The organism is Pseudomonas sp. IC_126 (assembly GCF_004331835.1).
GTDB lineage: Bacteria > Pseudomonadota > Gammaproteobacteria > Pseudomonadales > Pseudomonadaceae > Stutzerimonas.
The window spans coordinates 858094-914851 of sequence record NZ_SJSS01000001.1 but is presented as its reverse complement, the minus strand read 5'-3'; the positions used below and the strand labels follow the sequence as shown (position 1 = coordinate 914851).

Annotated in this window: 55 protein-coding genes and 1 pseudogene (2 of these 56 running past the window's edge); 33 read left to right on the top strand and 23 right to left on the bottom strand. The window is 59.2% G+C overall.

What is annotated here, in order from left to right; translation table 11 throughout:
- Positions 1 to 927 carry the 5' portion of a gluconokinase, GntK/IdnK-type gene (locus tag E0D86_RS04210; protein ID WP_131648977.1) on the bottom strand. 162 nt of this gene lie to the left of the window's left edge, so the window shows 927 of its 1089 coding nt (coding positions 1-927); it begins with the start codon at positions 925 to 927; its stop codon lies off the left edge, out of view.
- Between the two features lie 243 nt (positions 928 to 1170).
- On the opposite strand from E0D86_RS04210, the gene E0D86_RS04205 reads away from it, so the two are divergent.
- Positions 1171 to 1449, top strand: a complete 279-nt coding sequence (locus tag E0D86_RS04205) for a peptidylprolyl isomerase (RefSeq protein ID WP_014852742.1) — start codon at positions 1171 to 1173, stop codon at positions 1447 to 1449.
- Positions 1450 to 1455: 6 nt separating this feature from the next.
- Here E0D86_RS04205 and zapE read toward each other — a convergent pair whose 3' ends face one another.
- Both zapE and E0D86_RS04195 read right to left on the bottom strand, forming a co-directional pair.
- On the bottom strand, positions 1456 to 2583 hold the full coding sequence (zapE, locus tag E0D86_RS04200) for a cell division protein ZapE (RefSeq protein WP_131648694.1): 1128 nt from the start codon (positions 2581 to 2583) through the stop codon (positions 1456 to 1458).
- Between the two features lie 74 nt (positions 2584 to 2657).
- A complete protein-coding gene (locus E0D86_RS04195) occupies positions 2658 to 3569 on the bottom strand; it encodes a LysR family transcriptional regulator (protein WP_131648693.1) in 912 nt (303 codons plus the stop codon).
- A gap of 123 nt (positions 3570 to 3692) precedes the next feature.
- On the opposite strand from E0D86_RS04195, the gene E0D86_RS04190 reads away from it, so the two are divergent.
- The 4 genes from E0D86_RS04190 to E0D86_RS04175 all read left to right on the top strand — a co-directional run bounded on the left by E0D86_RS04190 (position 3693) and on the right by E0D86_RS04175 (position 8339).
- Positions 3693 to 4937 carry a D-amino acid dehydrogenase gene (locus tag E0D86_RS04190; RefSeq protein WP_131648692.1) on the top strand — a complete coding sequence of 415 codons (1245 nt, stop codon included), beginning with the start codon at positions 3693 to 3695 and terminating at the stop codon, positions 4935 to 4937.
- Positions 4938 to 4962: 25 nt separating this feature from the next.
- The gene (locus tag E0D86_RS04185; protein ID WP_131648691.1) at positions 4963 to 5316 is read left to right on the top strand and encodes a RidA family protein; all 354 of its coding nucleotides are present in this window, start codon (positions 4963 to 4965) and stop codon (positions 5314 to 5316) included.
- A gap of 69 nt (positions 5317 to 5385) precedes the next feature.
- Positions 5386 to 6357 (top strand): TAXI family TRAP transporter solute-binding subunit, encoded by a 972-nt coding sequence (locus E0D86_RS04180; RefSeq protein ID WP_131648690.1) that lies wholly within the window; start codon positions 5386 to 5388, stop codon positions 6355 to 6357.
- A 395-nt stretch (positions 6358 to 6752) separates the two neighbouring features.
- Positions 6753 to 8339 (top strand): ABC-F family ATPase, encoded by a 1587-nt coding sequence (locus E0D86_RS04175; RefSeq protein ID WP_131648689.1) that lies wholly within the window; start codon positions 6753 to 6755, stop codon positions 8337 to 8339.
- Positions 8340 to 8434: 95 nt separating this feature from the next.
- On the opposite strand, the gene E0D86_RS04170 is transcribed toward E0D86_RS04175, so the two are convergent.
- From E0D86_RS04170 to E0D86_RS04160, 3 genes are all read right to left on the bottom strand, one after another.
- Complete coding sequence (locus E0D86_RS04170) at positions 8435 to 9115, bottom strand: cold shock and DUF1294 domain-containing protein (RefSeq protein ID WP_131648688.1); 681 nt, start codon at positions 9113 to 9115, stop codon at positions 8435 to 8437.
- 72 nt (positions 9116 to 9187) lie between these two features.
- Positions 9188 to 10162, bottom strand: coding sequence for an alpha/beta fold hydrolase (locus E0D86_RS04165; RefSeq protein ID WP_131648687.1), 975 nt, complete (start codon positions 10160 to 10162; stop codon positions 9188 to 9190).
- A gap of 32 nt (positions 10163 to 10194) precedes the next feature.
- Positions 10195 to 11025 carry an undecaprenyl-diphosphate phosphatase gene (locus E0D86_RS04160; protein WP_131648686.1) on the bottom strand — a complete coding sequence of 277 codons (831 nt, stop codon included), beginning with the start codon at positions 11023 to 11025 and terminating at the stop codon, positions 10195 to 10197.
- A gap of 282 nt (positions 11026 to 11307) precedes the next feature.
- On the opposite strand from E0D86_RS04160, the pseudogene E0D86_RS21835 reads away from it, so the two are divergent.
- From E0D86_RS21835 to E0D86_RS04130, 8 genes and pseudogenes are all read left to right on the top strand, one after another.
- Positions 11308 to 12084: pseudogene (locus E0D86_RS21835) on the top strand (cache domain-containing protein); the annotation flags it as partial.
- A 123-nt stretch (positions 12085 to 12207) separates the two neighbouring features.
- Positions 12208 to 12942 (top strand): methyl-accepting chemotaxis protein, encoded by a 735-nt coding sequence (locus E0D86_RS21830; protein ID WP_371924043.1) that lies wholly within the window; start codon positions 12208 to 12210, stop codon positions 12940 to 12942.
- A 364-nt stretch (positions 12943 to 13306) separates the two neighbouring features.
- On the top strand, positions 13307 to 13576 hold the full coding sequence (locus tag E0D86_RS04150; protein ID WP_131648684.1) for a hypothetical protein: 270 nt from the start codon (positions 13307 to 13309) through the stop codon (positions 13574 to 13576).
- 154 nt (positions 13577 to 13730) lie between these two features.
- Positions 13731 to 14012 (top strand): hypothetical protein, encoded by a 282-nt coding sequence (locus tag E0D86_RS04145; RefSeq protein ID WP_131648683.1) that lies wholly within the window; start codon positions 13731 to 13733, stop codon positions 14010 to 14012.
- 25 nt (positions 14013 to 14037) lie between these two features.
- The gene (locus E0D86_RS04140; protein WP_131648682.1) at positions 14038 to 14325 is read left to right on the top strand and encodes a hypothetical protein; all 288 of its coding nucleotides are present in this window, start codon (positions 14038 to 14040) and stop codon (positions 14323 to 14325) included.
- 25 nt (positions 14326 to 14350) lie between these two features.
- On the top strand, positions 14351 to 15043 hold the full coding sequence (locus E0D86_RS04135; RefSeq protein WP_131648681.1) for a DUF421 domain-containing protein: 693 nt from the start codon (positions 14351 to 14353) through the stop codon (positions 15041 to 15043).
- Positions 15044 to 15150: 107 nt separating this feature from the next.
- Positions 15151 to 15315, top strand: coding sequence for a hypothetical protein (locus tag E0D86_RS21340; protein ID WP_165914197.1), 165 nt, complete (start codon positions 15151 to 15153; stop codon positions 15313 to 15315).
- Positions 15316 to 15416: 101 nt separating this feature from the next.
- A complete protein-coding gene (locus E0D86_RS04130) occupies positions 15417 to 16520 on the top strand; it encodes a DNA topoisomerase IB (protein ID WP_131648680.1) in 1104 nt (367 codons plus the stop codon).
- A 5-nt stretch (positions 16521 to 16525) separates the two neighbouring features.
- Here E0D86_RS04130 and E0D86_RS04125 read toward each other — a convergent pair whose 3' ends face one another.
- From E0D86_RS04125 to nfuA, 3 genes are all read right to left on the bottom strand, one after another.
- On the bottom strand, positions 16526 to 17479 hold the full coding sequence (locus E0D86_RS04125) for a GGDEF domain-containing protein (RefSeq protein ID WP_131648679.1): 954 nt from the start codon (positions 17477 to 17479) through the stop codon (positions 16526 to 16528).
- A gap of 2 nt (positions 17480 to 17481) precedes the next feature.
- A complete protein-coding gene (locus E0D86_RS04120) occupies positions 17482 to 18465 on the bottom strand; it encodes a response regulator (protein ID WP_131648678.1) in 984 nt (327 codons plus the stop codon).
- A 139-nt stretch (positions 18466 to 18604) separates the two neighbouring features.
- Positions 18605 to 19189 (bottom strand): Fe-S biogenesis protein NfuA, encoded by a 585-nt coding sequence (gene nfuA, locus E0D86_RS04115; protein WP_131648677.1) that lies wholly within the window; start codon positions 19187 to 19189, stop codon positions 18605 to 18607.
- Positions 19190 to 19394: 205 nt separating this feature from the next.
- On the opposite strand from nfuA, the gene metH reads away from it, so the two are divergent.
- The 4 genes from metH to E0D86_RS04095 all read left to right on the top strand — a co-directional run bounded on the left by metH (position 19395) and on the right by E0D86_RS04095 (position 25163).
- Positions 19395 to 23087: a methionine synthase gene (metH, locus tag E0D86_RS04110; RefSeq protein ID WP_131648676.1), complete on the top strand. Its 3693-nt coding sequence runs from the start codon at positions 19395 to 19397 to the stop codon at positions 23085 to 23087.
- Positions 23088 to 23219: 132 nt separating this feature from the next.
- Positions 23220 to 23552: a DUF5629 family protein gene (locus E0D86_RS04105; RefSeq protein WP_131648675.1), complete on the top strand. Its 333-nt coding sequence runs from the start codon at positions 23220 to 23222 to the stop codon at positions 23550 to 23552.
- A 249-nt stretch (positions 23553 to 23801) separates the two neighbouring features.
- Positions 23802 to 24632, top strand: a complete 831-nt coding sequence (gene bla / locus E0D86_RS04100; protein ID WP_131648674.1) for a class A beta-lactamase — start codon at positions 23802 to 23804, stop codon at positions 24630 to 24632.
- A gap of 72 nt (positions 24633 to 24704) precedes the next feature.
- On the top strand, positions 24705 to 25163 hold the full coding sequence (locus tag E0D86_RS04095; RefSeq protein ID WP_131648673.1) for an N-acetyltransferase: 459 nt from the start codon (positions 24705 to 24707) through the stop codon (positions 25161 to 25163).
- A gap of 7 nt (positions 25164 to 25170) precedes the next feature.
- Here the strand turns inward: E0D86_RS04095 and E0D86_RS04090 are convergent, their stop codons facing one another.
- From E0D86_RS04090 to E0D86_RS04080, 3 genes are all read right to left on the bottom strand, one after another.
- On the bottom strand, positions 25171 to 26082 hold the full coding sequence (locus E0D86_RS04090) for a DMT family transporter (RefSeq protein WP_256681121.1): 912 nt from the start codon (positions 26080 to 26082) through the stop codon (positions 25171 to 25173).
- Entirely contained in the window at positions 26075 to 26590 is a 516-nt protein-coding gene (locus E0D86_RS04085; protein ID WP_131648672.1) for a MarR family winged helix-turn-helix transcriptional regulator, read from the bottom strand. Before E0D86_RS04085 ends, E0D86_RS04090 begins: the two co-directional genes overlap by 8 nt.
- Before the next feature lie 149 nt (positions 26591 to 26739).
- The gene (locus E0D86_RS04080) at positions 26740 to 27042 is read right to left on the bottom strand and encodes a DUF1883 domain-containing protein (protein WP_131648671.1); all 303 of its coding nucleotides are present in this window, start codon (positions 27040 to 27042) and stop codon (positions 26740 to 26742) included.
- A gap of 193 nt (positions 27043 to 27235) precedes the next feature.
- On the opposite strand from E0D86_RS04080, the gene E0D86_RS04075 reads away from it, so the two are divergent.
- From E0D86_RS04075 to E0D86_RS04045, 7 genes are all read left to right on the top strand, one after another.
- Positions 27236 to 28384, top strand: a complete 1149-nt coding sequence (locus tag E0D86_RS04075) for an MFS transporter (RefSeq protein ID WP_131648670.1) — start codon at positions 27236 to 27238, stop codon at positions 28382 to 28384.
- A gap of 69 nt (positions 28385 to 28453) precedes the next feature.
- Positions 28454 to 29506: an RNA methyltransferase gene (locus E0D86_RS04070; RefSeq protein ID WP_131648669.1), complete on the top strand. Its 1053-nt coding sequence runs from the start codon at positions 28454 to 28456 to the stop codon at positions 29504 to 29506.
- 103 nt (positions 29507 to 29609) lie between these two features.
- On the top strand, positions 29610 to 30953 hold the full coding sequence (locus E0D86_RS04065) for a leucine-rich repeat-containing protein kinase family protein (protein ID WP_131648668.1): 1344 nt from the start codon (positions 29610 to 29612) through the stop codon (positions 30951 to 30953).
- A gap of 47 nt (positions 30954 to 31000) precedes the next feature.
- Positions 31001 to 31450: a 3-phosphoshikimate 1-carboxyvinyltransferase gene (locus tag E0D86_RS04060; RefSeq protein ID WP_131648667.1), complete on the top strand. Its 450-nt coding sequence runs from the start codon at positions 31001 to 31003 to the stop codon at positions 31448 to 31450.
- Between the two features lie 89 nt (positions 31451 to 31539).
- Entirely contained in the window at positions 31540 to 31758 is a 219-nt protein-coding gene (locus E0D86_RS04055) for a DUF2970 domain-containing protein (protein ID WP_131648666.1), read from the top strand.
- Between the two features lie 353 nt (positions 31759 to 32111).
- Complete coding sequence (locus E0D86_RS04050; RefSeq protein WP_131648665.1) at positions 32112 to 33770, top strand: nitrite/sulfite reductase; 1659 nt, start codon at positions 32112 to 32114, stop codon at positions 33768 to 33770.
- Complete coding sequence (locus E0D86_RS04045) at positions 33754 to 34254, top strand: DUF934 domain-containing protein (RefSeq protein WP_131648664.1); 501 nt, start codon at positions 33754 to 33756, stop codon at positions 34252 to 34254. Before E0D86_RS04050 ends, E0D86_RS04045 begins: the two co-directional genes overlap by 17 nt.
- A 228-nt stretch (positions 34255 to 34482) precedes the next feature.
- Here the strand turns inward: E0D86_RS04045 and E0D86_RS04040 are convergent, their stop codons facing one another.
- Both E0D86_RS04040 and sohB read right to left on the bottom strand, forming a co-directional pair.
- The gene (locus tag E0D86_RS04040; protein WP_131648663.1) at positions 34483 to 35475 is read right to left on the bottom strand and encodes a YhdH/YhfP family quinone oxidoreductase; all 993 of its coding nucleotides are present in this window, start codon (positions 35473 to 35475) and stop codon (positions 34483 to 34485) included.
- Positions 35476 to 35485: 10 nt separating this feature from the next.
- On the bottom strand, positions 35486 to 36511 hold the full coding sequence (sohB, locus tag E0D86_RS04035) for a protease SohB (protein WP_131648662.1): 1026 nt from the start codon (positions 36509 to 36511) through the stop codon (positions 35486 to 35488).
- A gap of 180 nt (positions 36512 to 36691) precedes the next feature.
- On the opposite strand from sohB, the gene E0D86_RS04030 reads away from it, so the two are divergent.
- The 4 genes from E0D86_RS04030 to E0D86_RS04015 all read left to right on the top strand — a co-directional run bounded on the left by E0D86_RS04030 (position 36692) and on the right by E0D86_RS04015 (position 39881).
- On the top strand, positions 36692 to 37405 hold the full coding sequence (locus E0D86_RS04030; protein WP_131648661.1) for a histidine phosphatase family protein: 714 nt from the start codon (positions 36692 to 36694) through the stop codon (positions 37403 to 37405).
- A gap of 62 nt (positions 37406 to 37467) precedes the next feature.
- Positions 37468 to 37782, top strand: a complete 315-nt coding sequence (locus E0D86_RS04025) for an SCP2 sterol-binding domain-containing protein (RefSeq protein ID WP_045427587.1) — start codon at positions 37468 to 37470, stop codon at positions 37780 to 37782.
- A 237-nt stretch (positions 37783 to 38019) separates the two neighbouring features.
- Positions 38020 to 39087 (top strand): phosphotransferase family protein, encoded by a 1068-nt coding sequence (locus tag E0D86_RS04020; RefSeq protein WP_131648660.1) that lies wholly within the window; start codon positions 38020 to 38022, stop codon positions 39085 to 39087.
- 26 nt (positions 39088 to 39113) lie between these two features.
- A complete protein-coding gene (locus E0D86_RS04015) occupies positions 39114 to 39881 on the top strand; it encodes an SDR family oxidoreductase (RefSeq protein WP_131648659.1) in 768 nt (255 codons plus the stop codon).
- 58 nt (positions 39882 to 39939) lie between these two features.
- On the opposite strand, the gene E0D86_RS04010 is transcribed toward E0D86_RS04015, so the two are convergent.
- Positions 39940 to 40587, bottom strand: a complete 648-nt coding sequence (locus tag E0D86_RS04010) for a hypothetical protein (RefSeq protein ID WP_131648658.1) — start codon at positions 40585 to 40587, stop codon at positions 39940 to 39942.
- Positions 40588 to 40806: 219 nt separating this feature from the next.
- Between E0D86_RS04010 and E0D86_RS04005 the strand changes: the two genes are divergently transcribed.
- The gene (locus tag E0D86_RS04005) at positions 40807 to 41583 is read left to right on the top strand and encodes a TSUP family transporter (protein ID WP_131648657.1); all 777 of its coding nucleotides are present in this window, start codon (positions 40807 to 40809) and stop codon (positions 41581 to 41583) included.
- On the opposite strand, the gene nudC is transcribed toward E0D86_RS04005, so the two are convergent.
- From nudC to E0D86_RS03970, 7 genes are all read right to left on the bottom strand, one after another.
- Positions 41551 to 42384, bottom strand: coding sequence for an NAD(+) diphosphatase (nudC, locus tag E0D86_RS04000; RefSeq protein WP_131648656.1), 834 nt, complete (start codon positions 42382 to 42384; stop codon positions 41551 to 41553). The genes E0D86_RS04005 and nudC overlap by 33 nt on opposite strands.
- The gene (locus E0D86_RS03995; protein ID WP_131648655.1) at positions 42384 to 44066 is read right to left on the bottom strand and encodes a ferrous iron transporter B; all 1683 of its coding nucleotides are present in this window, start codon (positions 44064 to 44066) and stop codon (positions 42384 to 42386) included. Before E0D86_RS03995 ends, nudC begins: the two co-directional genes overlap by 1 nt.
- 37 nt (positions 44067 to 44103) lie before the next feature.
- Positions 44104 to 44916, bottom strand: coding sequence for a crotonase/enoyl-CoA hydratase family protein (locus E0D86_RS03990; RefSeq protein ID WP_131648654.1), 813 nt, complete (start codon positions 44914 to 44916; stop codon positions 44104 to 44106).
- A gap of 187 nt (positions 44917 to 45103) precedes the next feature.
- Positions 45104 to 47356 carry an Orn/Lys/Arg decarboxylase N-terminal domain-containing protein gene (locus tag E0D86_RS03985; protein WP_131648653.1) on the bottom strand — a complete coding sequence of 751 codons (2253 nt, stop codon included), beginning with the start codon at positions 47354 to 47356 and terminating at the stop codon, positions 45104 to 45106.
- A gap of 114 nt (positions 47357 to 47470) precedes the next feature.
- Positions 47471 to 48232, bottom strand: a complete 762-nt coding sequence (gene dnaQ, locus E0D86_RS03980; protein WP_131648652.1) for a DNA polymerase III subunit epsilon — start codon at positions 48230 to 48232, stop codon at positions 47471 to 47473.
- An 11-nt stretch (positions 48233 to 48243) separates the two neighbouring features.
- Positions 48244 to 48696 carry a ribonuclease HI gene (rnhA, locus tag E0D86_RS03975; protein WP_131648651.1) on the bottom strand — a complete coding sequence of 151 codons (453 nt, stop codon included), beginning with the start codon at positions 48694 to 48696 and terminating at the stop codon, positions 48244 to 48246.
- 15 nt (positions 48697 to 48711) lie between these two features.
- Positions 48712 to 49467: a class I SAM-dependent methyltransferase gene (locus E0D86_RS03970; protein WP_131648650.1), complete on the bottom strand. Its 756-nt coding sequence runs from the start codon at positions 49465 to 49467 to the stop codon at positions 48712 to 48714.
- 111 nt (positions 49468 to 49578) lie between these two features.
- Between E0D86_RS03970 and gloB the strand changes: the two genes are divergently transcribed.
- Complete coding sequence (gloB, locus tag E0D86_RS03965) at positions 49579 to 50358, top strand: hydroxyacylglutathione hydrolase (RefSeq protein WP_131648649.1); 780 nt, start codon at positions 49579 to 49581, stop codon at positions 50356 to 50358.
- Positions 50359 to 50457: 99 nt separating this feature from the next.
- A complete protein-coding gene (locus E0D86_RS03960) occupies positions 50458 to 52005 on the top strand; it encodes a LysM peptidoglycan-binding domain-containing protein (protein ID WP_177493024.1) in 1548 nt (515 codons plus the stop codon).
- Between the two features lie 20 nt (positions 52006 to 52025).
- On the opposite strand, the gene E0D86_RS03955 is transcribed toward E0D86_RS03960, so the two are convergent.
- Positions 52026 to 53471: an HDOD domain-containing protein gene (locus tag E0D86_RS03955; protein ID WP_371924029.1), complete on the bottom strand. Its 1446-nt coding sequence runs from the start codon at positions 53469 to 53471 to the stop codon at positions 52026 to 52028.
- 406 nt (positions 53472 to 53877) lie between these two features.
- On the opposite strand from E0D86_RS03955, the gene E0D86_RS03945 reads away from it, so the two are divergent.
- Positions 53878 to 55707 carry an extracellular solute-binding protein gene (locus tag E0D86_RS03945; protein ID WP_131648648.1) on the top strand — a complete coding sequence of 610 codons (1830 nt, stop codon included), beginning with the start codon at positions 53878 to 53880 and terminating at the stop codon, positions 55705 to 55707.
- On the top strand, positions 55704 to 56758 hold the 5' portion of the coding sequence (locus E0D86_RS03940) for an extracellular solute-binding protein (RefSeq protein ID WP_131648647.1). The gene runs 814 nt beyond the window's last position; the window shows 1055 of its 1869 coding nt (coding positions 1-1055); it begins with the start codon at positions 55704 to 55706; its stop codon lies off the right edge, out of view. The genes E0D86_RS03945 and E0D86_RS03940 overlap by 4 nt, the downstream gene beginning before the upstream one ends.

Genomic DNA, 56758 nt, shown 5'->3' with positions numbered 1-56758 from the left:
CCAGCCGAACTGCATCTGGTTCCATCCGCCCATAGCAGCCATGCCGCTGGCAATGGCCACCATCAGCCAGCTGACCGAATCGACCAGGCGGCGAAACAACTTTGGAAAACGATCACGGATCATGCTGAAAGCCATCAGTTCTCCGCGGCGCATGCTCGACGCGACGCCAACGAAGACCAGCCAGACGAAGGCCAATCGCGAAAGCTCCTCGGCGCCAGTCCAACCGGTACCGAAGGCGTAACGCAGCACCACGCTGCTGAACACAACGATCACCATAAATGCGAGCAAGCCTGCCATCAGCCAATCGGTGATCCGATCAAAGCTCTGCGCTATTTTTCCGCTGTAAATGGGTGCGGTGGTCAACTCAGCGCCGCGCTCCAGCTCTGTGTTAGCGCTATCAAGCGGGCGTGCGGAAAGATCCTCGCGATCGGCGATTTCAAGTCCAGATTCATGCTGCATCCAGCTGACGATTTTTTCGAGAACCTGCTCGCGCGACTGGCTGGCATCGACTACCAGCACACCAGGTTCGCCTTCCGGCGATTCGAGTGTGGCGAACTGGCTGTCCACCAGGGAAATCGGCATGAAATGCCCAGCACGGCCACCGACGCGCTGAATCGCAGTGTCGTAATCGATGGACAGATGCGCGAAACGCAAGGCCGGCACTGCGTCGCGTAATAGATCACGATAGCGGCGCTTGAGTGCAGAACAGGCCAGCACGAAGCCGACATCGTCTTCGATTGCCTTATGCATCTCGACGATGAGTTTCTGCAGCCACTCCACGCGATCGGCGTCGGAAAGCGGCGTGCCGGCACGCATGCGTGCGACGTTTTCTTCGGGATGGAAGTTGTCGGCTTCGATATGGCGAAAACCCAGTGCATCGGCAACGGCATGGCTGGTGTCGGTCTTACCCGAACCGCTGACACCCATGACCACCAGCGTGCGGCTGGCGGCGCGAATGTCGCTATTGGAGTGGAAATCCACTATCGGCTCTCCAGCAGCATCAATGTGCCGCGTTATGATTGTTGAGCCAGATGGTAGCGCTAACATATTTTAACGATAACTACCGTTCGTCGCTTTTCGACTCTGCCAAATGGTCGTCTTGTTGGCGTCGGTGCTTCGGTTTTCTTCGCGTGCTGACTACAATCGCCGCCGCATCCGAGGAGACCTGTAATGCCCAAAGCCATGGCACGCCACATCTTGGTAAAGACCGAAGCCGAGGCCGCACAGCTGAAAAAGCGTATCGCCAATGGCGAAGCCTTCGACGTGCTGGCGAAGAAGTACTCGACCTGCCCCTCGGGCAAGAAAGGTGGCGACCTGGGCGAGGTACGCCCCGGCCAGATGGTGCGCAGCATCGATCAGGTGATTTTCAAGAAGCCGTTGCGTGAAGTGCATGGGCCAGTGAAGAGTCAGTTCGGCTATCACTTGGTGCAGGTCTTCTATCGCGACTGAGGCCCGTCAGCTCACAGTACCGAAGCGCTGCAACTGCATCTCCCGCAGCCGGCTCAGCGTGCGGCGAAAGGCGAACGAGAGATAGCCCTGGGTATAGAGCTCGTTCATCGGCACCTGCGCCTGCAGATACAGCGGTACCTGACGGTCATAGCATTCATCCACCAGCGCAATGAAACGTCTGACCGCATCGTCGCGTGCGGCCAGCTTGGGCAGTTCACGGTCCCCCGCTTCCACCCGAGCCGCCGCGTCTTCGGTGCCACGAGCGATGCGCCCTTCCCTCTGCTTGCTGCCTAGCCGTGGCACTTCGCTGATCAGGATTGAGGAGAAACGGTCGCACAGCTCGATGAAATCCAGTGCTGAAAACGGCTGCTCGAATAGATCGTCGAAACGACACCAAATTGCCGACTGGCTGCGATGCACCACCTGCAACGATCGCCGGCCAATGACCACAGGATCATTGCTGACGGTGCCTTCAGCCAGCTCAGCGAACACCTGCTGCAATTCACCGCTGCTTTCATCATCGCTGACCCAGTAACGCTGCAGCGCAGCACCGGGTCGCAGGCGATGGTCAGCGCCGCCATCCACACTCACCACCTGCATATGGTGCTCGATGGCGGTGATGGCAGGCAGAAAGCGCTCGCGATTGAAGCCATCGGCATACAACTGATCGGGCGGCTGATTGGATGTGGCGACGATGACCACGCCTTGCTCGAACATCACCTCGAACAGGCGGCCCAGGATGATCGCATCGCCGATATCGGCCACGAACAGCTCGTCGAAACACAGCACACGGACCTCTTCGGCCAGCTCACTTGCTAGCGCCCGCAGCGGATCGGCGGTGCCATTGAGCGCGAACAGCCGCATATGCACCCAGCGCATGAAGTGGTGAAAATGCTGCCGCCGCGACGGGACCTGCAAGCTGCGATGGAAGATATCCATCAGCCAGGTCTTGCCACGCCCCACCGGCCCCCACAGGTAGATACCACGAGGCGGACCCTCGATAGCGCCAGGCTGATGCAACGCCTGATAGCAGGTTTGCAGCAGCTCGACAGCACGCAGCTGCGCGGCATCGCTGACGAACCCGTCGCGGGCCATGGCCTGCTGATACAGGGCAAGCGGAGAGACGTTATCCATGAAATAAGCCGATATCGATGATGGCCGCGATGGTAGCCCAGCAACGCTTGAAGCACAGCTCTGGCGCTGGACGATCAGAACCGCCGCGACGCAGCCATCAGCCCATCGGCCTGTTGGCGAATCTGCGCCAGTAGTTCCAACTGCGCGGCGGACGACACTTCCTGCGCACGCACCAGTGCATGCAGCGGCACCGGAATCGCCGGCTCCAGCGGGCGTGCCTGCACGGCATGATCGCCGCCGGCCAGCGCGGTAAGCGGATCGACCAGGGCCAAGCCCTGCCCCGCCGCCACCAGCGAACGCGCCAGCTGGTAAGTCTGCACCCAGGTATTGATACGCGGCGGCGGCTCGAGCTCTTCGAGGTGGCCACGCAGCAGGCCGCCCAGCGCATCGCGGGTGTCCAGGCCGATCAGCGGCACATCGGCCAGTTCCTCCAACCGCACGGGGTTTGCCAGTTCGGCGTCGGCCCACCAGCTGGCTGGTGCGATCACCATCATCTGTCCCTGCGCGAGCACCTCGCTGCTCAAGCCGGGATGCTCCACCGTTTGCAGCGTCAGCCCAAGATCGGCTTCGCGCAACAACAAGGCCTCGACGATTTCCGCCGTGTGCTGGGTGGCGAGCTGGCACGGCGTACTGGCGAAACGGCTGCGCCAGCAGCGCAACGCTTCGGGCAGCAGCACCTGGGCCAGCGCAGGTGTGCAGATTAGCCGCAACGCCCGTTCCTCGCCGCGGCCGAGATTACCGGCCAGACGCCGAAGGCTCTGCAAGTCCGCAGCCAGACGTTCGGTTTCCTGTTGCAGGATGCGCGCTTCGGCAGTCGGCTGCAGCTTGCCGCGCACCCGATTGAATAGCGCGAAGCCGAGCTGCTGCTCGGCATGCTTGAGAATCTTGCTCGCCGCTGGCTGGGAGATATGCAACAGCTGCGCAGCGGCGGTCAGGCTGCCGGTCCGCAGGATGGCCTGAAAGAGTTCGATGTGGCGAAGGCGCATATGCAGGGTCCCCAGTGGTTGGGACGAAGCATAACCCTGGGTTATGTGTTGCCTCCAACCTTTCATTGGCCGCTTCGCTGGTGCGGACTTAGGCTTCTGTCATCCATCTCACGGAGCGGCACGATGCGAATTGCTGTAATCGGCGGCGGCGTCATCGGGCTGACCACGGCCTATGCACTGGTGCGCCAGGGCCATCAGGTCGAGCTGATCGAGAAGCGCGACCAAGTGGCGCTGGAGACCAGTTTCGCCAATGGTGGCCAACTGAGTTATCGCTACGTATCACCGCTGGCCGATGCCGGCGTGCCCTTGCAAGCGCTCGGCTGGATGTTCCGCGGCAACGATGCCCCACTGCGTTTCCGACCCAAGATGAGCATGCAGCAGTGGCGCTGGTGCGCGCGTTTTCTGCTCGCCTGCCGCCGCTCGACCAATCGGCGCAACGCCGCGCATTTGCTGCGCCTGGCCCTTCATAGCCAGCAGGTGCTGCGCAACTGGCGCGAACAGGACGGACTGGACGATTTCGCCTGGCGCGCCAACGGCAAGCTGGTGATCTACCGCGACCGCGCCAGCCTGGACAAAGCCGCAGCGGGTTTGAATGGCGACGGCAATCAACAGCTGTTCGATGCCGATCAATGCGCAGCTATTGAGCCCGCATTGCAGCCTTTGGCTGACGCGCTGCAAGGCGGCATCTACTCGCCCGGCGACGAGGTCGCGGATTGCCATCTGTTCTGCCGACGATTGCTGGAACGGCTTGGCCGATCGCCGAACTTTCAACTGCACGGCGGCCAGACCGTCACCGCATTGCGCAGCGAGCAGGGCCGGGTATGCGCGGTGCGGCTCGGCCCTGAAGAACTGGCCGTGGATCATCTGGTGGTTGCCGCCGGGGCTGCCAGCGTGGCGCTGCTGCGGCCGCTTGGCATCGAACTGCCGATCTATCCGCTCAAGGGTTACAGCCTGACGTTGCCCTTGCGCAACCATGCCGGTATCCCCGACACCAACGTGACCGACTACGACAACAAGGTGGTCTACGCGCGCCTCGGCGATAACCTGCGGGTGGCGGCGATGGTCGATATCGGCGGCTGGGATGCGAGCCTGGACCAGGGACGAATCGCCATGTTGCAGCGCCTCGCCAGCGAGGCCTTCCCCGCCGCCGGGGACTATCGCAGCGCTACCCAGTGGGCCGGTCTGCGCCCCGCTACCCCTGAGGGGACGCCGCTGCTCGGCGCGACTGAGCTCGACAATCTCTGGCTCAACGTCGGACATGGCAGCCTCGGTTTCACCCTGGCCTGCGGTAGCGCCGACCTTCTTTGTGGTCTGATTGGCGACCAGCGCCCTGCCGTTGCGCTGGATGGCCTGACCCTTACATCCTGACTGCATCACCTGAAGAGGATTCCGCATGACCCTGCAACGTATCGAGACCAACGAGCGCATGTCCGCAGCCGTGACCTTCGCCAATCTGGTATTTCTGGCCGGACAGGTGCCGGATGATCGTAGCGAGGATGTCGCCGGACAGACCCGCCAGGTGCTGGCGAAGATCGACAGGCTGCTGGCCGCGGCCGGGTCCGATCACTCGCGTATGCTGAGCGCACAGATCTGGCTGAAGGATATCGAAGCCGACTTCGCGGCCATGAACGCCGTCTGGAGCGAATGGCTCCCGGCTGGTTGCGCACCGGCGCGGGCCACCGTCGAAGCACGTCTCGCCTCGGCGGACGTGCTGGTTGAGATCATGGTGATTGCTGCCGCTGCCTGATTCTTCGTAGCTAGCTGGCTGCCGAGCCGCCCCTTGTTTCACCCAATAACAACACGAGAGGGAATGACGATGAGTCAGAAAATCCGTATTGGCTTGCTGGGCTGTGCCCTGGCGGGCTCACTGGCTGCAACCACAACCGTGGCGCAGGAACGTTTCGTCACCATCGGCACCGGCGGCCAGACCGGCGTCTATTACACCGCCGGCCAATCGGTGTGCCGTCTGCTCAACCGCGCCGAGGTGCAGCCTGCGATCAAGTGCAACGCGCCCTCCACCGCCGGCAGCGTGACCAATATCGTCTCGTTACGTAACGGCGAATACGAGTTCGGCTTCATCCAGTCGGACCATCAGCACAAAGCGCTGCAGGGGCTCGCACCGTTCGACAAAGATGGTCCGATCGATGAGCTTCGGGCGGTGTTTTCCTTGCAGACCGAAATCCTCACCGTGGTGGCCCGGGCCGACAGTGGCATCAAGGCATTCGACGATCTCAAAGGAAAGCGAGTGAACATCGGCGTGCCCGGCTCCGGTAGCCGCGACACCTTCGACGACGTCATGAAGGCCAAGGGCTGGACCAACGCCGACTTTGCCCTGGCCGGCGAACTCAAGCCCGCGGAAATGGCTTCGGCGCTCGGCGACAACAACCTCGACGCCATCACCTATGTGGTCGGCCATCCCAGCGGCGCGATCCAGGAGGCGCTGAACAATGTCGAGGCCGAGCTGATCCCAGTCAGCGGTGAGGAAATCGAGAAGTTTCTCCAAGGTGCCGATTACTACACCGCCGCCGAAATTCCAGCCGGGCTCTACCCAGGCGTGGATGCGGCGGTGCCTTCGATTGGCGGCAAGGCCGTGCTGGCGACCACCGCTAAGGCCGACCCGGAAGTGGTGTATCAGCTGGTCAAATCCGTGTTCGACAACCTCGAACGATTCAAGCGCCTGCATCCTGCCTTCGCCAATCTGGAAGCCAAGGACATGATCCGCGTCGGCCTCACCGCCCCGCTCCACGAGGGCGCCGAGCGGTTCTATAAGGAAAAAGGCTGGTTGTGACCGAATGGCGCCGCTTTGACAGAGCGGCGCTTGCCTGGTGGAGCCTACTGACAAACGTCAGCGAAATGCACGCGCACGCGTGGGCGTGCATTTCGCTGTCGACCGTGACCGCCGCCGCGATCCCGTTCAGCGCGTGGTTGCGTACGGTACCCGCGCTTTTCCCTGTTGATCGGTATGACCATCGCGTTTACCCGCCTCGCTATATTTCTCTCGCCCCACAACCTTTAGCTGATGACGCAGGCGACCAAACGGACACGCGAAGCCCTGTCGAATCGCGGCCATCCGCACTACAATGCACGCCCTTTACGCAACTCGCCTCTCGCGCCGGTCGAATCGACCGGGCTTGGTCGCGCCTGTGCCGCACCCCGGCCTCTCTGAAACCCCAGGACACCGCTTTGATCTCCACCGCTAACATCACCATGCAATTCGGCGCTAAACCTCTGTTCGAGAATGTTTCCGTCAAGTTCGGTAACGGCAATCGCTACGGCCTGATCGGCGCCAACGGCTGCGGCAAGTCGACGTTCATGAAAATCCTCGGGGGCGATCTGGAGCCTTCCGGTGGCCAGGTGATGCTCGAACCCAACGTGCGCCTGGGCAAGCTGCGCCAGGATCAGTTCGCCTATGAAGACTTCAATGTCATCGACACGGTGATCATGGGTCACGAGGAGCTGTGGAAGGTCAAGGCCGAGCGCGAGCGCATCTATTCGCTGCCGGAGATGAGCGAAGAAGACGGCATGGCCGTGGCCGAGCTGGAAACTGAGTTCGCCGAGCTGGACGGCTACACCGCCGAATCCCGCGCGGGTGAATTGCTGCTGGGCCTGGGCATACCTCTGGAACAGCACTTCGGCCCGATGAGCGAAGTAGCACCCGGCTGGAAGCTGCGCGTGCTCCTGGCGCAGGCGCTGTTCTCCGACCCGGAAGTACTGTTGCTCGACGAGCCGACCAACCACCTGGATATCAACACCATCCGCTGGCTGGAAGACATTCTCAAAGTCCGCAACAGCACCATGATCATCATTTCCCACGACCGGCACTTCCTCAACAGCGTGTGCACACACATGGCCGACCTGGACTACGGTGAGCTGCGTCTGTTCCCCGGCAACTACGACGAGTACATGACCGCCGCTACCCAAAGCCGCGAGCGCTTACTGTCGGACAACGCCAAGAAGAAAGCTCAGATCGCCGAGCTGCAGACCTTCGTCAGCCGTTTCTCGGCCAACGCCTCGAAAGCCAAGCAGGCCACCTCGCGCGCCAAGCTGATCGACAAAATCCAGCTCGACGAAGTCAAGCCGTCCAGCCGCGTCAGCCCCTTCATTCGCTTCGAGCAGACCAAGAAACTGCACCGTCAGGCCGTGACGGTAGAAAGCCTGGCCAAGGGCTTCGACGGCAAGCCACTATTCAAGAACTTCAGCTTCACCGTCGAGGCTGGCGAACGCGTCGCCATCATCGGCCCCAACGGCATCGGCAAGACCACCCTGTTGCGCACTCTGGTCGGCGATCTGCAGCCGGATGCCGGCTCGGTGAAGTGGACCGAAAGCGCTGACGTCGGCTATTACGCGCAAGATCATGCCGAAGATTTCGAAGATGACGCGACCCTGTTCGACTGGATGGGCCAGTGGACCCAGGGCGGCGAGCAGCTGGTGCGCGGCACTCTCGGCCGCATGCTGTTCTCCAACGATGAAATCCTGAAATCGGTGCGGGTAATTTCCGGTGGCGAGCAGGGCCGCATGCTGTTCGGCAAGTTGATCCTGCAAAAGCCCAACGTGCTGGTGATGGACGAACCGACTAACCACCTGGACATGGAATCCATCGAGGCGCTGAACCTGGCGCTAGAGAACTATCCGGGCACGCTGATTTTCGTCAGCCATGACCGCGAATTCGTCGGCTCGCTGGCCACCCGCATCATCGAGCTGTCCGACTCGGGCGTGACCGACTTCAGCGGCACCTATGACGATTACCTGCGCAGCCTCGGCGTGATCTAAGGGATCGCAGCGATAGAAGACGCCCCGCTAGTACGGGGCGTTTTTGCACCTGTACCCAGCTGACGCATCCAACTTCGCCCGAGCTTGGATCAGATCTACGGCAACAGTCGATAGAGGCGCTGGAGATACAGATAGTCGAACCACGCAACCTGATGCGCGATGACGATCAGCCAGAACGCCAGCTGGAACGACAGCTTGCGGGTTTTGTGTCGCAACCATTGCTGGGCGATCAATGCGCCCGGCCAGCCACCGAGCAACTCGACCAGATGCAGCCGCGCCTCGGGTGTGCGCCAACCACTGCGCAACGCACTGCGTTTGTCACGCAGATACAGCCCAAAGGCCAGCAAACTAGCCAGTACGTATGCGAACAGCGGCCAGTTGCTGCCGTGCTCCGCCAATCGAAGGCTACCGAGCGCAGGCAGCAGACAGAGCAGGAAGAACCCCAGCGCTTTCAACAGCGGTTGCTGCAACGGACCGTTACGGCGTGCGCGCGGCGCGGGCTTCACAGACTGCGCGGGGCGGGATTTCATGGACGGCTTGCGGCGAATGGCTGGCTCGTCGAGGGACAGCGGCGCATCAAGCCGGATATGCGTGGCACGCAGGCGCCCGGCCTTGTCGGGTTCGCTCAGATACAGCACCCGGTCGCCTTGCACGGGGCGACGCGCGCCACGCATGGCCGAGATATGTGCGAAAACATCACCACTACCCAGCTCCGGCCGGATGAAGCCAAATCCCTTCTGGTCGTCCCAGCTTTTAAGCTGACCGCGTAATTCCATGACGGGTGATCCGGTTGGCAGGGACCGGGATTCTAATGCGTCGTTCGGTGCATGACGAGCCGCCCCAACCGCTTATCGGGGTGATGCGTAGCGGCGCTCGAGGAAATCCAGCAACAGTCGGTTGACCTGTTCGGGCTGCTCACTCTGTACCCAGTGGCCACAGTCGCTGAGCAGGTGCTGCTCAAGGTCAGGGACCCAGGAGAGCATCTTCTGCAACGTATGCGCTTCTAGCGTGCCTACCGGGTCCTTGTCCCCCAGCAGGAAAAGTGCCGGCAGCTCGACCTTGCGCTCGGCCAGCGGCGCGGTTCGCTCCCAGTTACGTTCGAAATTCCGATACCAGTTCAGCGCACCGCGAAAACCGCGCCCCTCGAAGGTCCGTACGTAGATGGCAAAGGCTTCCGGATCACACCAGGCCGGCGGCGAGCCGGGATCCTGCATGCCGAGATAGAGCGTGCTGCCGGCAGGCTTGTCTTGCAGGAAAAAGTTCTTCGGGACGGCCGCCGAGGTGTTATGCATCATCATCCGCAAGGTGCGCGGAATGTCTGGATCCAGCTCGGCCTCGGCAACGCCCGGCTGCTGAAAATAAAGAATGTAGTGGAAGCGATCTGAGAACTGGCTGCGGATGATGTCGATGGCAGGCTTTTTCGGGCGGCCGCCATAAGGTACGGCCATGGCAGCCACGGCGCGGGCCCGCTCCGGCTCGAGGAGTGCCAGGTGCCATGCAACCGGTGCGCCCCAGTCATGCCCTATCACGGCCACCGAGCAGTGCCCGAGCTGGTCCATCGCAGCCTGGATGTCGCCACATACGGTGATCAGGTCGTAACTCGCGACATCATCCGGTGCGCTGCTTTGGCCGTAGCCGCGCATCTCCGGAACCACCACCCGGTAGCCTGCATCGGCCAATGCCTGCATCTGATGTCGCCACGAGTACCAGCTTTCAGGAAAGCCGTGCAGCAACCAGACCACAGGGCCCTCTGCCGGCCCGGCGCTATAGACGCTAAGCGTAATGCCATTGACCGACAGCAGTTGGTGTTCGTATTCGTGCACGGGGCGCTCCTTCAGCAATGGCCTCAAGGCGCTCAACCCGCCGCGGTGCTCCAGTCGATCAGGCTGAACTGCCAAGTCGCCAGGATGATGATGCCGAAGACGATTCGGTACCAGGCAAATGCCGCATAGCTATGGTTGCCTATGAATTTCAGCAATGCCCGTACCGCCAGCATCGCGAAGATGAACGATGTGACGAAGCCTATCGCGAACACCGGGAAGTCGCCCGGCTGGAACAGGTCGCGGTACTTGTAGCCCGAGTACACCGCGGCGCCAACCATGGTCGGCATCGCCAGAAAGAAGGAGAACTCGGTAGCTGCCTTGCGCGACAGTCCGAATAGCAGACCACCGATGATGGTGGCGCCAGAGCGCGAGGTACCCGGAACTAGGGCGAGGCATTGAGCGAAACCGACCTTCAACGCGTGGGTCCAGCGCATGTCGTCGACGGTTTCGGCCTGCACTTCATGCTGGCGCTTTTCCGCCCAGAGCATCACCACGCCACCGATGACCAGCGCGGTTGCCACGGTGATCGGGTTGAACAGGTATTCGTGAATCAGGTCAGCGAAGGCGACGCCCAGTACCACAGCCGGCATGAATGCCACCAGCAGATTGGCGGTGAACTTCTGCGCTTGCCGCTCTTTAGGCAAGCCGACCACGACGTCGATGATCTTGCGGCGGTACTCCCAAACCACAGCCAGAATCGCGCCCAGCTGAATGATGATGTTGAAAGCAAGCGCCCGTTCGCCACCGAACCCGATCAGGTCGGCAACGATGATCTGGTGTCCGGTGCTGGAGACCGGCAGGAACTCCGTGATGCCCTCAACCACCCCTAGAAGCAACGCCTGAAAGGCAACCCAAAGATCCATCTACTCCCCAATAGCGGTGCAGACCACCGCGCTTGAATATGCAACGAAGGTATATGTCAGATAGCCACACAGGGCGCTGTTCTGACTCGTTAGTGCCAAGTAAATTCAATGCATCGACATACGGCGCTCATCTTTTTTTTTGAGCGGCCGAAAAGCTATTCGATGGCCCAGCAATAGACGCTGGGGTCTTGCGACTCATCAGGCAGGCACGGCGCCAAGCTCCCTGCGAAGCAATACACGAATAATAATTAAGAGAAGCGTTCAACAGGAGCGTACAAACCCATGAATCTGCTAAGAAATTTTCCGATCAGCAATCGCCTTTGGCTGATCCCGGCGTTAGCAATCGCCATGCTTTTCATCCTCGGCCTGTTGATGATTCAGCAAGTGCGGACCGACCTGTACAAAGGCAAGCAGGTCATGACGCAAAACATCGTCGAGACCGCCAACGGCATTCTCAGCCATTACCAGCAACTCGAAGCGAACGGCTCGCTGAGTACTGCCGAGGCGCAAAAGGCGGCGATGGACCAGATTCGCCTGCTCCGCTATGGGCAGGACGATTACTTCTGGATCAACGACATGAAGCCGACAATGCTCATGCATCCGATGAAGCCGGAGCTCGATGGCCAGGACCTGTCCAAGACCAAGGATCCGAACGGCAAGGAGCTGTTCAATGAAATGGTTCGGGTTGCACAGCGTCAGGGCGCGGGTCTGGTGGACTATCAATGGGCGAAGCCGGGAGAGGTAGATCCCGTACCGAAGATTTCCTATGTCGAATTGTTCAAGCCTTGGGGTTGGATCATCGGCACGGGCATCTATGTCGACGATGTCGAAGCAGAGTTCCAGCGGTATGTGGTTCGCTTTTCGATCATTGGCCTGGTGATCGCCTCGCTGATGGCCGTACTGGTCGCCATTCTGATTCGCAGCATTACCAAACCGCTGCGCGACTCCATGCAGGCCATGGCCAACATAGCCAGCGGCGAAGCCGACCTCACGCGTAGCCTCGACGTCTCGGGCAATGACGAGTTGACGACTTTAAGTCGTGACTTCAACACCTTCACTCACAAGCTCCGTACGGTCATCACCCAACTGTTCGAAACGTCAGGCTCGCTAGACCAGTCATCCAGCGCCCTCGGTGGGCTGGCCGGCCAGGCCCACAAACAAAGCCAGCAGCAATCCCAGCAGATGGAGCTGGTCGCCACGGCTATCAACGAAGTGACTTACGCTGTACAGGAAGTGGCAAAGAATGCCGAGCATGCGTCGAACGAGGTGAACGACGCGGAGAAGCAGGCTGACCTGGGGCAGCGCAATATCGATGCCAGCCTGCAACAAATCGATCAACTGTCGACGACGATCAACGAGGCGGTCGGGGTGATTCAATCGCTGGCCGAAGAAACCACCCAGATCGGCTCGGTCCTCGAAGTCATCGGGTCGATTGCCGAACAGACCAATCTCCTCGCGCTGAACGCCGCAATCGAGGCGGCACGTGCCGGCGAACAGGGACGCGGTTTTGCCGTTGTGGCTGACGAGGTCCGCCTGTTGGCGCAGCGCACCCAGACCTCGACGGCGGAAATTCACACGATGATCGAACGCCTGCAGAAGAACTCGGGAGCTGCGGTCACCGTCATCATGAATAGCAGCCGCGCGTCACAGGCTACAGTTGAACAGGCCAGTCAGGCCGGTGAGAGCCTTGGCCAGATCGCTCAGGCGCTACGCAATCTGTCAGGCCTGAATGCTTCGATTGCCAGTGCGACGTTACAGCAGAGCCACGTCGTCGAGGACATCAATCAGAACGTCACTCAGGCAGCTGGTCTGGCGCAAGAAAGCACCCTGGCTGCCGAACAATCGAGCGCGGCAGGCAAACAACTTGGTGATTTGGCAGAACAGTTGAATCGATTACTCAAACAATTCAAAGTCTGACCGTAGACTTACCGCTGGTAGTTCATATGGCCAGTTCCCGCAGGAACTGGCCTTTTTATTTCGACCATCCACTGCGACTTTTCGCCACGCTCCAAGTACTCAAAACGGAACGCCAAGCGTAAAGATGACTGCCCTTGAACTGCTGCAGGCCAGTCAGCATCAGGCTTTCAGAACCCGATTAATCCAAATCTCGCGCTCGCAACTAATCCTATACCTTCGGCTAATTGCAAAAATCCCCAGCAATTACGAACTGTCTGTGTGACTTATCAGTCCTCTGTGTACATCAATGGATATGTAAGCCAATGCCGGCAGCCTGGCGGCAGGCTCAATCCGAATTTTGGTATCACTAGAGAGACATGCCCCCATGAACAGCCCCCTTCGTTTCAACGACGCCCTTCTTATTACTGACCGAGCCTTCAAGCCGTTCCAGTGCGTCGCCTGGACGCTGCTCGAAGGCAACGGCGACCTCAGCATCACCGTGGTGGATGGCAGCGAGTCTCGCGCTGTCGGCCATTGCAAACTGTCCAGCAATGTCTATTCCGATCCGGTCAAGCTTGGCAAATCCTTAGAGCAGGCACGGGCCGATCTGAGCCGTCAGGGCGTTCACTTCGCCCCCTGGCACATGCCCGAATAAGCTTCGGCTTCGAAAGCAAAAGGCCCGGTTGCGCAAGCACCGGGCCTTTTGCGTTGCGTTCGTGGTACCACCACGCATCGCCGCCCCGCTTGTTCGACTGATCCATTCGCCTGTTTCACGGTCCCAGCAATAAGTGAATCAAAAGGAGCGAGCCATGAAAGGTGCAGAAGCCTACGTCAATGATCAGTGGCATAGCAGCGGGCTGGCAAATCTGCCAGAAGGGCCCGAGGCGCACTGCATTACTTTGAAGTTCATCATTCCCCGCGATGCTCAATTCACCGGACTGATCAATCATGTGTGCGAAGTCGCGCAACGGCGGCTGAGCGAGTTCTATGAAGGCCGCAAGGTAACGCACAAACCAGTGGTGGGTTCGGTCGTCGGGGACGGTAGCGGCGATGGCGTAGACCTCGTTTTCGATGTCGCCCCCGCAAACTGAGCAGCTATCACGAGGGAGCGGAACCATGACCAGTCAACAGCTCACACTCGACGAAGCCATGCGTATCAGCGAGATGGCTTTTCTACCCTGCCACGTCACCACCGTGGCGGATCATGAGGACGCCAGCTTTTCGCTGCGAGTAACCAACGCAGCGGGCGATGAAGCTCTTTCCATTGCTCATATTGCACGCTCCCAATACGCGACGCCGCTGCACCTTGCCGGGATGCTGGAACATGCGCGTCTGCAGCTCAGCAAAGACGGGATATCGCTGAGCCCGTGGTCCATGCCTGAGCAACCGGGTATCACCGGATGACCACCCTCACCTGCCGAGACTCTGAATGACTCCTTTCGATTGGCAGCGCATGCTGCTGGATAGCTTCCCTCCGATGTTCATCGCTGAGGTGGCGCTACGGGCGTTCTTTGCCTTCTGTGCGGTTTTTCTGTTTTTGAAGATCAGCGGGCGTCGCGGTATCAGGCAGCTGTCGCTGTTCGAACTGGTAGTGATCCTGACCCTCGGTTCCGCCGCCGGCGACGTGTCGTTTTATGAGGATGTACCGCTACTGCCCGTTGCCGCGGTGTTCGTTACTTTACTTGGGCTTTACCGGCTCACGGTATGGGCGTCGGGCCACAGCGAGCGATTCTCAAACTGGATGGAAGGCAAGCCGGTAACGATCATCAAGGACGGGCTGTATGAGCTGAACAGCCTGGAAGGATTGAACATTTCGTCCGATGAATTCTTCATGGAGTTGCGCCAGCAAGGCGTCGAGCACCTGGGGCAGGTTCGCCTGGGCATTCTTGAAACCGACGGCGACGTGAGCCTTTTTTTCAACGACGACGACTCGATACGTCCCGGGTTACCGGTTCTACCCACAGAGTACCGGCCTGCATATCAGCAGGCGCCCTCCAGCGGTCTATATGCCTGCACGCGCTGCGGATACCCGCAAGTGATCGGCGAACAGCAGCAGGCGACCTGTCCTCGTTGCCAGAACCAGCACTGGTGCATTGCGCTTAGCAATCCGCGCTTGCGCTGACATGCGGCGCGAACCCACTCCGCCGACATCGGTCACTTATAAAGACGGTCCGCGCGAAGAGTCCTCAGCGCGGTTGCGCTTTTCATCCGCGATTCAGGAGCATTCCTATGCTAGGCGACTATTCCTCAATAAATGAACATCTCGAAACCGCACGAAAGCACGCTGACCATGCTGAGACAAGCGCGGATCCGGCAATTTATCGCGAAGCGATCGACGAGTTGGTAGCCGCGATACGGCTGTTGATGCGTAACAGCCAGGAAAAGGAAAGCTGATCGCACTAGGCGCCGGCTCTCGCCGGGTATGTTGCGGTCCCTGATCAGGCTTGCCGGCCACGCCGTCCAGGGCCGAATGATGTTTGAAAGAGGAGTTTCGAATGCTGGTCGATCAGAGCAGTGAGACTCCTCTAGGCTCGGCGGAAGGCGTGCGCCCGGTGCCAGCGGACGAGCAACACGATACGGGCACTCCCCTGTGCCCCCCGCTTCCTACCGATCTTCATTACGTCGACGACCGCAGTCCCGGCATCAGTCGCCGCGTGTTGAGAGGAAAATTTGCGTACTTTTTGCCAAGCGGCGAGCGCATTCGTGATGCGGCAGAGATTTCGCGGATCAACAAGCTGGCTATTCCTCCGGCCTATACCGACGTCTGGATATGTCCAGATCCGCAAGGCCATATGCAGGCCACCGGGCGCGACGCACGCGGTCGCAAACAATATCGCTATCACGTTCGCTGGCGGGAAATTCGCGACAGCAACAAGTACGAACGCATCTTGGCGTTCGGCGCGGCCCTGCCCAGGCTGCGTGCTCGCCTGGAGCAGCAACTGTCCTTGCGCGGCATGCCGCGGGAAAAGGTCATGGCGCTTGTCGTGCAACTGCTCGAATCGACATTGATCCGTGTCGGCAACTCACGATACGCGCGGGACAACCGCTCCTACGGTCTGACGACGTTACGCACGCGCCATGTGGATGTACGGGGCGCGGCGATTCGCTTTCAATTTCGCGGCAAGAGCGGCGTAGAGCATCAGGTCACGCTGAAGAATCAGAGACTGGCGCGCATCATGCGCCGCTGCATGGAGCTGTCCGGCCAACATCTCTTCCAGTATCTGGACGAGGACGGTCAGCGCCATCCGGTCAATTCAAGCGACGTGAATCAATTCCTGCAGGATATGACCGGTGGCGATTTCACGGCCAAGGACTATCGCACCTGGGCAGGCAGCGCGCTGGCCCTTGAGTATCTGCGCAAATGTGACTGGCAACCGGAAGCGGTTGCGCGCCGCAATCTGGTCGAAACGGTCAAGGATGTCTCCCGACAGCTGGGTAACACACCAGCGGTGTGTCGCCAGTGCTACATACACCCCGACGTGCTCGATGCTTTTGTTGCAGGTGAACTTGCGCGGCTGCCCAAGGCGCGAAAACGTAAATGGTTGAGCAGCGCGGAGGTCACGCTTCTGAATTTCCTTACTGACCGCAATCCGGTGTGACGCACTTACTGGTAAAGCGTTACCCGGTTGCGCCCCGCCGATTTGGAGATATACAGCGCACTGTCGGCCCGCTCGATCAATTGCGCATAGCCAGTTGTGGGCTGGCTGAGATCGGCGACGCCAAGGCTGACGGTAAAGCGAATGCTATGACCTTCGTAGACAACTTCATGCGCCTCGATGGATTGGCGCAGCCTTTCGGCGACTGATACTGCGCCCTCACTATCGGTATCAGGCAGCAACACCACGAACTCCTCACCGCCGTAGCGCCCTGCGATATCAGCGTCCCGCATGCTGTTACGAATGACGTCAGCCGTCTGCTGAATGACGGCATCGCCAGTCTGGTGACCATAGGTGTCGTTGATTTTCTTGAAATGATCGATGTCGAACATCACCAGCGCCGCGTTGCGGTCGTAGCGGCGATGCCGTGCATATTCCTGACGCAGCATCTCTTCCCAATGCCCTCGGTTGAACAGACCTGTCAGGCGGTCGGTGCTCGATAGCCGTTGCAGCTCCCGGTTCGCCGCTTGCAGCTGGCGGCGGTTGGTTGCGACATCGGTCACGTCATAGATGATCAGGCAAATCTGCTCGATGCCCCCACCGAGCCCCTTCAAAGGCAGCAGTGTGGTGTTCTGGTACATGAAATCTTCCAGTCCGGTGATCGGCTGGTAATTCTTGAATCGCAACAGATAGGGGCGCTGTTCCCAGACAGTGAACGAAGGCGTGCCGAGCGTTGCGACGTTCTCTACCTTACGCCGGAACCACTGCTCGTCGACTTCCGGAAACAGCTCGAAGAATGATTTCTTTCGCGCTTCTTCAGGTAACCGCCCGGATCGGTTCTCCATGAACGTATTCCACACATCGATGCGGTATTGGCGATCCATCACCACAACACCAACGTCAATGCTCTGAACGATTGCCAGCAGCCCGTGAAGTTCGCTCAGATTGTTCGAGTCGGACATGCTTAGTCCATCAGGTACGCGAGTTTACGGGACAGCAGCTCAACCGAATCTTCGGTGAACAGCAACAACAGGTCGAAATGTACATCGTGAGCTTCAATGCTGTAGCTGATTTCCACCGCAAGGGTATTTTTCCAGCGTTGGCGGTTCACGCGGATGAGCTCATCGATCGATGCGTGCTGGCCCAGCACTTGCGGATGCCCCTGGGAAAACACGACATCGATCTGATCGGCGATACCGCTCAGGCACGCGCTGATCAACAGACTCGACAGATCGAGCAGCATCTCAAGTTCGCGGTAATCCTCCGCGCCCATCAAGACCGCCATGTCGGCCATTTCCGAATCATGAAAGATCAGCAACGCCTCGCCGGCAATACCGCCGCCAATATATCCTTGGCAGACGGCCGTGAGCTTGTCCCCTTGAGCCGCGTCGGCAAGCGCCATATGCAGTTCGCCGACTTCGAAAATGTTCACATTGGGAATAGGCAACTGAACGAAAACGCCGAGAACTCGCGCCAGGAGCGCTGCTGCACGTCCCATCGCGACGTTCACCACTTCGCGAAACGCGTCGCGAAACGGGATCTGTCCGGTATTCCTTTGGCCAAGCGAAGGCATTTCATCGCCTAACAACACCAAGCTTGCCAGCGTCTGTTGCAGATGTACCGGATCGGCGGGTTTGCGGATGAATGCAAGCGCGCCCAACTCCAGCACGCGTCGCACGGCCTCGTCCTGAACGTCCGCCGAGATGACGATGACTTTGCATTCGAGGCATTCGTGGCGAAGCGCGCCAAGCACCTGATAGCCGTCCATGTCCGGCATCGTCAGATCGAGCAGTAGCGCATCGATGCCGCCTTCACGAATACGTTCGAGCGCCTCGCGGCCACTCGACGCCTGGTGAATATCCAGTGGCCAGGCAGCCGGAAGCGCTCGCAGCAGCTGCTTGCGCGCCAGGCTCGAATCATCGCAAATCAATAGGGAAACGGCAGACATGCAGCGCTCGCTCACGTGGTCAGCCTCCAGAACCTGAACAGCTTATCCCAGCAAACGAGCGCCGTGGCGGCGACATACAACGATAATGGCATTTAGCCACATGACTGGCGGAAACACCCATCGTTTAGGCGGTTAAGCCTTAATAGTAGGCGTTATCACGATTGGTATGGTCAGTTACGTCGCGCACGCCTTTGAGCTCGGGAATCCGCTCCAGCAGCGTTTTTTCGATACCTTCCTTGAGCGTAACGTCAGCCTGTCCACATCCTTGGCAGCCGCCACCGAACTGCAGCACGGCCACTCCTTCGTCGACCACGTCGATCAAGGTGACCTGACCACCGTGGCTGGCAAGCCCCGGGTTGATTTCGGTTTGCAGGTAGTAGTTGATGCGCTCGTTCAACGGGCTGTCTTCGTTGACCATGGGGACTTTGGCGTTGGGGGCCTTGATGGTCAGCTGGCCGCCCATGCGATCGGTGGCGTAATCCACCAAAGCGTCTTCCAGAAAGGGCTCGCTGACACCATCGATCCACGCCGTGAAACGCTTTAGCGCAATCGCAACGTCATCCGGCTTTTCTTCCCCAGGCTTGCAATAGGCGATGCAGGTTTCGGCGTATGGCGTACCGGGCTGAGTGATGAAGACCCGGATGCCAATTCCGGTGGTGTTCTGCTTTTCGAGCAGCTCGGCCAGGTAATCGTGTGCAGCTTCGGTAATGGTAATGGCGCTCATGGGAACTCCTCTCATACATGCCCGGCAGTGTACGCCAACCGATGCGCAGGATAAAGTCCTAGTGTTTTAGTAGGAAATAGCACGGATTCATCCCTTACGCTCCGCAGTTCAACATGAGCAAAACTCATTCAAATCCGCGGGCGATCAAATAGCGTGCAGCTTTGTTATCATTCCCGGTCCCGTAATCAGCTCCCAGGTAGTTCCCATGTTTGACCGCAACGCCCGTCTCCAGGCACTCCAGCAGGCGCTCAAGGAGCGCATCCTGATTCTCGACGGCGGCATGGGCACCATGATCCAGAGCTACAAACTGGAGGAGTCCGATTACCGCGGTGAGCGTTTCGCCGATTGGCCGCAGGATCTCAAAGGCAATAACGACCTGTTGATCCTCACTCGCCCGGACGCCATTAGCGCGATCGAGAAGGCGTACTTCGACGCCGGCGCGGATATCGTCGAAACCAATACCTTCAACGCCACCCGCGTGTCCCAAGCTGATTACGGCATGGAAGAGCTGGTTTACGAGTTGAACGTCGAAGGCGCCCGCCTCGCCCGCCAGGCGGCCGATGCGAAGACGGCGGAAACACCAGACAAACCCCGTTTTGTCGCCGGCGTGCTCGGTCCAACCAGCCGCACTTGCTCGCTCTCACCGGACGTGAACAATCCCGGCTACCGCAACGTCACCTTCGATGAGCTGGTGGAGAATTACACCGAAGCCACCCGCGGTCTGATCGAGGGCGGTTCGGATCTAATCCTGATCGAAACCATCTTCGACACGCTCAACGCGAAAGCCGCGATCTTCGCCGTACAAGGCGTGTTCGAAGAGCTCGGCTTCGAGTTGCCGATCATGATTTCCGGCACCATTACCGACGCCTCGGGCCGCACGCTGTCCGGGCAAACCACCGAGGCCTTCTGGAACTCCGTACGGCACGCAAAACCGATCTCCGTCGGGCTGAACTGCGCGCTGGGCGCCAAGGAGCTGCGACCGTATCTGGAAGAGCTGTCGAACAAGGCCGAGACCCATGTTTCGGCGCACCCCAACGCCGGTTTGCCGAACGCCTTCGGTGAATACGATGAAAGCCCCGAGGAAATGGCCCGGGTTGTCGAGGAGTTTGCCGCCAGCGGCTTCCTCAATATCGTTGGCGGTTGCTGCGGCACTACCCCCGCGCACATCGAAGCGATCGCCAAGGCCGTCGCTCAATATGCGCCGCGAGCCCTCCCGGACATCCCTAAAGCCTGCCGCCTCTCCGGTCTCGAGCCCTTCACCATCGATCGCAGCTCGCTGTTCGTCAACGTCGGCGAGCGGACCAACATCACCGGTTCGGCGAAATTTGCCCGTCTGATTCGCGAGGAAAACTACACCGAAGCCTTGGAAGTCGCCCTGCAACAGGTAGAAGCCGGCGCCCAGGTGATCGACATCAACATGGACGAGGGCATGCTGGATTCGAAGAAGGCCATGGTGACCTTCCTCAATCTGATCGCCGGCGAACCGGACATCTCCCGCGTACCGATCATGATCGACTCCTCCAAATGGGAGGTAATCGAGGCGGGCCTGAAATGCATCCAGGGCAAAGGGATCGTCAACTCGATTTCCATGAAGGAAGGTGTCGACGCCTTCAAGCATCACGCCCGTCTGTGCAAGCGCTACGGCGCCGCCGTGGTGGTAATGGCCTTCGATGAAGCTGGCCAGGCCGACACCGCCGCACGCAAGCGCGATATCTGCCAGCGCAGCTACGACATTCTGGTCAACGAGGTGGGCTTCCCGCCGGAAGACATCATTTTCGACCCGAACATCTTCGCCATCGCCACCGGCATCGAGGAACACAACAACTACGCCGTGGACTTCATCGAAGCCTGCGCCTACATCCGCGACAACCTTCCCTACGCATTGACTTCCGGCGGCGTGTCGAACGTGTCGTTCTCGTTCCGCGGCAACAACCCGGTGCGCGAGGCGATCCACTCGGTCTTCCTCTATTACGCCATCCAGAACGGCCTGACGATGGGCATCGTCAACGCCGGACAGCTGGAGATCTATGACGAAATTCCGAAGGTGCTTCGTGATGCCGTCGAGGATGTGGTGCTCAATCGCACGCCCAATGGCACCGAGGCGCTACTGGCCATTGCCGATGAGTTCAAGGGCGATGGCAGCGTCAAGGAAGCGGAAACCGAGGAGTGGCGTAGCTATACCGTCGAGAAGCGACTGGAACATGCCTTGGTCAAGGGCATCACCACGCACATCGTCCAGGATACCGAAGAGTGCCGCCAGCAGTGCGCACGCCCGATCGAAGTTATCGAAGGCCCGTTGATGAGTGGCATGAACGTGGTCGGCGACCTGTTCGGCTCGGGCAAGATGTTTTTGCCGCAGGTGGTCAAATCGGCCCGCGTGATGAAGCAGGCGGTCGCGCACCTGATCCCATTCATCGAAGCTGAAAAAGGCGACAAGCCAGAGGCCAAGGGCAAGATCCTCATGGCCACGGTCAAGGGCGACGTACATGACATTGGCAAGAACATCGTCGGCGTGGTGCTCGGTTGCAACGGCTACGACGTGGTGGACATGGGTGTGATGGTCCCGGCGGAGAAAATTCTGCAGACCGCCATCGCCGAGAAGTGCGACATCATCGGCCTGTCCGGTCTGATCACCCCGTCGCTGGATGAGATGGTGCATGTGGCCAGGGAAATGCAGCGCCAAAACTTCAGCCTGCCCCTGATGATTGGCGGTGCTACGACGTCCAAGGCCCACACCGCTGTAAAGATCGATCCACACTACAAGAACGATGCCGTGGTCTACGTCACCGACGCCTCGCGCGCGGTGGGTGTCGCCACGACGCTGTTGTCGAAGGAATTGAAGCCGGCCTTCGCCACGAAAACTCGCGAAGAATACGCGGTGATCCGCGAGCGCACCGCCAACCGCAGCGCCCGCACCGAACGCCTCACCTACGCCAAAGCCATCGCCGCCAAACCCGAGTTCGACTGGAGCGATTATTCGCCGGTCAAACCGACCTTCACGGGTAGGAAGGTGCTTGAGGATATCGATCTGCGCACCCTGGTCGATTACATCGACTGGACGCCGTTCTTCATTGCCTGGGATCTGGCCGGCAAATATCCACGCATTCTCGAGGACGAAGTCGTCGGTGAAGCCGCAACCGCTTTGTTTGGCGATGCTCAGGCGATCCTCAACAAGCTGATCGACGAAAAGCTGATCAAGGCCCGTGCCGTGTTCGGGTTCTGGCCCGCCAATCAGGTCGACGAAGACGACATTGAAGTCTTCGATGACAGCGGAGAAACCTTGGCAACCCTGCACCATCTGCGCCAGCAGACGGTGAAGACCGACGGCAAGCCGAACTTCTCCCTGGCCGATTTCGTGGCGCCGAAGGGCAGTGGCGTGACCGACTACATTGGCGGCTTCATTACCACTGCCGGTATCGGGGCCGAAGAGGTCGCCAAGGCCTATCAGGAAGCCGGCGATGACTACAACTCAATCATGGTGAAAGCGCTCGCCGATCGCCTGGCTGAAGCCTGCGCCGAATGGCTGCATGAGCAGGTGCGCAAGTCCTGGTGGGGCTATGCGCCGGAAGAGCAGCTGAGCAATGAAGAGCTGATCAAGGAACAGTACAAAGGCATCCGCCCTGCCCCCGGCTACCCCGCTTGCCCCGACCATACCGAAAAGAGCGCCCTGTTCCAGTTGCTCGATGCTGATGGCATCAGCCAGGTCACGCTGACCGAACATTTCGCGATGTTCCCAACGGCGGCCGTCAGCGGCTGGTACTTCGCACATCCGCAGGCGCAATACTTCGCGGTTGGCAAAATCGACAAGGATCAGACCGAAAGCTACAGCAAACGCAAAGGTCAGGAGCTGGCCGTGACCGAGCGCTGGTTGATGCCTAACCTGGGATACGACGACTAACGAAGCAATGTCGGCCTGTATGAGCGGGAGTAACGCGTGGCTCTCGCTCGTTAAGGCACATATTGACTTCCTGCTGTGCAGTTAGCGAGCCGCTCCTACCTATTCATTCTGCCGATTACGTGGACACCACCCATGCCCGCCTCGCCCCTCTATCTCCTTGACCAGCTCGAAACTGCCGACATGCTCGAAATCGACGGGCTGCACGCATTCGAATTCAGTCTCAACGACGAACTGCTGGATCGCGCCGAAGCAGCAGCAAGCGCCGACGAGTCTTTCTCCAGCGAAGAAATAGTGCTGCGGATCGAGTCACTGGACGGGCGTGAACGGCGCCGGTGGTCGTTCAGCTACAACGCCGTGATGGAAGCGCAACACGATGTCGAAGACGACAGCTGGGTGCTCGGCGAACCGCCTCAACATCGCCTCAAATGCCTGGGCGCGATCAGCGCGTGCAGCGAAGACGAATGACACCGGAACAGATGGTTCATGCGCGTCGGGAAATCCTGCCTAAAGCAAACGTGCGCACCCGGTCGATTACCAAGGTCCCTACAAGCCGGCCTGCGGGCTCTATGCAACTTCGCTTGCTCAGGTACTTGGAGCGCAACTGTCTACCATCTTTTCGCGACCTGACTTCCAAGTGATTCTTCATTGAGCCTAACGAGACGCCGTCTTATCTCAGCTGCAGCCAGCCTCGCCGCCGGTAGCGTTTGCGCGTCCATGCTTTCGAATGGCGGCACGAACGATGCCTCGGAAAACGTCTTCATCCGTAAGGTAATGGAGCTGGAAACCAGACTCGGTGCACGCATCGGCGCGGTAGTAAGAAGCTCGCATGCTGATATGCACTGGGCGTACCGGGCAGATGAGCGCTTCCCCATGTGCAGTACCTTCAAGCTGCTCGCCTCAGGTAGCCTGCTGGCTCAAGTGGATGCAGGTCGAGAGCAGCTCGATCGGATCGTCCGTTTCGAGATTGCCGATGTCGTCGACTACTCGCCGATTACGGAAAGCCAGGCCGGTGGTGATGGTATGACTCTCGCTCAGCTTTGCGAGGCTGCGCTGACGCACAGCGACAACACGGCGGGCAACCTCATCCTCGAGCAAATCGGCGGGCCAGGCGGGGTCACCGAGTTTGCCTGGTCGCTCGGCGACACGGTGACCCGGCTCGATCGCTGGGAAACCGAGCTCAACGAAGCGACACCCGGCGATCCGAGAGATACCACGACGCCAGCCGCTATGGCGCAATGCGTCGATGTCATGTTGTTCGGCGATGCTCTCTCCGCTTCATCACAACAGCAGCTGAGTGATTGGCTGGTAGCCAACAAGACTGGCGATGCCAAGTTGCGGGCCGGCATGCCAGCCAGTTGGAGGATCGGCGACAAGACCGGTGGAGGCGATCACGGCACCATGAACGACGTGGCCGTCATCTGGCCGCCGCAACAGCACCCCTTGATCGTCAGCATTTATATGACCGAGACGGTCGCCTCGTTCGACGACCGAAACGCGGCGTTCGCCGAGCTGGGTAGGACGCTTTACGAACTGTTCGCGGTGTGAGCCGGCACAAGGCTGGCGTTGCGATCCGTCTCAGCTAACGTTGCGTATTCCATCATAGAGCGAAGGCAAACCATGCAACCTGAGATCCAGCGAGCTGAACATGCCGATGTAGGGGGCGTTGCCCGGCTATTCGATGCCTATCGGATGTTCTACGGCCAACCCTCCAATCTCGAGTTGGCCCGCAACTTTATCGCCGAACGCATCCGTAATGACGAGTCAGTGATCTTCTATGCGAGGGACACAGCAGAAAGCTATATAGGCTTCACTCAGCTTTACCCCGTCTTCTCGTCCATTTCCGCGCACCGCTCGTGGATATTGAATGATCTCTACGTGGCCGAAAGCGCCCGAGACCGCGGCGTCGGGCGGATGCTAATGAACCGCGCCCGCGAGCATGCAATAGCAACTGGCGCGACAGGCGTATCGCTTGAAACAGCCAAGACCAATGCCGGCGCCCAGCGTCTCTACGAGTCGTTGGGATATGCCAGGGATGACGAGTTCTACAGCTACTTTCTCGATCTGAGCGAGGGTTGATGCAAGGTTATTCATGGCTTTCGCCACGCCGCAGCAATAGCGCGATAGCCAGGACCACCATCAGGCTACCCGGTAGCCAATGCCAGCCGATTCGTTGTGGTTGGGCGACAAACAGCAGCACCATCGACACGAACGGGACCAGATAGCTATAAGCAGTGACCGCGCCTGGTGTCAGCACCGCCGTGGCCCGCTGCTGCAGAAAGAAGGTCATGCCGCTCGAGAACACGCCTAGATAGATGACCAGCGCCGTGTCCCTCAGGTCCATCCGCATCAACGCGACCGGTTGCTCCCAGATCAGCCCCAGCATGCCGATCAGAATCGCGCCCATGAACAGACTCCAGAAAGTCCGTAATCCTGCCTGCCGGGCCAGTACGCCACGATGTAAACCCCACTTGCTCAACACCGGATACAACGCCGAGGCGATGCAGCCGAAAAAGAATGCCAGTTCGCCAAAGCCGAATTTTAGCTCGGAGAGATCCCCGTTATTTTCAGCGATGGCTAGCCCTAGTGCGCCGAACGCACCCAATGCAAGAATCGCCAGCAACCGCCCCGCTGCTTGCTCGACACCCAAACCACGACCAATGCAGTAGGCCAACAGCGGCACACTGACGAACAGCGTGGCCATCGACAACGCGCTGACACGGTGCGCTGCCCAGAACATCGTGCCGAAGAAGCCAGCCAGACTCAGGCCCATCAACGCATACAGCAGCAGCCCAGGAATACTCGGCCAGCGCTCGTCCTGTCGCCATAACAACGGGAGCAGTGCCAACGCAGCAATGCTGAAGCGGATGGCGGTCAATAGCAGCGGCGGTAGCCCTTCGCTCATCAGCCCCACCGCAGGAAAGGACAGGCCAACGAACAATGCCCAGAGCACCATGCCCAGATGCGCGCGGGTAACGCCACGGGTTGTTTTAGTCATCGCCCTGCTCCTCCAGCGTCAGTAGAAGCGCGCGCAGTCCATTCGCCAGGGCCCGCTTCTGTTCCTCATCGAGTGGCGCCTGCATGCGATGCAGCGTAGCCAGGTATTCATCGAGACAACCGAGCAGCACGGCCTGCCCTTCGTCGCTGAGGCGTATCAACAGGCTGCGACGGTCTGCCGGATTGGCGACACGCTGAATCAGCCCAGCGGCTTCAAGTCGATCGAGCCTATTGGTCATCGCACCAGAGCTGAGCACTGCCGCGTGGCGAAGCGCGTTTGGCGTCAGCCCCTGTGGCTGACCGGCACGGTACAGCGTCGCGAGCAAATCGAACTCGCCGTCATGCAGGCCGTGAGTACGGAACACGGCGGCAATGCTGCGGTTGAGGTACTTGGAAAGCCGAAATACGCGCGTGAATATCGCCATCGGCGATGCGTCGCTTTCAGGGCGCACGTTGTGCCATTGGGCCAATACGCCGTCGACGTGGTCGCCAGCCTCGGACTTGCGCATAAATAACTCCAGGAAAAGAATCTTTACATAAAGCTAAATAGGCGAAGCACGGAAGGCAAGCGATAACACCGCGTGCGCGAGCGCGGCGACGAGTGGCACTCGGCTGACTGAAAACCGAGCGCGTAGCCAAGTGCACGCATCAGGAATGGTTATTTCAGCTGCGAGGGTGAATTGCGGACGATTTTGATCGAATGTGTGAGTGCTGGTTTGCGGGTAACGCTAATGGCTCTACGCGTTACCGTGTCGATGGTGATATTCCAGAATCCCGTGTTGGGTACCTTGATCCTCGCCGGAAACTTGTCGAAGGCACCACCGTGATAGGTATGCCGACCACCATTTCTGAAACTGCGGAAGTTCTTGTCGTTCATCAAGCGGATATTGCAGGGCTGCGAACATTCAATGATTACAAAGTCGTCTTCGTTGAGGTGTTCGCGCTGGTGAATGAACTTCATGTACCGCTCCGGACCGTGTTGCTGGCAAAGGCGCAGATTACCACGGCCGCTTTCACGACTGGGTGAGCCCAGTGCGGCCCGCTTAGACCTCTGCGACGGCATTTCCCTGTTCTTTGACACAACGGCGCCGGCACAATCGGCTCTGGTGCCCAGCGCCTATCATTCATTTCCTGCTGATCAAGGATAACCGCGCATGTCTGCGGCAAGCTTCTCCGTCGATGCCACATCGCCCACTGCTCGTCGCGCCACACGCGTCGGCTTTTTCATGGCGGGGTTCGGCCTGTCCATCTGGGCGCCGCTGGTACCTTATGTACGTGAGCGCATCGAAATGAGCGATGCGCTGTTCGGCACGCTACTGCTGTGCATCGGTATCGGCTCGCTGACCTGGATGCCGCTGTCCGGGTTGCTGGTGACCCGATACGGGATTCGCCCGGTCGTGCTGTCCAGCGTGGCGTTATTGCTCGTCGCGCTGGGCGGCATGGCCATGACCGAATCGATCTGGTTGCTGGCACTCTCGCTGTTCTTTTTCGGCGGCAGTCTCGGCGTCATCGATGTGGTGCTGAACATCCAAGGCGTGATGATCGAGCGCGACACCGGTAAGCGACATATGTCGAACTTTCACGGCATGTTCAGTCTGGGATCGATCTGCGGTGCGCTGGCCCTCACCGTCGCGCTGACGCTGGGTCTCGCACCGCTAACCGGCACTCTGCTGATGATTGCGGTCATCGCAGTGGCGAACCTTGTCGTGACACCCGGATATCTACGGGACAAAGCGCCGGCCGGCGGAGTCGCCTTCATTCGCCCCACCGGCATGGTGCTGCTGGTGGGCGCCCTGTGCTTCGTCGTCTACTTGGCCGAGGGCGCGATATTGGACTGGAGCGCCCTCTACCTCACCGAACAAAAGGCACTGGAAACGGCCAGGGGCGGTCTGGGCTACGCGAGCTTCGCATTGATGGTCACGATCGGCCGTTTCGCCGGTGGGCCTATCGTGAACGCGCTGGGGACAGCGCGCGTGATTGGTTTCGGGGGGCTGTTGGCAGCGATCGGCGTCGGCCTAAGCCTCGTGACCGAGCACTGGGCGCTCGCACTCATCGGTTATGGCCTTTGTGGGCTGGGCTGCGCCAATGTCTCGCCAGTACTGATTTCCTCTCTGAGCCGACAGCGCAGCATGCCGGTGCACCAGGCCATCACTGCCGCGACCACTATCGGCTTCGCCGGGGTGCTTGCCGGTCCGGCCTTGATTGGGGTCATCGCACACTTTGGTTCACTGACCCTCGCCTTTGGCCTTCTTGCTGTGCTGCTGGCCAGCCTTGCATTGGGTGGTCGTCGCTTCAACGAATGATCATCGAGACGCGGAGCTGCTTAGCCCACTACAGACCCGCTCGCGCCCTTTGGCTAGAATGCGCGCCCTATGCGCATCCACGATATTCATCAACAGCTCGCCGAAATTGGTGCCAAGCCCGTCCACATCGGTCGGGTCACGCGTGCCTGGCTCAAAGGCCAGGCGCTGGACATCGGTACCCGGCATCAGAAAACCGAAGACTTTCTGCCGCTATCGGTACGCAACGGCCTCCCCGCCGTCAGCGAAACCATTGAACGCCTGGCCCGGCTGCGCTCCGAGCATCCAGGTAATGACGGTTCCGCGCGTTTGCTGGTGGAATTGGCTGACGGTCAAATGGTGGAAAGCGTCCTCCTGCCTCGCGATGGTCTATGCGTCTCCAGCCAGGTCGGTTGTGCGGTCGGCTGCGTGTTCTGTATGACGGGCAAAAGCGGCCTGCTGCGCCAGCTAGGCAGTGCCGAGATCGTCGCCCAGGTTGCCCTTGCGCGGCGCTTCCGCCCGGTAAAGAAAGTCGTGTTCATGGGCATGGGCGAGCCGGCCCATAACCTCGATAACGTGCTCGAGGCCATCGATCTGCTGGGCACCGACGGCGGCATCGGGCACAAGAATCTGGTGTTTTCCACCGTAGGTGATCCACGTGTATTCGAGCGTTTGCCCCAGCAGGAGATACGTCCTGCGTTGGCGCTATCGCTGCACAGTACCGATGCGGCGCTGCGCCGCGAGTTGCTGCCCCGAGCACCGGTGTTCGACCCTGCCGAGCTCGTCGAACTGGGTGAGGCCTATGCGCGCCTGGTCGACTATCCGATTCAGTACCAGTGGACGTTGCTCAAGGGCATCAATGACAGCCAGGAGGAAATGGACGGCATCATCCGGCTGCTCAAGGGGAAGTTCGCGATCATGAATGTGATTCCCTATAACAGCCTCGACGACGATGAATTCCAACGCCCCACCGCTGATCGCATCCATCAGATCATGCGTTACCTGCACCAGAACGGCGTTTTGACCAAGGTACGTAACTCTGCCGGCCAGGACATCGATGGCGGCTGCGGGCAACTGCGCGCCCGCGCTGAGCGAGTCATCCGTAAGCGGCAAGAATCAACGGAAAAGCCTGCATCAAAAGGCTGACGGAACGCCGGGCATTCTTCACGGTCGTAGCGCACTGACCCGCTGGCCGCCTTGGCAGCAACACCTCCCTTTCGCCGCGACAGTCAGCTCGCACGGAAACCGCATGCACACACTGGCACAACTGAAAAGCGGCGAGCTGAAGGGCGCCACGCGATTGAATCTGTCGGAACAGCTTGAAATCTTTCCCAGCGAGATTCTCGACCTGGCCGATAGCCTGGAAGTACTCAACCTTTCGGGCAACCGACTCAGCAGCCTACCGCCTGATCTATGGCGGCTACACAAGCTGCGCATTCTGTTTTGCTCGGACAATGCATTCACGGAGGTTCCGGCGACGCTCGGCAAGTGCCTGAATCTGGAGATGGTCGGTTTCAAGGCCAACCATATCCGGCGTCTGCCCGCCGAGGCGCTGCCACCCAAGCTCCGCTGGCTGATTCTCACCGACAATCAGCTCGAATCCCTGCCCGATGAGATAGGTCGCTGCACGCGGCTGCAAAAGCTGATGCTCGCCGGCAATCGACTGCAAACACTGCCCGAAGGTCTTTCCCGCTGTATCAATCTAGAACTGCTGCGCATTGCCGCGAACCGCCTGCCTGCACTGCCCGACTGGCTGCTGAGCATGCCTCGGCTGACCTGGCTTGCTTTTGCCGGCAATCCATTCAGCGACGCGATCGAAGCAGAGACGTTGGCGCGGCACCCGCTGCCGCCGGTCGGTCGTGACGAAATCACTCTGGGTAGCGTGCTCGGTCAGGGCGCTTCCGGCGTCATTCATCAAGCCCATTGGCAGTACGGCAACCAGGCACCGCGGCCAATGGCGGTCAAGTTATTCAAAGGCAGTGTGACCAGCGATGGGCTGCCGCACAGCGAGATGGCCGCGTGCATCGCTGCCGGCGAGCATCCCGGTCTGATCGGTATCGCCGGGCCGCTGGCCGAAAGTGCCGATACGCTGTCGGGTTTGCTGATGGAGCTCATCGCATCGTCCTACCAGCCACTGGCCGGGCCGCCATCATTCGCTAGCTGCACGCGCGACTGCTACGAAGCGGAGCGACGTTTTTCAGTCGGCCAGGTGTTACGCATCGCCACTAGCGTGATCTCGGTGGTCGGCCATCTTCATCAGCGTGGCATTCTTCACGGTGATCTCTACGGCCATAATCTGTTAGTCGACCCAAGCGGGGAGACCTTGCTAAGCGACTTCGGCGCGGCCTCCTTCTATGCACCGCAAAGCGCTCAGGGTCAGTCTCTCGAACGACTCGAAGTGCGAGCATTCGGCTGCTTGCTCGAAGAGTTGCTGGAACGCTGTGGCGTTGCTGATGACCATTTCCAAGTTCAACGACTTCACACGCTGCAGCGCCAATGCCGGCTCGACAACCCAACGGATAGGCCTTGTTTCAGCGAGCTGCAGCGCGAACTGGAAAAAATTGACCAAATTAGCCTAATTCCGGCCGATTAGTTGCATGAGGTTGCGCCTAATCCCTGTACTGACGGCAACCTGACGCTATGCTTCCTTCCGACTCTGACAACGACAGCTCCGCCCTATACCCAGCCACTGAAAACGCTGCTGCGCTCAAGCATGACCCGTTCATCATTGGCCTAAAGCAGCGCCTACCCGAAGCGCTTCGCGAGAGCTTCACCGAACAGCAACTGTTAGGACTTCGTAGTGCCTTCGCCACACGCTCATGGGCACGTCACAAAATCGATCTACGCGGCACCTTCCGTATTTGGAACAACCAGTATTATTTCGTCCTGGTCGGAGGGCATAACAAGCGCGGGCTGACGCGGGGACAGCGCAACCTGTCGTTGGTGACCAAAGCCATCGCGATCACCTTGTTCCTGTTCTTTTCCGTACTGGTGGGACTGGTCGTGCTGTACTTGCTCAAGTCGGCACTCGGCATCAACCTGCTGCCGAATCATTCCCTTGGCCTTTGGGACTGGTTCAAAGGCCACTGAACCCAGGCCCGAACCATGGGATTGCCTGTGCCGTCCCGCATCGCTGAATACTGACTAGACTTCTGACAGGCGATAGCTTCGAGGTGTCTATGAGCGACGAACAAGAGCGCAAATCTCTAACCCTGCGGCAAATGCTGCAAAGCATTCTGGCCGGCGCACTGGGGGTGCAAAGCGGCAAGAATCGCGCTCGCGACTTCAGTCACGGCAAGCCCAGTCACTTCATCCTGTTGGGCCTGGGCTTTACCGTGGTGTTCGTCTTGGTGATTCTCGGCGTAGTCAAGCTAGTGCTCTATCTCGTAGGGCTGTAAATCGGCGCACTGCCGTTTACTGATGGCTGACCCAGAAAATCGCCGTCGCTACCGCCAGAAGAATCAGAACGAAAATGGCGGCAGCGTCTGCTCTACTGTCATTGCCACGCTGATTGGAAGGCTCCGACATAGCTGTTTCCCCCTGTTGTTGAGAGCTCGTCTGCTTGCAGTTAAGACCACGCAAGCGAGGCGCTCAAGGCAAGCGGTTTAAATGCTCAAAAAGCAGCGTTTCGTTCTAAACATATTCCCAAACATCACTTTTGCGTATAAACGCTAGCTGGTATCTTGCTGCCTCCCTGATGGGTGCGCGGCCGTGCGCGCGACAAGCTGTAGACAGCCTGAACAGGACTCTTATGTACGTTTACGACCAATACGATCAGCAGATCGTAAAAGAACGCGTCAACCAGTTCCGCGAACAGACCCGCCGTTACCTCGCCGGTGAACTGACCGACCCTGAATTCCTGCCGCTGCGCCTGCAGAATGGCCTGTATATCCAGCGCTACGCACCGATGCTCCGCATTGCCGTGCCCTATGGCCTGCTCTCCTCGACGCAGATTCGCAAACTGGCCGAAATCACGCGCAAGTACGACAAGGGTTATGCCCACATCAGTACCCGTACCAATGTGCAATTGAACTGGCCAGATCTCGAGGATGTTCCGGAAATTCTCGCCGAACTCTCGACGGTGCAGATGCACGCAATCCAGACCAGCGGCAACTGCATCCGCAACACCACCACCGACCAGTTCGCCGGCGTCGCCAAAGATGAGCTGATCGACCCGCGTCCGTGGTGCGAAATTATCCGCCAATGGTCGACCTTCCACCCAGAGTTCGTTCGCCTGCCTCGTAAGTTCAAGATCGCGATCAACGGTGCGGTAAGCGATCGCGCGGCGATCGGCGTGCACGATATCGGACTTGAAGCGGTGAAGAACGCCGAAGGCGAACTGGGCTTCCGCGTCGCTGTTGGTGGTGGATTGGGGCGTACCCCCATCATTGGCAGCTTCATCAATGAATTCCTGCCCTGGAAGCACCTGCTGACCTATCTCGAAGCCATCCTGCGTGTGTACAACCGCTATGGCCGTCGTGACAACAAGTTCAAGGCTCGCATCAAGATCCTGGTCAAGGCTCTGACGCCGGCGGTCTTCGCTGAACGTGTCGATGCTGAGTGGGAACATCTCAAGGACGGCCCCAGCACCTTGAACGATGACGAGGTCCATCGGGTCAGCCAGTATTTCGTCGATCCTCCATACAAGACCCTGGATGATCAGGACGATGCCCTCCGCCAGCTAGACGCCGAGCACACCGGCTTTGCCCGCTGGCGCGAGCGCAACGTGGTGGCGCATAAGAAACCCGGTTACGCGGCGGTCACGCTGTCGCTGAAGAGCACCGGCGTTGCGCCCGGCGACGTCACTGACAAGCAGCTGGACATGATCGCCGATCTCGCCGACCGCTACAGCTTCGGCGAAGTACGCAACTCGCACGAACAGAACATGATCCTCGCCGACGTCGAACAATCGCGTCTGTTCGAACTGTGGCACGAGCTGCGTGAATTGGGCGTCGCCACGCCGAACATCGGCTTGCTCACCGACATCATTTGCTGCCCAGGCGGTGACTTCTGTTCGCTGGCCAATGCCAAGTCGCTCCCGATTGCCGACGCCATCCAGCGTCGCTTCGATGACCTTGACTATCTGTTTGACATTGGCGATCTGGACCTGAACATATCCGGCTGCATGAACGCCTGCGGCCACCATCATGTCGGTCACATCGGCATCCTTGGCGTCGACAAGAAGGGTGCCGAGTTCTACCAGGTTTCGGTTGGCGGCAGCTCGGGTCGCGATACCACCCTTGGCCAGATCCTCGGCCCGTCCTTCGCCCAAGACGCGATGCCCGACGTCATCGAAAAAATCATTGCCGTCTACGTGGAGCAACGTAACGAAGATGAACAGTTTCTCGACACCTTCCGCCGCATCGGCATCGATCCTTTCAAGGAGCGCGTCTATGCAGCGAATCATTAAACACGATCAGGTCGTCGACGAGACCTGGCACCTGCTGCCCAGTGACGTCGCCCTGACGGACGTGCCGAACAGCGACGATGTAATAGTGCCGATGCGGCTCTGGACCGATCACGCCCATGCCCTCAAGGTGCGTGATGGCGGCTTGGGCATCTGGCTGGAGGCCGACGAAGCCATCGAGGACATCGTCGACGATCTCGAACACTTCCAGGTCGTGGCGCTGAATTTCCCAGTGTTTACTGACGGTCGTCATTTCTCCAGTGCGCGCCTGTTACGTGAACGCTACGGCTACAAACGGGAAATTCGTGCCATTGGCGACGTGCTGCGCGATCAGCTGTTTCTCATGCGCCGCTGTGGTTTCGACGCCTATGCCGTACGCGCCGATCGCGACCCCTACGATGCACTAGAAGGTCTGAAGGATTTCTCGGTGACGTACCAGTCCGCCGTGGATGAGCCGCTGCCACTGTTCCGTCGCCGACAGGGCTGATTCAGCTGTACAAAAAACCCGCCGTTCGGCGGGTTTTTTTTATTGATACATCCAGAAGTTGGGATGCTCGATTTGGGCGATTTTGGCTGGCTGCTTCCTGCCGAACGTTTCCATGATTTTTTCTGCCAATGCTTTCATGACCAATTCCCGTTGCGTTGAAGTGACGCTAGCTTCTCGCAAACGACTGCCGCAACGAAATCGGTTCTGGCTATACAGCCAATAGCGTGTTCAGTCGAGCCGCACCAGCATTCGTCCTGTTTGTTGGCCCGCCAGCATTCGCTCGATCGCCTGTGGCAGTTCTTCCAGGGACATTTCCTGCACCAGTTCATTCAGGTTCGGTAGCTTCCATTGGGTCGACAACTTGTCCCACATCGAAGCCTTCGTGCTTCTTGGAATCTCGACCGAGTCGACGCCAAGCAGATTCACGCCGCGAAGGATGAACGGCAGTACATTGGCCTGGAAATTAGTCCCAGCGGTCAGGCCGCAGCAAGCGACACTGGCACCGCGCTGCAGGGACTTGATGACGTTGAACAGAATGTCGCCACCCACGGTATCGACAGCGCCCGCCCACTGCTCCTTGAGCATCGGTTTTTCCGTGCCGGATTGCAGCGCGCTACGCTCGATCACCTGAGTGGCGCCAAGGCTGGTCAGAAACTGCGCCTGTTCGACTTTGCCCGTCACGGCGGCCACGTTGTAGCCGAGCCGGGACAGCAATGCGACCGCGATACTGCCAACGCCGCCGGTCGCTCCAGTCACCAGAACTGGCGCGTCGCCCGGCATGAGGCCCGCCCGCTCAAGCTTGTCCACGCAAAGCGCAGCGGTCAGGCCTGCGGTTCCGAGGGCCATCGCTTCACGCATGGAGAGTCCCGATGGACGCTTGATCACCCACGTCGCCGGCACCCGAATGAACTGGCCGAAGCCGCCTGCTGTGTTCATTCCCAGGTCATAACCGGTAACGATCACCTCGTCGCCTTCGGAGTAGCCCGAGGCACTCGACTCGACGACTATGCCTGCTGCGTCGATGCCTGGCGTATGCGGGTAATTACGGGTAACGCCGCGATTGCCGCTGGCGGACAGGGCATCTTTGTAGTTCAGCGATGAGTAGCTGACGCGAATCAGCACCTCGCCAGCGGGCAGTTCGCTAACCTCCCGCTCGATGATGCGCGTTTCGAAACGACCATCTGCGCTTTCGCTGGTTTGCAGTGCCTTGAAGCTACTCATCAGTTACTCCTCATTGCCAGAATCGTTGTTCATTGAGTTGTGTCCAGCCCTTTAGCAGGCCGTGCTCAAGGGTAGCGCTGGCGGCCATGCCGAATCGCTCGGGAAGGCTCTTCTTCTCCGCGTAATGCAGTTGGAACAAGTCCGCTTCGCGAGCCCGGGCAGCCAGGTATTCATCGCTGGTCTTCAACTCGTCAACCAACCGCTTGCCGAGGGCCGCGATACCGAGCCAGACCTCGCCGGTGGCGACATCATCGATCGATACTTGCTGGCGATATCGCGCGACAAAATTTTTGAACAGTTCGTGTGTCGTTTCCAAATCGTCCTGAAACTTCTCCCGCCCTTTCTCGGTGTTTTCGCCAAAAATCGTCAGAGTCCGCTTGTATTCGCCGGCGGTCAGCACCTCGACATCGACATCGTGCTTCTTCAGTAGCCGATGCACGTTGGGCAACTGTGCGACAACACCGATGGAGCCAAGGATTGCAAAAGGTGCGCTGAGAATTTTCTGGCCGATGCACGCCATCATGTATCCGCCGCTTGCAGCGACCTTGTCGACGCACACCGTCAGCGGAACGCCCGCATCACGGATGCGAACCAGCTGCGAGGCAGCGAGCCCATAACCGTGAACCATGCCGCCGCCGCTTTCCAGACGTAGAACGACCTCATCCTGTGGCGTAGCGAGGGTCAGCAGTGCGGTAATTTCATGACGAAGGTTGTCGACCGCCGACGCCTTGATATCTCCATCGAAATCGAGCACGAACACCCGCGGACGGCTCTCCGGGTTTTTCTTTGCCAGCTTGGCGGCTTTGGCCTCACGCTTGCGCTGCAGCTTGAGCTGATCCTTGTCGACCAACGATTGCTCAAGGCGCTCACGCATCGATTTATAAAAGTCATTCAATTTGTGGACTTCGAGGTGGCCGCCCGAATGCCGGGACCGCCCACGCCGCAACGAGGCAAGCGCGATAAGCACCACCAGCACAGCGACCACCAAGGTTACGGTCTTCGCCAGAAAGCTTGCATAGTCAGCAAGAAAGTCCACAGATCCTCCTAGGATTTAACGGTCGCCAGCAGAGACGCAGCGTGGCACAAACCGGCCAAGCATACCGAGTACTCGTGTATCTGAGCCAGCAGAGCTCAATTCAAACAAACGTATGATTTATCGTTGACACTCCAGAACGATCCCCCTACCCTCGCGAAAACAGGGGATCTGGAGCGGAGCATGGGTAGTATCTACCTGATCAGGCATGGTCAGGCGTCGTTTGGCGCGGACAACTACGATGTGCTCTCCCCGCTCGGCTTTCAGCAATCAGCTGCGTTGGGCAATTATTTCAACCAACTGGATATTCGCTTCGACCGCTGCTTGAGCGGAGAGTTGGAGCGCCAGCAGGACACGGCGAAGGCGACGCTTCAGCGCTTGAGTTCTTGCCAAGATAGGCCGTTGCCGCTGCTGGAAATAGATTCGGCCTTCAACGAATTTCATGCCGACGAAGTGATTCGTGCCCATATGGCCGATCTGCTGGCCTTCGAACCCAACGCTATGCAAATCCTTACCAACGCAGCCGATCACCGGACCGAATTTCAACGCCTGTTTCAGTACGTCATTCAGCGCTGGGTGTCTGGCGAACATGAAAAGGACGACTTGGAGAGCTGGCAGTGTTTCATCGACCGCGTTCAGGACGGCCTGAACCGCCTACTCGACCAGGCAGACAAAAAAGACCATATCGCCGTCTTCACATCTGGCGGCACCATTACGGCACTGCTTCAATTGGTCATCGGTGTGCCGCCTATCAAGGCGTTCGAATTGAACTGGCAGATCGTCAACACCTCGCTCAGTCGACTCAGATTTCGTGATCGTGATGTCGCGCTGGCGACGTTCAATAGTCATGTACATCTGGATCTGATGAAAAATCCGGAGCTCGTCACCTACCGATAAGCTCCAGCCGCCTGCAGCCCGAGGCTGCATGTTTACTCCACGACAACAAAGGGACATATCCGATGAGCAACGTCGACGAAACCATTCAGGGCATGAAGGCCAAGTTCAACCCCAGCGCTGCGGCCGGCCTGGATCTGGTTTTCCAGTTCAATATCACCGATGCAGAGAACTACTACCTCGTCGTCAAAGACGGCACTTGCGACTTCCACAAAGGTGAGTCTGCCGACGCCAACGTTACGCTAATCATGGATAGCGAAACCATGCAGGGCGTCATCAGCGGCGAAACCGACGGCATGCAGGCATTCATGGCCGGCAAGCTGCGCGCCGAGGGCGACATGATGCTTGCTCTGAAGCTGAGCGAACTGTTCCCGGCCTGATCAGCCGTTGCGTAAAAAAGCCGAAGTCGTATGACTTCGGCTTTTTTATGCGCTTTTTACTGACGTTCATGCATTAGGCAGTTTGATTACGCGGCAACACCCCGGCCAATAACGACGCACTTTGCTTGGTGATGCCTGTACCGCACATTAGATTACGAACGCCGGATGGTCAGAGGGTATCGAATGCGCGCCTGCCAATGACCTGCTCATCGGCATCGATTATAAAAAGGGACAAGCATGGCATTAACAGATCAGACCAGCCGCATACGAGACGGTGAAGAGCTGCCTACCGAAGTCATCGACCAATACCTGAAAGGTCAGATTTCTGGTCTGGAAGGCACGCCGAATATCACGCAGTTTCCAGGGGGCGCGTCCAACCTGACTTATCTGCTGGAATATCCGAGGCAGGAGTTCGTGCTACGTCGCCCTCCGTTTGGTCACAAGGCCAAGTCAGCGCACGACATGGGCCGTGAATACCGAATTCTCAACCAACTGAACGCTGGTTTTCCCTACTGCCCCAAAGCCTATGCGTACTGTACTGACGAGACGCTTATAGGTGCCGAGTTCTATGTCATGGAGCGCGTCAAGGGCATCATCTTGCGAGAGGATATTCCCGCCGAGCTGGGCTTCACCCCAGACCAAACAACCGCGCTGTGTAAAAGCTTCGTCGACAAGTTCGTCGAGCTCCACAACGTCGATTACAACACCTGCGGCCTGGGCGACCTGGGCAAACCCGAAGGTTACGTGCAACGTCAGATCAACGGCTGGATTGATCGCTACGAGCGGGCGATAACGCCTGACGCACCCGCCTGGGAGCCGGTAAAGGCCTGGCTGCGTGACAAGATGCCTGCGGATCACCACAAGCCGGCAATCGTTCACAACGACTACCGATTCGATAATGTGATTCTCAGCCCAGATAACCCAATGGAGATCATCGGCGTCTTGGACTGGGAAATGACGACCCTTGGTGATCCACTGATGGATCTGGGTAACACGCTCGCTTATTGGATCGAAGCGACGGACCCACCTCCCATGCAGCTGATCCGTAAGCAACCCAGCAACGCGCCGGGCATGCTGACGCGCCAGCAATTCGTCGATTACTACGCCGAGCGTGCTGGCATTCGCATCGACAACTTCGACTACTACTACACCTACGGCCTGTTCCGCCTCGCCGCTATCGTGCAACAGATCTACTACCGCTATTTCCACGGCCAGACGCAAGACAAGCGGTTCTCGAGGTTCGTTCAGATGAACGCCCTGCTCGAGCATGTGAGCCTGCAGGTCATTAACAAATCGAAGCTGTAGCACAGCTCACCATGAGGAATGTTTCCATGAGCAAAACAACTCTGTTCGATCTGGACGGCAAGATCGCGTTCGTCTCGGGTGCCAGCCGAGGTATTGGCGAGGCGATTGCCAAGCTCCTGGCTCAGCAAGGTGCCCACGTCATTGTTTCCAGCCGCAAGATCGAAGGTTGTCAGGCTGTCGCGGATGCAATCGTTGCCGCGGGTGGCAAGGCGACGCCGGTGGCCTGCCACATTGGTGAGCTGGAGCAGATCCAGGCCGTCTTCGCTCAGATTCGGGAACAATTCGGCCGACTGGACATTCTGGTCAACAACGCAGCGACCAATCCTCAGTTCTGCCACATTCTCGACACTGACGTCTCGGCATTCCAGAAGACCGTTGACGTGAACATTCGTGGTTACTTCTTCATGTCCGTCGAGGCCGGCAAATTGATGCGCGAGCATGGCGGCGGCAGCATCATTAACGTTGCGTCCATCAACGGTGTGACACCAGGCAATTTCCAGGGGATCTATTCGGTCACCAAGGCTGCGGTCATCAACATGACCAAGGCGTTCGCCAAGGAATGCGCCCCGCAGGGCATTCGCTGCAACGCGTTGCTACCGGGTCTGACTGACACCAAGTTCGCTTCGGCACTGGTCAAGAACGACTCGATCCGCGAAGAAGCGCTGCGTCATATCCCGCTGCACCGCGTCGCCGACCCCAGCGAAATGGCCGGCGCCGTCCTGTATCTGGCCAGCGATGCATCGAGCTACACCACCGGCCTGTCGCTCAATGTGGACGGCGGTTATCTCGCCTGATCGATCTGGAAACGAAAAAAGGGAACCTTCGGGTTCCCTTTTCATTTTCAAACCCTTTTCACCAGTTCTTCATTGCCTGCTCGGCAGCAACATTCGCTGGCGTCGCGCGCAAGCCGGTGGGAGCCATTTCCAGCGTGTAGGCAGCCCCATCGGCGATCGGCAGATAGCTGAGACGCCGGAGCTGCGCATCAAGCATAAGGGGTGCACAGCGACAACGGTGCAACCAGCTCCAGAAATCCACCCCGCCCCAGCTGTGTCCGAGTTCGACGTACGGATGATTAGCCTGATTCTGTTGCTCGACGGCCAGGTAACGCCCCGAAAGCTTCTCAAGGCGGTAGCCGGGCTTCAAACCAATCAATGCCGCCAACCCCTTCCAGTGAAGCGCCCGCAAATCGAGTTGCCAGAGATCGCCTTCCAGCGTGACAAAGCGGACATGCTCATTTTCCTCGACCCTGACTTGATAGCGCTGTTGACCATCGGCCTGAAATGACAGCGCAGCCAGCGGCTTGCCCTGGGCGAGAGGCTGATAGGTTTTGACGTCCCAGGCAATCAGGCCGATCAGCCCAGCAAGCGCGAGGACCAGCATGCCGAAGGTGCCGCGCAACCAGCCAAGCAACCAATTTCCGCCAAACAGCATGCGTACCGCTATCAGTGCAATGATGAACGCGACTAGCGCGACAACCACTGCCAGCCCCAGATACTGCATGACCCGCCTTCCCTACAAACCTGACGGGGCATTATCCGCAGCCCCATATCGTGCATCCAGCGACAGATCGGAACAGTGGCAACGAGTCGACATTCTGCTGCCTTTCTCTTGGTGAACAGCAAGGAAGCCGTGTTGAACGGCATGCCATTGGCATATCACGATGCAAACGGCATCATGCATCGCCTGTGATCTCCTATTCGCTCACGAGAGCCCATACCGATGCTTGAATTCGCTGCGGACCCGCTGGTGCTAGCCGCCCTCATGGCCGTAGCCTTTCTAGCGGGTTTCATCGATGCGATTGCCGGTGGGGGTGGGCTATTGACGCTACCCGCATTGCTAACCGCCGGCCTGCCGCCACATCTGGTTCTTGGCACCAACAAGCTGTCCGCGACATTCGGCTCGGCCATGGCGAGCTACACCTTTTATCGCCGCAAGCTGTTCGATCCGACGCAATGGCGATTCGCGCTCGTGGCCACCGCCATCGGAGCAGCGCTGGGTGCTGGACTTGCACATCTGATCCCGGCTGACTGGCTTAATCAACTGCTGCCCTTGGTGGTTTTCGGCTGCGGACTGTATCTGCTTTTTGGTCGTGTTCCGACCACGCCGCGAGCCGACGCTGCGCCGATAGGCAAGCGCCGCCAGTGGCCACAGGGTCTGACACTGGGCTTCTACGATGGCATAGCCGGCCCCGGTACTGGGGCATTCTGGACCGTCAGCAATATGCTTCTTTACCCGCTCGACCTGCTCAAGGCTAGTGGCGTGGCACGCAGCATGAACTTCGTCAGTAACGGGGTCGCGCTCGCCGTGTTCATCATCAGCGGCCAGGTCGCTTGGGCGCTGGGGATCGGAATGGGTATCGCCTTGATGGGGGGCGCCTACCTTGGCGCACGCACGGCGATCCAGGGCGGATCAAGGTTCATCCGGCCGATCTTCATTTCGGTCGTACTGGTGCTGAGCCTGCGGTTAGCCTGGCAGCATTGGTTCGGGACGGCCTAGCCGTTGCGCCAGATACAGCTCGATCAGGTAACGTGCGATGGATTTGGGGGGCGGAAGCGCGGGCAAATCGTGGATGGAAAACCATCCGGCATCTTCGATCTCTTCAGGCTGCATCACGATTTCACCCGATGCGTAGTCTGCATGGAACCCCAGCATGAGCGAGTGCGGGAACGGCCAGCCCTGGCTGCAAATGTACCGAGGCTCGTGGATCGAAACTCCCACCTCTTCATGCACTTCGCGTCGAACACATTGCTCGACCGATTCGCCCGGTTCAACGAAGCCAGCCAGCGTACTGTAGACACCCGGTGCGAACCGAGGTGAGCGGGCCAGCAGCAGTTCGTCGCCGCGGGTGACAAGAACGATCATGCTCGGGGAAATGCGCGGGTAATGATGAATACCGCAGGTCTCACATTGCATCGCCCGCTCGGTCGGATGCTGACGCATCGGGTTGCCGCAACTGCCGCAGAAGCGATGATGATTGGCCCAAGTGCCGATCTGTGCCGCGAAGCCCAGCATGCGGAACCTGTCGGTATCGTCATCCTGCATCATGAGTTGCCGCAGGCTCTGCCAGGCCGCACCGGGCACCTCGACCGGATGCGCCAATTCCAGCAAAAACACCTGGTCGCCGTCGAAATAGCCCAAGCCCTGCTCGCTGAGCAGCGGTAATTCGAGGCGCTTGAGCCAGCCTCTCGGAAACAGCACGCCATTGGCGTCGAAAAGAAAGCCATGCTGGCAATGTACGACCGCCCACCCGCCTTCGCCCGCAGGGTCAAGCAATGCCGGCTGCCAGCGCAAGCTCATCAGGCCGCCACCGGAAGACCCAACGCCCTGACGCTCTCGGTCGCGAGGTCCAGCACGCTGGCACGTGAATCGTCGCGCCGCAATATCGCTCCGCCGTCGAGGTAGTACTCTAGGCTGGTCAGCGCATCAGCCAGGGTCTCGAGGGTTTGCTCTGAGGGCATTTGCACACCTTCGAGCATCTGTTTCTGAATGAAGTCAGCGCATGCACCGATCAGCTCGGCGGCGCGATTCTGCTCCAAGAAGTGCAGCCCGCCACGAACCGCCATCAGACTGAAGGGGACGTTAGCCAGATGCAGCTTCTCTCCGTTGGATTCCAGATAGGCAGTAATGGCGCGCTTGGCCAATGCCAGGCCTGCGGTCGCTTCTCCGATGACAACGATGCAAGCTTCGGTGAGCTGGTGATTGGCGAACGCTTCGGCTTCATGACCTGGCTGTGCAATTTGCGGGCGCGTATCGCGACGCTCGCCGCGCTCCAGGCTTGCAACCATACTTTCTACATATAGCACCGCATCGGCCAATTTGAGCAAAGCCGGCGAATCAGGTGCCTCCCCGGCGCTCCAGCTCGATACTGCCGCGAGCTGTGCATGCAAGGTGCTTGATGCCGACGACAGACCGACCATTCCCAGGGTCTTCGCCAGCTTGCCCAGCAGGCTATGCAGAGTGGCATAGGATTCTGCCGGAGCCGTCTGTCTTTCGATGAGGTCGAGCAGATCCTTGAGGCTTGCCAGTTCCTCGCGAATCGCCGATGACAACGAGCGCATCACCGCCTGGCCGGGGCCGGCAAGACGCTGGGACTCATCCTCGAGAAGGTGATCGGTAAAGGGGAGCGGGCCAAGAGAAAAGATTTCCCGGACCTGGGTAGCCATGGGTCCGTTACTTTCTGCCAGTGCAACCAGATACAGCAGCTCTTTGAGCAGAACACGCGGCGGCTCGTAGGTAGCATTGCTGCTGAGCTGTCGAAGCTCACGGTCGAGCCTGGAGAACAACTGTTTGCGCGATTGACGCGGGAGCAGCTGACCATCCAGCTGGGCCTCCACAGCTGCACTACCCAGCCAACACAGTCGCCCTGCAGGCGTGCTGGCGAACAGCAGATCCAAGCGGCAAAGTGCCCGTGCCATAAGCTTGAGGCTCGCCGCAGCGTTGTCTTCGCGAATGAAGCCAAGCAGACCGACTTGATACATCTGGCGCAAACGCCGAGCTTCGGTCGCTCGCACAGCAGGCTCCCGCACCGCTGCAACCACCGCAGGCCGGGCATGGTCTAGCCGAGCGCTGAAGAAAAAGCTTTCGGGCAACGGTGACTGCTCGCTGGCAAGGCGCAACGCATTGATCGCCGGGAGTAACAGTTCAGGCATTTCCTGACGAGTCGCGTCGACGCTTTCCAGGTAGCGCTCCAGCACGTACAGCGCGTTGCTCAGCGCCGCCAACTGCGTATCCCGCTCCCCGCCTGCCCCAACCGGAATATCGGTCGCCAGCTGAAGCATTTCCTGTGCGAGCAGCTCGGCTCCCGTCAACTCGATGAGCTTAAGGGTCCCGCGAACCTGTTTGAGATTTTCGACAGCCTGTTGCAGCAGGCTGCCGTTATTACGGTCGATGATGAAATGCTCGAGGCTCTGCTCGGCCTCCTCCATGGTAGCGAACAACTCATCGCGAACCAGGCTGAGTGAAGTAGCTCCGGTAACCATGCCTAGCGCGCCTCCCGCGCAACGTTTAGATGGTTCATCAGTCGGCGAAATCCGGTTTCTGTTTACTCATATGAGCGGCCATGGCTACTTTGAGATCGGCCGACTGAAGCATTGCCGCATTCCAGGTAGCGATGTACTCGAGGCCATCGTCGACACGGTGATCACGCATATAACGGATCATTTGTTTGGTGCCGCGAATGGCGACCGGCGACTTCGCGGCGATCTCAGCCGCGAGTGCGAATACGGCAGCCATGAGGGCAGGTTGGTCGGCATACGCCCGATTGACCAAACCAATGGCCTGCGCTTCCTGTCCATCCACGCTTCGCCCGGTGTAGGCGAGTTCGCGCATCATTCCATCGCCAATGATTCGTGGCAGACGCTGCAGCGTGCCGACATCCGCTGCCATGCCCATGTCGATTTCCTTGATGGAAAATCGCGCATCGAGCGTGCTGTAACGCATATCGCATGCGGCAATGAGATCTATTGCACCGCCGATGCAATAACCCTGAATGGCTGCGATAACCGGCTTTCGGCAGTTATCCACTGCAATGAACGAGGCCTGAAGCTTGAGTATCTGGCGGCGCAGGCTTTCTGCGTTGCGCCCGATATCCGTGCCCATCTGCATGGCGGCCTGTGCCAGCAGCTGTAGATCGATACCGGCCGAAAAATGTTTGCCCTCACCGGACAAAACCACCACCCGAACCTCATCCGTATCGTCAACCCATTGGAAGATCTCGACGATTTCGCTCCAGAACGCAGCGTTCATGGCGTTGAGCTTGTCCGGCCGGTTGATCGCTACATGAGCAACTTTGTCCTTCAACTCCACACGGAAGGCTTGGTATTCAGTCACGCTATCATCCTCGACAGCCGAGGCACCTCAGTGCCTGAAACAGTGGGACAGTCCCTCCCCAGGGACTGCTCTCAACCGAACAACTATAACAACAGCCGAGTGAAAGTCGATGCGGTAGGTTGTGACCCAGCCCACGGCCTTGCGCATCATCGGCTTTGACATTCGGCGATATCGCCAAGGCGACCAATCACCCTTCCAGGATGCAATCGACCGTATAGCGCATGCCGTCCGGGTGATCCTCAAGCTGCAGCCCGTGGACATCGGCATCGAAGCCCGGAAAGCGCGCGGCGAAACGTTGTGCGAATTGGAGGTAGTCGAGTATGGAGCGCGTCTCGGCAGTGAACCGCTCGCCTGGCATGATCAGCGGAATCCCAGGCGGATAAGGCACCAGCATCACAGCGGCGATACGGCCCACCAGCGCTTCGATGGGCACCGCCTCCACCTCGCCACGAACAAGCTTGTCATAGGCATCGGCGGGTTTCATCGCCAACGCCGGTAGCGCCGTATACATCCGCCGCATGGCTCTGGCGGTCGCATTCTCCCGATAGCAGTCATGCAACGATTCGCAGAGGTCTCGCAGCCCCATGCCGACATACTGGCTGCCGCCGGCCTGCACTACGGAGGGCAGTGCATCGCACAGTGGTACGTTGTTGTCGTAGTGACGCTTGAACTCCAACAACTCGGTCAGCAAGGTGCTCCACTTGCCCTTGGTGATCCCCATGGAAAAGAGGACCAGGATCGAGTAGAGACCGGTCTTTTCCACCACTAGGCCGCGCTCCCAGAGAAATTTGCTGACGACTGCTGCAGGAATGCCGCTCTCGCCCAGCTTGCCACCGGCGGTAAGCCCGGGTGTGACTAACGTGACCTTGATCGGATCGAGCAGCACGTAGTCATTCGCGACGTCGCCGAAACCATGCCAGTCCGCTTCAGGCTCCAGCAACCAGTCCGCCGTGACCAGCTCGTCGGCTCCGTCCGCTGCCGTGGGCTGCCAGATACTGAACCACCAGTCGCCCTCAGGCAGATGCTGTCGAAGATTGGCCAGCGCGCGCCGAAAGCTCAGCGCCTCGTCGAAAGTTTCCTGAATCAGCGAGCGGCCGGCGGGGCCTTCCATCATGGCCGAAGCCACATCGAGCGATGCGAGAATGCCGTACTGCGGCGATGTCGAGATATGCATCATGAAGGCTTCATTGAAACGATCACGATCCAGCTGCCGCTGCTCGCTATCGAGCACATGGATCATCGAAGCCTGGCTGAACGCCGCCAATACCTTGTGCGTCGAGTGGGTGGTGAACACCAGGGGGCCCTGCTCGCGCGTGTCCATTCCATAGCGGCCGTCATAAAACTCGTGAAACGCGGCATAGGCGTACCAGGCCTCGTCGAAATGCAGCACATCGACACTGTTGCCGAGGGTTCGCTTGATCAGGTTGGCGTTGTAGCAAAGGCCGTCGTAGGTGGAGTTGGTTACGACTGCCAGCTTCACCCTCGGCGCACGCCCGCGGGTCAGCGGGTTGGCATCGATCTTGGCTTGAATCGAGGCCGGAGAAAACTCTTCGAGCGGGATGGGACCGATGATGCCGAGCTCGTTGCGTGACGGCACCAGATAGAGCGGAATCGCGCCGGTCATGATGATCGAGTGCAGTATCGACTTATGGCAGTTACGGTCCACCAATACCAGATCGTCGCGCGCTACCATCGAGTGCCAGACGATCTTGTTGGCGGTCGACGTGCCGTTGATCACGAAAAATGTATGATCGGCGCCAAAATTGCGCGCCGCACGCGCCTCGGCCGCCGCCAGCGGACCGGTGTGATCGAGCAGCGAACCGAGCTCGGGCACCGACACCGACAGATCGGAGCGCAGCGTGTTTTCGCCGAAGAACTGGTGAAACGCCTGGCCGACCGGACTCTTGCGAAAAGCAACCCCGCCGCCATGGCCCGGTGTGTGCCACGAATAATTCGAGTCGCCCGTATGCTGAACCAGCGCGCGGAAAAACGGGGGCAGCAGGCCCTCTAGATAGGCGCGTGTAGCTCGTGCCACCTGCCGCGCCAGAAAAGGCACCGTATCCTCGAAGAGATAAAGCAGCCCACGCAGCTCATTCAGATCGGCCATCGCTTCGGCCGGAGCGTTCTCGATGGTGATCTGCTCGCCCAGCGCAAATATAGGAAGCTGTGGAGCACGACGCCTGGCGACACGGATCAACCCTACGACGTCCTGCAGCAGTCGCTGGTTCTCACCTGCGCCTTCGGCAGCAACCAGAATGCAGGCCAGGCCATGATGCGTCGAAGCGACGATACGGCCTTCAGCAGCGCTTGCGGTAGGAAGAATATGAAAGCCGTCGCGCTCGAGCTCAGTCGCGATTTCGCGAACCCGCTCGCCGGCGACGGTATCAGCCTTGATGTCGCGATGAACGATAAGGATGGGAAATTTCAGATCTTTGTACATGAGTGCTTCCTGAGAGCGTTCCCCTTCAGCGTAGAAGGTCCGCCCTCCAAGCACCAAGCGTGAAATGCGATTGCGCCAGGCTGACGCGGCAAAGCGCTACCTCAGCGCTAAGATTCAAGCAGGCAGGGCTTCCGCCTCGATGTCGGCGGGTTGTTCCAGCTGAACCCAGAGCGGTGCTGCTCCCGACGCTTTTTCAATCGCCTGCATGCGCGCCGCATGTGCAGCGACTTCTTCGGCGCTGGCGCGAATAACCAAGGTTCCAGCTCTATCGGCAGGCAGACGCCGAATCGGCGTCGCCTGTTGGCGGCCGCCGTTTTCAGAATCGGCGCCGTCCCCGGCCAGGGACAGATTGGTCTGCCCGCCCGTCATCGTCAGGAAGACGTCGGCGAGAATTTCCGCATCGAGCAATGCGCCGTGCAGATCACGACCGGAGTTGTCTACCCCGTAACGCTTGCACAGCGCGTCGAGGCTGTTGCGCTGCCCTGGATGACGCTCACGGGCCATTAGCAGGGTGTCGAGAATGCTGCAGTGATCGCTCAGCTCGGAGCGATCCTGCTGCCCGACCAGAGCGAACTCGTTGTTGATAAAGCCGACGTCGAACGCTGCGTTGTGAATGATCAGCTGGGCGCCCTTGATGAATTCGAAGAACTCATCGGCGACATCCTTGAACCGTGGTTTATCGGTCAGGAATTCATTGGTGATGCCGTGGACCGCGATTGCGCCCTCGTCCACTTCACGATCCGGCTGCAGATACACGTGATAATGCCGACCGGTAAGGCGGCGACCGATGACTTCGACACAGCCGATCTCGATGATCCGGTGGCCGTCGGTCACCGGCATGCCAGTAGTTTCGGTATCCAGCACTACGCTACGCATATTTCAATCACTCAAGCGGTTTGTCGTTTGGCCTGTACTACGCCGCGATTGGCCAGAAGATCGGCGCGCTCGTTACCCGGGTGGCCGGTATGCCCGCGCACCCACTGCCAGCTCACCTGGTGACGATTGACCTGCTCATCTAGCAGTCTCCATAGATCAGCATTTTTTACCGGCTGCTTGGTAGCTGTCTTCCAGCCGCGCTTCTTCCAGTTGGGCATCCAATCGTTGATACCCTGCATGACATATTGGGAGTCGGTCACCAACCGCACAGGGCATGACCTTTTCAGCTCTTCCAATGCGCGAATCGCCGCCATCAACTCCATACGGTTGTTGGTGGTTTCCGCTTCGCCACCCCAAAGCTCACGCTCTACACCTTTATAGATAAGCAGCGCGCCCCAGCCACCCGGCCCCGGATTACCCTTGCAGGCGCCATCGGTGTATATCTCGACTACGTCTTCATTCATGAAGGATGTTCGACCTTACAGTTCGGCATCGCGGCGGCTGACTTTCGCCACCGGCATTGGTAACAGCTGACCCATGCGCTCCCGACGGCTCTGCCGCAGAGGACGCAGCCCCACCATCAGCTTTCGCGCCACCAGCAGGTAGAAACCGCCAGTAGGCATTTGCAGCCGTTGGCCGACGACTTCCAGCGCGGATAATCGCGTCTGCCAGGCGCTCGAAGAAAGCGGCGGACAATAGCATCCGAACCTGCGTTTCTCCAGTGCAAATCCGAGCAGGTTCAGCCAATCGCCGACGCGTGTGGGGCGGATGCAGCGAGCGTGGCGAAAGGTCTTGCGTGACAGCAGGCGCGCCGCCCCCCAGGCACTCCACGGATTGACCCCGACGATCACCAGATGGCCGCCCGGCCGAACGCTACGTGCGGCCTCGCGCAGCAAGGCATGCGGTGACAGACTGAAATCGAGGCCATGCTGAACCACGACGACATCAGCGGCATGTTCACCGATCGGCCAAGATTGCTCTTCACAAACGATCTCGACTCCGGGAAGCGGCGGCCCCAGCCGGACACTGCGCTTGATTTTTTGCGACTCGATCGGAGCGCTTGCAAAAGGCGCGTAGTGCACCAGATAACTGCCAAAACAACGCGATAGCTGTTGATCGATCGCCTGCTGCTCCTGCGTCAGCAACTGACGACCCGACGGGCTGTCGAACCAGGCGCTGGCATCGTTCATCAGCGACAGCCAGCGGTCATCCGACTTGGTACAAGACTCACTCATGGTTAGCCTCCGTTCATCGGTTCGGCCGCACCGATAAATGCTACCGGTCGGTTCAACTTTCCAGTTCGACTGCTAGGATGCGCCTTTGCTAATGACTTGGCGACCGGTCTCATGTTGAAAATCGAAGCACTGCCCGCGTTCATCGACAACTACATATGGCTGCTCCTGGATCCTGAGCAACGTCGCTGCGTAGCGGTGGACCCAGGCGATGCCGCCCCCGTTCAGACGTGGCTGGACGCGCATCCCGACTGGCGTCTGACCGATATATTGATAACCCATCACCACCACGATCATGTGGGCGGGGTGCAGCAACTCAAGACCCGACATGGAGCCAGGATCTACGGCCCGGCCGCAGAGAATATTCCTGCCCGGGACGAGGCTCTAGTCGATGGGCAACGCATCCGCATCCTCGATCACGACCTAGACGTCATCGAGGTACCCGGCCATACCAGCGGCCATATCGCCTACTATCATGACAACGCTCAGGATCCTTGGCTGCTGAGTGGCGACACCCTCTTCGCCGCAGGCTGCGGCCGCCTTTTCGAGGGGACGGCAGCCCAGATGTTCAACTCACTAGGACGGTTGGCAGCGCTGCCGGCGCAAACACGCGTTTATTGCACGCACGAATACACCTTGAGCAATTTGCGCTTTGCCCAAGCGGTCGAGCCGGGCAATCCGGCGATTGCCGAGCGCCTCGAACGAGTCGCCCAGATGCGTGAGGCGGAACGCATCACCCTCCCCTCCGATCTACGCACCGAGCAAGCCACAAATCCCTTCCTGCGTAGCGCCGAGCCAGCCGTGGCCGCTGCGGCAAGCCAGCACGCTGGGCGCGAACTTGCCACAGCAGAAGCCGTTTTCGCAGCCCTGCGCGCTTGGAAAGATAGCTTCTGACGGAGTCGACCACTCCCCAAAAACAGGTTCGTCGGGTTGACCCACCGGAACGGCATTCCTACACTCCCCCGAATTTGCGCCAAGGGAACCCTTCAGCCAATGCCGTCTGACTCTTCGAACAGCCCTCATCCGGACGCCTTGGCAGCCTCCGGCCGGGCCCTGGCGCTAGCAATCTGTCTCGCCATTACAGGCTGCCAGAGCACCGCGCCGCGTGCGCCGACCGGCAGCGATATCCAGACGCGAGCGGTGCCACAGGTACAAGAAACGCTGTGGCTCACCCAGGCGCCTGCCGTACCGACGCATTCCGACGTTTGGGATCGCATCAGACATGGGTTTAAGCTCCAAGATTATCTGGGCAGCAATCCGCGTATCGAGCAGCAGCGCCTCCTGTTCTCCAGCCGGACGAACTCCATCGAGATCGCCAGCGAGCGAGGCAGCCCCTACATCCACTACATCGTCGAGCAGCTGGAAGAGCGCGACATGCCACTCGAGTTGGCACTGTTGCCGATAATCGAGAGCGCCTATAACCCGTTCGCTTACTCTCCCGCCAAGGCGATGGGTCTATGGCAGTTCATTCCCGCAACTGGCCGGCACTTCAACCTGCAGCAAACCAGCTGGTATGACGGCAGGCGCGACATTACCGCCTCCACCGCCGCAGCGTTGCGCTACCTGACCTATCTGCATGGCCTGTTCAACGACGACTGGCTGCTGGCCCTGGCTGCCTACAACGCAGGCGAAGGAACCGTCAGCCGAGCGATCGAGCGCAACCAGAAACTCGGCTTGCCGACCGACTACTGGAATCTACCTCTGCCCCAAGAAACGCGCGATTACGTGCCTAAACTGCTGGCGCTTTCGCAGATGGTGCAAAGCCCCGAGGCATACGGCCTCAATCTGAACCCGATCGCCAACGAACCCTACTTCGAAGTCGTTGCACTCAAGCAACGCATGGATCTCGCGAGAGTCGCCGAAATGGCGGACATGGAGGAAGACGAGATCTACCAGTTGAATCCAGCATTTACCCGCCGCATCACACTTGATGGGCCGCAGCACCTCCTGGTCCCGAGTGACAAGGTCGAGATGTTCTCGGCCAACCTGGCATTGATGAAGCCACAGGATTTGGTCGACTGGCAGCAGTACAAGGTGCGCCCCGGCGACACGCTCGGAGCGATCGCCAACAGGCATCGCCTCTCGGTCAATATCATTCGGGACATTAACCGTCTTCGAAGTGACCGCTTGCAAATCGGGCAAGTGCTGAGCATTCCTCAATCGATTGCTACAGGGCAGTCTCGAGAACTGCTGCATGCCGTTGCGAGAAGCCAGCCAGCTCCGCGCAGCTACCGAGTCCGCAAGGGCGACAATCTCTGGGATATCGCCAAGACGCAGAACGTCTCGGTAGGTGACCTGCAGCGCTGGAACAACTTATCGGGAAGCAATATCAAGGTGGGCCAGGCGCTATTTCTGCAGGCAGCCGGCAGCAATCAGCGCGCCAAACCCGCACCGACTTATTACAAAGTCAAAAAAGGTGATTCGCTCTACGAAATCGCCAAGCGGTTCAACGTTCAGATCAATAATCTGAAGATTTGGAATCCCAGGGATAGCGCGATGCTCAAACCGGGGCAGACCCTTACCTTATACCTATCTCAATAAGGCATGGCAGGCGCGCCTTTTCAGCCGCGTCTGCTCAGCGCCTCGAGGCAGCGTCCGGCCAGTTGGGCGAATCGTTGAAAAGCCACGAACTGCTCATGTTTCAACGCTCGGCCGGAAATCCGGCTATCCGCGTAGAGCACACCGATTTCACGCGTACCCGCCATGATCGGTGCAATGAAGAACATGCCCTTGCCCAACTGCTGCCGAAGCGGCAATGTGACCAATTCATCGAGCTTGTAGCTTGCCGGCACGCCCATCCATAGCGGCTGACGTTGACGAAGCACGTAACTGAATATGTGCGTCTGGCTCGACAGCTCGATAGGCAGGACGAAGGTTTCGAGCCAAGGCTGCGTCTGTTCCCCAACGACGCATTTTGCACGAAACGTCGTTTGTCGATCCGCAAGAACAGTCAGCATCACACGCTCCAACCCGGCGCCCTCATGCAAACCTTTGAGTAACGCATCGAGGATCAACGCGACGTCGCCCTTGCCGGACGCCATCATTCCGAGATCCTGCATGGTCTGCTGCATCAACAGCAGATTTGGTTGCAAGTGGCTCGTTCTACGCTGCGCCTGCTGCAGCCGCACTTGTTCGGGGTCGGTTGATGGGATCAGCTTGCTTAATCGACTGGCGCCGAAGGTCGTCGCGATCTTGACCGCTTCATCGGCGCTCGCAAAGATTTGCTGCATCGCATCCGCTTCGGATATGCCGCAAAACTCGGCCAGCTCACTGACCAACTCCTCCATTCCGGGACTGCCCCACCCGTCCAGCGCAGCCGCGCTGATGCGCACCCCCAGGCTGATCGAATGCACAGCTGGATCCCGCAGATTAGCTGAACCATGAGCCAGGCTGGCGAGCTCTCCGATATTCCAGCTTTTGATCATGCCGAGATTCAACTGGCGGAAACTGGTGCCGAGCACGTCTTCAACCGCCTGCTCATGATCAGTGTCGCGGGCCGCCAGAGCCTCTGCGAGCTCATCGGCCTGCACACCACCGCAACCCCAGAAGGCAAGCTCGCCGACCTCATGCAGCAACGCCGCGATGAACACTTCTTCCTCATGTTTCGCCAGTACGTAACCGGCAATATTGCGCGCCTGCACCGCAGCGTGAAACGACCGTGCCAACAGTTCCTGCAGCTGCTGGCGCGGCGCGCGATCCATCAGCCCATCGATGAGACTGACTGAGAGACTGATCGAACGGACGTTATCGAAGCCGATCATGACGATCGCGCGAGAAATGGTCTTGATGGTCTCCTGTGACGGGTTGTAATAGCTGCTATTACCAACCCGAAGCACCTTGGCCGTCAGCGCGGCGTCGCGCAGCAGAACGTCGGCAAGTTGTTGCACGGAGGCATGCTGCTGCCCCGTGAGGCGCTGCAGCTCCTGCACGACCGTCGCCAGTGCCGGTAACTCGGACTGGTTCAAGCGGTCTATCCACGCCTGCAAACCGTAGCTAGTTTCACTCAAGATTTTGCGACCTCACCGAGGGTCTGTTGACGTTTCGCCGCGAGCCGCGTTGCTGCGCCAAATGGCGCCAGGCCAGGCGCGGGACGCAGGTAATGGTTCTCCCTTGCCAAGTCCCGCAACGCCGCATGGCGCCATTTGACGCGCAACCCTTCGGGCCGGGCCTGTTTTGGCGCGAGGCGGCGTTTCTCGTCGCTTATTTGGAACGACCAAACTTCACTCCTCGTGCCTTGCCTCGCGCCAAAACAGGCTTCGGCGCGGCCGCGAACGAAACGTCAACAGACCCTAACGCCACGGCAGCTAATAGCGGGCAGTGTGCCCAGATGGCCGGCCTTTTTCCAGCGGATACAAGCTGTTACTGTAGCCGGCCGAAAAGACCGAAAGCGCCATGGATCGGATTCACCGTTTGATGCGACCCATCCTATTGTTATTGAGCTGCCTGGGATTTAGCTTTCCGTCGTTCGCGACCATCAGCGAGAGCCACGGTTATGCCCAGTTCGGCACCCTCAAGTATGCGAAAGACTTCACCCACTTCGACTGGGTGAATCCCGATGCCCCGAAGGGGGGCCGTGTACGATTGATGGCTTCAGGCACGTTCGACACGCTCAACCCCTACACTTTCAAAGGGACCAGCCCGACCGCGACGCCAGGGTTCTTCCAATATGGCATCAGTGAGCTGAACGAACCGTTGATGGTGGGAACGGGCGTTTATGATCCTTCCGGCGATGAGTCTGCTTCGGCCTACGGGCTTATCGCCGAAACCATCGAGTACAGCGACAACCATAGCTGGGTGGTATTCAATCTGCGCGATTCGGCTCGCTTTCATGATGGCCGACCGATCACGGCTTATGACGTAGCCTTTTCCTATCGTTTGCTGATCAAGGATGGTCATCCGCGCTTTCGCACCGACCTGCAAGGCATCGAGCGCGTCGACATACTCAACCGCCACCGGATTCGCTTCGTATTCGACAAGCCCGGCAATCCGCTGCTGATCATGCGCCTCGGCGAACTACCGGTACTGCCGCAACATTATTGGAAAGATCGCGATTTCCGCGCCACGACGTTCGAGCCACCACTGGGTAGCGGCCCTTACCGCATCAGCGCGGTGCAACCGGGACGCCGGGTAACCTTCGAGCGGGTGAAGGACTGGTGGGGCGCGGAGCTTCCAGCCAACCGCGGCAAATACAATTTCAACCGTGTCGACGTCGAATTCTATCGAGACAGCTCGGTGGCATTCGAAGCTTTCAAGGTCGGCGAATTCGACTTCTACATCGAGCATCAGGCGAAGAACTGGGCCAACGGTTACCAGTTTCCCGCTGTTCTGCGCGGTGACGTGATCCGCGCTGAAATCCCGCATCAGATCCCCACCCAGACGCAGGCGCTGTTCATGAACGGGCGCAGGCAGACCTTTGCCGACATCAGGGTTCGTCAGGCCTTGGGCATGATGTTCGATTTTGAATGGACCAACCGCGCGCTGTTCTATGGCGCTTATCAGCGCAGCGAAAGCTACTATCCGAACAGCGACTTCGCGGCGACCGGCACACCGAAAGGAGGTGAATGGTTGCTGTTGTCGCCTTTCCGCGACCAGTTGCCCGCCGAACTATTCACCGAGCCCTTCGAACTGCCGAAAACGGACGGGCGCGGTATTCCACGCGACACCTTGCGCGAAGCGCTCAACCTACTCAATCAAGCTGGCTGGAAACTGACGGCTGATGGTCTTCGCGACCACGCAGGCCGCGCTTTCCGGTTCGAGATTCTGCTCGTTAATCCGCGACTAGAGCGCATTCTTCAGCCCTACGTGGAAAATATGGCTCGCATTGGCATACAGGCTCGCTTGCGTACCGTTGATAGTGCGCAGTATAAGCAGCGCCTGGATCAGTACGACTACGACATGATTCTGACAACGCTGGGTCAGAGCCTCAGCCCTGGCCTCGAACAGTGGCTGTATTTCCACTCCAGCCAGGTGAACGTCAAAGGTGGCCGCAATTACGCCGGCATCGCCAACCCATTGATCGATGAGCTGATCGGCAAATTGCTGGCGGCCAAAACCAGAGAAGAGCAGATCGCCGCCGCGCGCGCCATCGACCGCGTTTTGCTCTGGAATCACTACACCATCCCCAACTGGTACATCAGTTACCACCGCCTGGCGTACCGCAATCGGTTCGCCCATGTCACCACGCCGCCGTACACTCTCGGGTTGCGTGCCTGGTGGCTGAAGGATCTGGAGAAGGCTCAATGACAAGAAACATACGATTACCGATCCTGCATACGGGAATCCTTGCCGTGTTATGCCTTCTGGGCGTTGCCCAAGCGGCGCCCCGGCATGCATTGACGCTGTACGACGAGCCGGCCAAGTATCCCGCTGACTTCTCTCACTTCGATTACGTCAACCCCAATGCGCCCAAGGGCGGCACGCTGCGACAGGCAGGCTTCGGCGGTTTCGATTCGCTCAACCCTTTCATCAATAAAGGCGTCGCTGCGGACGACATCGGCCTGATCTACGACACCCTGACGACCAGCAGCCTGGATGAACCTTTCACGGTTTACGGCCTGCTGGCAGAAAAGATCGAAAAGGGCCCGAACAATGAGTGGGTTCGCTTCCATCTACGGCCCGAAGCGCGCTTTCACGACGGCGAGCCGGTTGAGGCGGAAGATGTCGTATTTACCTTCGAGACGCTGATAAGCCAGGGCGCGCCGCACTACCGTGGCTACTACGCCGACGTAGAGAAAGCCGTGGCCGAAAGCCCACGCCGCGTGCGTTTCGACTTCAAGCATGGCGGCAACCGCGAACTGCCGCTGATTCTCGGACAATTACCGGTCCTGCCGAAGCACTGGTGGGCCGAACGGGACTTCACCTCCGGCAGCATGGAGCCGCCGCTAGGCAGTGGCCCCTATCGAATCGAACGCGCGGAAGCTGGACGCTCGGTGCGCTACGCCCGTGTCGAGGACTATTGGGGCAAGGACTTGGCAGTCAACCGCGGCTTTTACAACTTCGACCATGTGCACCACGATTACTACCGCGACAACACGGTAGCGCTACAGGCCTTCAAGGCCGGACATTTCGATTACTGGCTGGAAACCAGCGCGAAGAGCTGGGCGACCGCCTACGATACCGACGCGGTCCGAGACGGGCGGATCATTAAGGACGAGATCGCCAATCACAATCCGCAAGGCATGCAGGGCTTCATCTTCAATACTCGCCGACAACACCTTCAAGACATCAGGGTTCGAGAAGCCCTGGCGCTGCTGTTCGATTTCGAATGGACCAATCGCCAGCTGTTCAACGGCGC

Coding starts and splice junctions, on each gene's coding strand:
- E0D86_RS04120 (WP_131648678.1), bottom strand. CDS start 18,465: ATGTCTGCCGTTTCCCTATTGATTTGCGATGATTCGAGCCTGGCGCGC.
- E0D86_RS04015 (WP_131648659.1), top strand. CDS start 39,114: ATGAGCAAAACAACTCTGTTCGATCTGGACGGCAAGATCGCGTTCGTC.
- E0D86_RS03945 (WP_131648648.1), top strand. CDS start 53,878: ATGCGACCCATCCTATTGTTATTGAGCTGCCTGGGATTTAGCTTTCCG.
- E0D86_RS03960 (WP_177493024.1), top strand. CDS start 50,458: ATGCCGTCTGACTCTTCGAACAGCCCTCATCCGGACGCCTTGGCAGCC.
- E0D86_RS04135 (WP_131648681.1), top strand. CDS start 14,351: ATGACTCCTTTCGATTGGCAGCGCATGCTGCTGGATAGCTTCCCTCCG.
- E0D86_RS04065 (WP_131648668.1), top strand. CDS start 29,610: ATGCACACACTGGCACAACTGAAAAGCGGCGAGCTGAAGGGCGCCACG.
- E0D86_RS04025 (WP_045427587.1), top strand. CDS start 37,468: ATGAGCAACGTCGACGAAACCATTCAGGGCATGAAGGCCAAGTTCAAC.
- rnhA (WP_131648651.1), bottom strand. CDS start 48,696: ATGAATGAAGACGTAGTCGAGATATACACCGATGGCGCCTGCAAGGGT.
- E0D86_RS04045 (WP_131648664.1), top strand. CDS start 33,754: ATGCAGCGAATCATTAAACACGATCAGGTCGTCGACGAGACCTGGCAC.
- E0D86_RS04195 (WP_131648693.1), bottom strand. CDS start 3,569: ATGCGCCTTCGCCACATCGAACTCTTTCAGGCCATCCTGCGGACCGGC.
- E0D86_RS04160 (WP_131648686.1), bottom strand. CDS start 11,025: ATGGATCTTTGGGTTGCCTTTCAGGCGTTGCTTCTAGGGGTGGTTGAG.
- E0D86_RS04150 (WP_131648684.1), top strand. CDS start 13,307: ATGAACAGCCCCCTTCGTTTCAACGACGCCCTTCTTATTACTGACCGA.
- E0D86_RS04005 (WP_131648657.1), top strand. CDS start 40,807: ATGCTTGAATTCGCTGCGGACCCGCTGGTGCTAGCCGCCCTCATGGCC.
- E0D86_RS21340 (WP_165914197.1), top strand. CDS start 15,151: ATGCTAGGCGACTATTCCTCAATAAATGAACATCTCGAAACCGCACGA.
- metH (WP_131648676.1), top strand. CDS start 19,395: ATGTTTGACCGCAACGCCCGTCTCCAGGCACTCCAGCAGGCGCTCAAG.
- zapE (WP_131648694.1), bottom strand. CDS start 2,583: ATGGATAACGTCTCTCCGCTTGCCCTGTATCAGCAGGCCATGGCCCGC.
- E0D86_RS21830 (WP_371924043.1), top strand. CDS start 12,208: ATGGAGCTGGTCGCCACGGCTATCAACGAAGTGACTTACGCTGTACAG.
- E0D86_RS04050 (WP_131648665.1), top strand. CDS start 32,112: ATGTACGTTTACGACCAATACGATCAGCAGATCGTAAAAGAACGCGTC.
- E0D86_RS04190 (WP_131648692.1), top strand. CDS start 3,693: ATGCGAATTGCTGTAATCGGCGGCGGCGTCATCGGGCTGACCACGGCC.
- nudC (WP_131648656.1), bottom strand. CDS start 42,384: ATGAGCTTGCGCTGGCAGCCGGCATTGCTTGACCCTGCGGGCGAAGGC.
- E0D86_RS04145 (WP_131648683.1), top strand. CDS start 13,731: ATGAAAGGTGCAGAAGCCTACGTCAATGATCAGTGGCATAGCAGCGGG.
- bla (WP_131648674.1), top strand. CDS start 23,802: ATGCTTTCGAATGGCGGCACGAACGATGCCTCGGAAAACGTCTTCATC.
- E0D86_RS04040 (WP_131648663.1), bottom strand. CDS start 35,475: ATGAGTAGCTTCAAGGCACTGCAAACCAGCGAAAGCGCAGATGGTCGT.
- E0D86_RS04075 (WP_131648670.1), top strand. CDS start 27,236: ATGTCTGCGGCAAGCTTCTCCGTCGATGCCACATCGCCCACTGCTCGT.
- nfuA (WP_131648677.1), bottom strand. CDS start 19,189: ATGAGCGCCATTACCATTACCGAAGCTGCACACGATTACCTGGCCGAG.
- E0D86_RS04170 (WP_131648688.1), bottom strand. CDS start 9,115: ATGGAATTACGCGGTCAGCTTAAAAGCTGGGACGACCAGAAGGGATTT.
- E0D86_RS04080 (WP_131648671.1), bottom strand. CDS start 27,042: ATGAAGTTCATTCACCAGCGCGAACACCTCAACGAAGACGACTTTGTA.
- E0D86_RS04090 (WP_256681121.1), bottom strand. CDS start 26,082: ATGACTAAAACAACCCGTGGCGTTACCCGCGCGCATCTGGGCATGGTG.
- E0D86_RS04055 (WP_131648666.1), top strand. CDS start 31,540: ATGAGCGACGAACAAGAGCGCAAATCTCTAACCCTGCGGCAAATGCTG.
- E0D86_RS04185 (WP_131648691.1), top strand. CDS start 4,963: ATGACCCTGCAACGTATCGAGACCAACGAGCGCATGTCCGCAGCCGTG.
- E0D86_RS04140 (WP_131648682.1), top strand. CDS start 14,038: ATGACCAGTCAACAGCTCACACTCGACGAAGCCATGCGTATCAGCGAG.
- E0D86_RS04070 (WP_131648669.1), top strand. CDS start 28,454: ATGCGCATCCACGATATTCATCAACAGCTCGCCGAAATTGGTGCCAAG.
- E0D86_RS04085 (WP_131648672.1), bottom strand. CDS start 26,590: ATGCGCAAGTCCGAGGCTGGCGACCACGTCGACGGCGTATTGGCCCAA.
- E0D86_RS04060 (WP_131648667.1), top strand. CDS start 31,001: ATGCTTCCTTCCGACTCTGACAACGACAGCTCCGCCCTATACCCAGCC.
- E0D86_RS03995 (WP_131648655.1), bottom strand. CDS start 44,066: ATGGTTACCGGAGCTACTTCACTCAGCCTGGTTCGCGATGAGTTGTTC.
- E0D86_RS04010 (WP_131648658.1), bottom strand. CDS start 40,587: ATGCAGTATCTGGGGCTGGCAGTGGTTGTCGCGCTAGTCGCGTTCATC.
- E0D86_RS04125 (WP_131648679.1), bottom strand. CDS start 17,479: ATGTCCGACTCGAACAATCTGAGCGAACTTCACGGGCTGCTGGCAATC.
- E0D86_RS04180 (WP_131648690.1), top strand. CDS start 5,386: ATGAGTCAGAAAATCCGTATTGGCTTGCTGGGCTGTGCCCTGGCGGGC.
- E0D86_RS04030 (WP_131648661.1), top strand. CDS start 36,692: ATGGGTAGTATCTACCTGATCAGGCATGGTCAGGCGTCGTTTGGCGCG.
- gloB (WP_131648649.1), top strand. CDS start 49,579: ATGTTGAAAATCGAAGCACTGCCCGCGTTCATCGACAACTACATATGG.
- dnaQ (WP_131648652.1), bottom strand. CDS start 48,232: ATGCGTAGCGTAGTGCTGGATACCGAAACTACTGGCATGCCGGTGACC.
- E0D86_RS04205 (WP_014852742.1), top strand. CDS start 1,171: ATGCCCAAAGCCATGGCACGCCACATCTTGGTAAAGACCGAAGCCGAG.
- E0D86_RS04105 (WP_131648675.1), top strand. CDS start 23,220: ATGCCCGCCTCGCCCCTCTATCTCCTTGACCAGCTCGAAACTGCCGAC.
- E0D86_RS04020 (WP_131648660.1), top strand. CDS start 38,020: ATGGCATTAACAGATCAGACCAGCCGCATACGAGACGGTGAAGAGCTG.
- E0D86_RS03970 (WP_131648650.1), bottom strand. CDS start 49,467: ATGAGTGAGTCTTGTACCAAGTCGGATGACCGCTGGCTGTCGCTGATG.
- E0D86_RS04095 (WP_131648673.1), top strand. CDS start 24,705: ATGCAACCTGAGATCCAGCGAGCTGAACATGCCGATGTAGGGGGCGTT.
- E0D86_RS04130 (WP_131648680.1), top strand. CDS start 15,417: ATGCTGGTCGATCAGAGCAGTGAGACTCCTCTAGGCTCGGCGGAAGGC.
- E0D86_RS03985 (WP_131648653.1), bottom strand. CDS start 47,356: ATGTACAAAGATCTGAAATTTCCCATCCTTATCGTTCATCGCGACATC.